The sequence below is a fragment of the Ornithinimicrobium tianjinense genome (assembly GCF_014636495.1).
Taxonomy (GTDB): Bacteria; Actinomycetota; Actinomycetes; order Actinomycetales; family Dermatophilaceae; genus Ornithinicoccus; species Ornithinicoccus tianjinensis.
On sequence record NZ_BMEM01000001.1, the window covers coordinates 716016 to 770961 of the forward strand.

The 54946-nt window shown below is 72.2% G+C and carries 59 protein-coding genes, 3 tRNA genes and 1 pseudogene (1 of these 63 running past the window's edge); 43 read left to right on the plus strand and 20 right to left on the minus strand.

The genetic code is table 11. The features are described from left to right. On the minus strand, positions 1–433 hold a 433-nt coding region (locus tag IEV65_RS03355), incomplete at its 3' end, for a hypothetical protein (RefSeq protein WP_188428173.1). A gap of 179 nt (positions 434–612) precedes the next feature. Between IEV65_RS03355 and IEV65_RS15895 the strand changes: the two genes are divergently transcribed. The 12 genes from IEV65_RS15895 to IEV65_RS03415 all read left to right on the plus strand — a co-directional run bounded on the left by IEV65_RS15895 (position 613) and on the right by IEV65_RS03415 (position 11312). Next, the gene (locus IEV65_RS15895; protein ID WP_188428174.1) at positions 613–1035 is read left to right on the plus strand and encodes a glutaredoxin domain-containing protein; all 423 of its coding nucleotides are present in this window, start codon (positions 613–615) and stop codon (positions 1033–1035) included. Further along, positions 1032–1418, plus strand: coding sequence for a DUF488 domain-containing protein (locus IEV65_RS03365; protein WP_188428175.1), 387 nt, complete (start codon positions 1032–1034; stop codon positions 1416–1418). The genes IEV65_RS15895 and IEV65_RS03365 overlap by 4 nt, the downstream gene beginning before the upstream one ends. 73 nt (positions 1419–1491) lie before the next feature. Then, complete coding sequence (gene gatC, locus IEV65_RS03370) at positions 1492–1788, plus strand: Asp-tRNA(Asn)/Glu-tRNA(Gln) amidotransferase subunit GatC (protein ID WP_188428176.1); 297 nt, start codon at positions 1492–1494, stop codon at positions 1786–1788. 5 nt (positions 1789–1793) lie between these two features. Next, positions 1794–3308 (plus strand): Asp-tRNA(Asn)/Glu-tRNA(Gln) amidotransferase subunit GatA, encoded by a 1515-nt coding sequence (gene gatA / locus IEV65_RS03375; protein ID WP_188428177.1) that lies wholly within the window; start codon positions 1794–1796, stop codon positions 3306–3308. Continuing rightward, positions 3305–4837, plus strand: coding sequence for an Asp-tRNA(Asn)/Glu-tRNA(Gln) amidotransferase subunit GatB (gene gatB, locus IEV65_RS03380; protein ID WP_188428178.1), 1533 nt, complete (start codon positions 3305–3307; stop codon positions 4835–4837). Before gatA ends, gatB begins: the two co-directional genes overlap by 4 nt. A 58-nt stretch (positions 4838–4895) precedes the next feature. After that, entirely contained in the window at positions 4896–5843 is a 948-nt protein-coding gene (locus tag IEV65_RS03385) for a 2-hydroxyacid dehydrogenase (protein WP_188428179.1), read from the plus strand. Between the two features lie 173 nt (positions 5844–6016). Further along, positions 6017–6541, plus strand: coding sequence for a SixA phosphatase family protein (locus IEV65_RS03390; protein WP_188428180.1), 525 nt, complete (start codon positions 6017–6019; stop codon positions 6539–6541). Between the two features lie 105 nt (positions 6542–6646). Then, positions 6647–7561 (plus strand): ABC transporter ATP-binding protein, encoded by a 915-nt coding sequence (locus tag IEV65_RS03395; protein ID WP_229734841.1) that lies wholly within the window; start codon positions 6647–6649, stop codon positions 7559–7561. Then, positions 7554–8426 carry an ABC transporter permease gene (locus IEV65_RS03400; protein ID WP_229734843.1) on the plus strand — a complete coding sequence of 291 codons (873 nt, stop codon included), beginning with the start codon at positions 7554–7556 and terminating at the stop codon, positions 8424–8426. Before IEV65_RS03395 ends, IEV65_RS03400 begins: the two co-directional genes overlap by 8 nt. Then, positions 8423–9247, plus strand: coding sequence for an ABC transporter permease (locus IEV65_RS03405; protein WP_188428182.1), 825 nt, complete (start codon positions 8423–8425; stop codon positions 9245–9247). Before IEV65_RS03400 ends, IEV65_RS03405 begins: the two co-directional genes overlap by 4 nt. 25 nt (positions 9248–9272) lie before the next feature. Further along, positions 9273–10154 (plus strand): NAD(P)-binding domain-containing protein, encoded by an 882-nt coding sequence (locus IEV65_RS03410; RefSeq protein ID WP_188428183.1) that lies wholly within the window; start codon positions 9273–9275, stop codon positions 10152–10154. 57 nt (positions 10155–10211) lie between these two features. Then, on the plus strand, positions 10212–11312 hold the full coding sequence (locus IEV65_RS03415) for a branched-chain amino acid aminotransferase (RefSeq protein WP_188428184.1): 1101 nt from the start codon (positions 10212–10214) through the stop codon (positions 11310–11312). A gap of 3 nt (positions 11313–11315) precedes the next feature. Here IEV65_RS03415 and IEV65_RS03420 read toward each other — a convergent pair whose 3' ends face one another. After that, positions 11316–12182, minus strand: a complete 867-nt coding sequence (locus IEV65_RS03420; protein ID WP_188428185.1) for a 3-methyladenine DNA glycosylase — start codon at positions 12180–12182, stop codon at positions 11316–11318. 434 nt (positions 12183–12616) lie between these two features. Here IEV65_RS03420 and IEV65_RS15550 point away from each other — a divergent pair, with 434 nt between their 5' ends. The 6 genes and pseudogenes from IEV65_RS15550 to murI all read left to right on the plus strand — a co-directional run bounded on the left by IEV65_RS15550 (position 12617) and on the right by murI (position 15867). Further along, positions 12617–12733, plus strand: coding sequence for a hypothetical protein (locus IEV65_RS15550; RefSeq protein ID WP_229734845.1), 117 nt, complete (start codon positions 12617–12619; stop codon positions 12731–12733). 12 nt (positions 12734–12745) lie between these two features. Continuing rightward, positions 12746–13114 carry a YciI family protein gene (locus IEV65_RS03430; RefSeq protein ID WP_229735050.1) on the plus strand — a complete coding sequence of 123 codons (369 nt, stop codon included), beginning with the start codon at positions 12746–12748 and terminating at the stop codon, positions 13112–13114. A 29-nt stretch (positions 13115–13143) separates the two neighbouring features. Beyond that, positions 13144–13314, plus strand: a pseudogene (locus tag IEV65_RS15900) (sigma factor); the annotation flags it as partial. 65 nt (positions 13315–13379) lie between these two features. Further along, the gene (locus IEV65_RS03435; protein ID WP_308642547.1) at positions 13380–14165 is read left to right on the plus strand and encodes an RNA polymerase sigma factor; all 786 of its coding nucleotides are present in this window, start codon (positions 13380–13382) and stop codon (positions 14163–14165) included. A gap of 81 nt (positions 14166–14246) precedes the next feature. Further along, positions 14247–15041 (plus strand): fumarylacetoacetate hydrolase family protein, encoded by a 795-nt coding sequence (locus IEV65_RS03440; RefSeq protein WP_188428187.1) that lies wholly within the window; start codon positions 14247–14249, stop codon positions 15039–15041. Between the two features lie 7 nt (positions 15042–15048). Next, the gene (murI, locus tag IEV65_RS03445) at positions 15049–15867 is read left to right on the plus strand and encodes a glutamate racemase (protein ID WP_188428188.1); all 819 of its coding nucleotides are present in this window, start codon (positions 15049–15051) and stop codon (positions 15865–15867) included. A gap of 24 nt (positions 15868–15891) precedes the next feature. Here murI and otnC read toward each other — a convergent pair whose 3' ends face one another. From otnC to IEV65_RS03485, 8 genes are all read right to left on the minus strand, one after another. Further along, a complete protein-coding gene (gene otnC, locus IEV65_RS03450; RefSeq protein WP_188428189.1) occupies positions 15892–16509 on the minus strand; it encodes a 3-oxo-tetronate 4-phosphate decarboxylase in 618 nt (205 codons plus the stop codon). Positions 16510–16547: 38 nt separating this feature from the next. Then, positions 16548–17948, minus strand: coding sequence for a GntP family permease (locus IEV65_RS03455; protein WP_188428190.1), 1401 nt, complete (start codon positions 17946–17948; stop codon positions 16548–16550). Positions 17949–17996: 48 nt separating this feature from the next. After that, positions 17997–18956, minus strand: a complete 960-nt coding sequence (gene denD, locus IEV65_RS03460; RefSeq protein WP_188428191.1) for a D-erythronate dehydrogenase — start codon at positions 18954–18956, stop codon at positions 17997–17999. Beyond that, positions 18953–19753 (minus strand): DeoR/GlpR family DNA-binding transcription regulator, encoded by an 801-nt coding sequence (locus tag IEV65_RS03465; RefSeq protein WP_188428192.1) that lies wholly within the window; start codon positions 19751–19753, stop codon positions 18953–18955. Before IEV65_RS03465 ends, denD begins: the two co-directional genes overlap by 4 nt. Then, the gene (gene otnI, locus IEV65_RS03470; RefSeq protein ID WP_188428193.1) at positions 19750–20538 is read right to left on the minus strand and encodes a 2-oxo-tetronate isomerase; all 789 of its coding nucleotides are present in this window, start codon (positions 20536–20538) and stop codon (positions 19750–19752) included. The genes IEV65_RS03465 and otnI overlap by 4 nt, the downstream gene beginning before the upstream one ends. Before the next feature lie 25 nt (positions 20539–20563). After that, entirely contained in the window at positions 20564–21823 is a 1260-nt protein-coding gene (gene otnK / locus IEV65_RS03475) for a 3-oxo-tetronate kinase (protein ID WP_188428194.1), read from the minus strand. Between the two features lie 145 nt (positions 21824–21968). Next, on the minus strand, positions 21969–22385 hold the full coding sequence (locus IEV65_RS03480; RefSeq protein WP_188428195.1) for a hypothetical protein: 417 nt from the start codon (positions 22383–22385) through the stop codon (positions 21969–21971). Between the two features lie 250 nt (positions 22386–22635). Further along, on the minus strand, positions 22636–24849 hold the full coding sequence (locus tag IEV65_RS03485) for an MMPL family transporter (protein ID WP_188428196.1): 2214 nt from the start codon (positions 24847–24849) through the stop codon (positions 22636–22638). 136 nt (positions 24850–24985) lie between these two features. Between IEV65_RS03485 and IEV65_RS03490 the strand changes: the two genes are divergently transcribed. The 6 genes from IEV65_RS03490 (at position 24986) to IEV65_RS03515 (ending at position 31067) form a co-directional block, all read left to right on the plus strand. Continuing rightward, positions 24986–25744, plus strand: coding sequence for an MBL fold metallo-hydrolase (locus IEV65_RS03490; protein ID WP_188428197.1), 759 nt, complete (start codon positions 24986–24988; stop codon positions 25742–25744). A gap of 107 nt (positions 25745–25851) precedes the next feature. Beyond that, positions 25852–27111 (plus strand): mechanosensitive ion channel, encoded by a 1260-nt coding sequence (locus tag IEV65_RS03495; RefSeq protein WP_188428198.1) that lies wholly within the window; start codon positions 25852–25854, stop codon positions 27109–27111. Between the two features lie 133 nt (positions 27112–27244). After that, complete coding sequence (locus tag IEV65_RS03500) at positions 27245–27820, plus strand: RNA polymerase sigma factor (protein ID WP_188428199.1); 576 nt, start codon at positions 27245–27247, stop codon at positions 27818–27820. Next, positions 27817–28536 (plus strand): anti-sigma factor, encoded by a 720-nt coding sequence (locus IEV65_RS03505; RefSeq protein WP_188428200.1) that lies wholly within the window; start codon positions 27817–27819, stop codon positions 28534–28536. The genes IEV65_RS03500 and IEV65_RS03505 overlap by 4 nt, the downstream gene beginning before the upstream one ends. A 36-nt stretch (positions 28537–28572) precedes the next feature. Further along, positions 28573–29049 (plus strand): cupredoxin domain-containing protein, encoded by a 477-nt coding sequence (locus IEV65_RS03510; RefSeq protein ID WP_188428201.1) that lies wholly within the window; start codon positions 28573–28575, stop codon positions 29047–29049. 461 nt (positions 29050–29510) lie between these two features. Continuing rightward, positions 29511–31067 carry a molybdopterin-dependent oxidoreductase gene (locus IEV65_RS03515; RefSeq protein WP_188428202.1) on the plus strand — a complete coding sequence of 519 codons (1557 nt, stop codon included), beginning with the start codon at positions 29511–29513 and terminating at the stop codon, positions 31065–31067. Here the strand turns inward: IEV65_RS03515 and IEV65_RS03520 are convergent. Both IEV65_RS03520 and yczR read right to left on the minus strand, forming a co-directional pair. Beyond that, positions 31054–32364, minus strand: a complete 1311-nt coding sequence (locus IEV65_RS03520; RefSeq protein ID WP_188428203.1) for an MFS transporter — start codon at positions 32362–32364, stop codon at positions 31054–31056. The two genes, IEV65_RS03515 and IEV65_RS03520, sit on opposite strands and share 14 nt — an antisense overlap. A 95-nt stretch (positions 32365–32459) precedes the next feature. Beyond that, positions 32460–33974, minus strand: coding sequence for a MocR-like transcription factor YczR (gene yczR, locus IEV65_RS03525; protein WP_229734847.1), 1515 nt, complete (start codon positions 33972–33974; stop codon positions 32460–32462). A gap of 70 nt (positions 33975–34044) precedes the next feature. On the opposite strand from yczR, the gene yczE reads away from it, so the two are divergent. The 9 genes from yczE (at position 34045) to IEV65_RS03570 (ending at position 40299) form a co-directional block, all read left to right on the plus strand. After that, positions 34045–34737 (plus strand): membrane protein YczE, encoded by a 693-nt coding sequence (gene yczE / locus IEV65_RS03530; RefSeq protein ID WP_229734849.1) that lies wholly within the window; start codon positions 34045–34047, stop codon positions 34735–34737. Positions 34738–34761: 24 nt separating this feature from the next. Next, the gene (locus tag IEV65_RS03535; RefSeq protein WP_188428205.1) at positions 34762–35049 is read left to right on the plus strand and encodes a DUF7218 family protein; all 288 of its coding nucleotides are present in this window, start codon (positions 34762–34764) and stop codon (positions 35047–35049) included. Positions 35050–35077: 28 nt separating this feature from the next. Continuing rightward, entirely contained in the window at positions 35078–35878 is an 801-nt protein-coding gene (gene rph, locus IEV65_RS03540; protein ID WP_188428206.1) for a ribonuclease PH, read from the plus strand. Beyond that, the gene (gene rdgB, locus IEV65_RS03545) at positions 35875–36531 is read left to right on the plus strand and encodes an RdgB/HAM1 family non-canonical purine NTP pyrophosphatase (protein WP_188428207.1); all 657 of its coding nucleotides are present in this window, start codon (positions 35875–35877) and stop codon (positions 36529–36531) included. Before rph ends, rdgB begins: the two co-directional genes overlap by 4 nt. A gap of 85 nt (positions 36532–36616) precedes the next feature. Beyond that, positions 36617–36856: a hypothetical protein gene (locus IEV65_RS03550; RefSeq protein WP_188428208.1), complete on the plus strand. Its 240-nt coding sequence runs from the start codon at positions 36617–36619 to the stop codon at positions 36854–36856. Positions 36857–36932: 76 nt separating this feature from the next. Further along, complete coding sequence (gene thrC, locus IEV65_RS03555) at positions 36933–38027, plus strand: threonine synthase (protein ID WP_188428209.1); 1095 nt, start codon at positions 36933–36935, stop codon at positions 38025–38027. Continuing rightward, on the plus strand, positions 38027–38983 hold the full coding sequence (locus IEV65_RS03560) for a homoserine kinase (protein WP_188428210.1): 957 nt from the start codon (positions 38027–38029) through the stop codon (positions 38981–38983). Before thrC ends, IEV65_RS03560 begins: the two co-directional genes overlap by 1 nt. A gap of 19 nt (positions 38984–39002) precedes the next feature. Beyond that, entirely contained in the window at positions 39003–39347 is a 345-nt protein-coding gene (locus tag IEV65_RS03565) for a hypothetical protein (protein ID WP_188428211.1), read from the plus strand. Positions 39348–39369: 22 nt separating this feature from the next. Continuing rightward, entirely contained in the window at positions 39370–40299 is a 930-nt protein-coding gene (locus IEV65_RS03570; RefSeq protein WP_188428212.1) for a PhzF family phenazine biosynthesis protein, read from the plus strand. 6 nt (positions 40300–40305) lie between these two features. Here IEV65_RS03570 and IEV65_RS03575 read toward each other — a convergent pair whose 3' ends face one another. Then, positions 40306–41124 (minus strand): SGNH/GDSL hydrolase family protein, encoded by an 819-nt coding sequence (locus IEV65_RS03575; protein WP_188428213.1) that lies wholly within the window; start codon positions 41122–41124, stop codon positions 40306–40308. 85 nt (positions 41125–41209) lie between these two features. On the opposite strand from IEV65_RS03575, the gene IEV65_RS03580 reads away from it, so the two are divergent. Further along, positions 41210–41289, plus strand: a tRNA-Leu gene (locus IEV65_RS03580). A 1-nt stretch (position 41290) separates the two neighbouring features. Here IEV65_RS03580 and bcp read toward each other — a convergent pair. Beyond that, the gene (gene bcp / locus IEV65_RS03585) at positions 41291–41767 is read right to left on the minus strand and encodes a thioredoxin-dependent thiol peroxidase (RefSeq protein ID WP_188428214.1); all 477 of its coding nucleotides are present in this window, start codon (positions 41765–41767) and stop codon (positions 41291–41293) included. An 89-nt stretch (positions 41768–41856) separates the two neighbouring features. Here bcp and IEV65_RS03590 point away from each other — a divergent pair, with 89 nt between their 5' ends. The 5 genes from IEV65_RS03590 (at position 41857) to IEV65_RS03610 (ending at position 46110) form a co-directional block, all read left to right on the plus strand. Next, a complete protein-coding gene (locus IEV65_RS03590) occupies positions 41857–42135 on the plus strand; it encodes a DUF3618 domain-containing protein (protein WP_188428215.1) in 279 nt (92 codons plus the stop codon). 9 nt (positions 42136–42144) lie between these two features. Then, on the plus strand, positions 42145–43128 hold the full coding sequence (gene corA, locus IEV65_RS03595; protein ID WP_188428216.1) for a magnesium/cobalt transporter CorA: 984 nt from the start codon (positions 42145–42147) through the stop codon (positions 43126–43128). 31 nt (positions 43129–43159) lie between these two features. Beyond that, positions 43160–44053: an alpha/beta fold hydrolase gene (locus IEV65_RS03600; RefSeq protein WP_188428217.1), complete on the plus strand. Its 894-nt coding sequence runs from the start codon at positions 43160–43162 to the stop codon at positions 44051–44053. A gap of 132 nt (positions 44054–44185) precedes the next feature. Further along, positions 44186–44722 (plus strand): SigE family RNA polymerase sigma factor, encoded by a 537-nt coding sequence (locus IEV65_RS03605; protein WP_188428218.1) that lies wholly within the window; start codon positions 44186–44188, stop codon positions 44720–44722. Beyond that, positions 44722–46110, plus strand: a complete 1389-nt coding sequence (locus IEV65_RS03610) for a hypothetical protein (protein WP_188428219.1) — start codon at positions 44722–44724, stop codon at positions 46108–46110. Before IEV65_RS03605 ends, IEV65_RS03610 begins: the two co-directional genes overlap by 1 nt. A 72-nt stretch (positions 46111–46182) precedes the next feature. On the opposite strand, the gene IEV65_RS03615 is transcribed toward IEV65_RS03610, so the two are convergent. The 3 genes from IEV65_RS03615 to tdh all read right to left on the minus strand — a co-directional run bounded on the left by IEV65_RS03615 (position 46183) and on the right by tdh (position 51013). After that, positions 46183–48591, minus strand: coding sequence for a hypothetical protein (locus tag IEV65_RS03615; RefSeq protein ID WP_188428220.1), 2409 nt, complete (start codon positions 48589–48591; stop codon positions 46183–46185). A 169-nt stretch (positions 48592–48760) separates the two neighbouring features. Further along, complete coding sequence (locus IEV65_RS03620; RefSeq protein WP_188428221.1) at positions 48761–49951, minus strand: glycine C-acetyltransferase; 1191 nt, start codon at positions 49949–49951, stop codon at positions 48761–48763. A 9-nt stretch (positions 49952–49960) separates the two neighbouring features. Then, a complete protein-coding gene (tdh, locus tag IEV65_RS03625; RefSeq protein ID WP_188428222.1) occupies positions 49961–51013 on the minus strand; it encodes an L-threonine 3-dehydrogenase in 1053 nt (350 codons plus the stop codon). Positions 51014–51126: 113 nt separating this feature from the next. Between tdh and IEV65_RS03630 the strand changes: the two genes are divergently transcribed. The 3 genes from IEV65_RS03630 to IEV65_RS03640 all read left to right on the plus strand — a co-directional run bounded on the left by IEV65_RS03630 (position 51127) and on the right by IEV65_RS03640 (position 52525). Beyond that, positions 51127–51199: transfer RNA gene (locus IEV65_RS03630), tRNA-Lys, on the plus strand. A 64-nt stretch (positions 51200–51263) separates the two neighbouring features. Further along, positions 51264–52382: a YihY/virulence factor BrkB family protein gene (locus IEV65_RS03635; protein ID WP_188428223.1), complete on the plus strand. Its 1119-nt coding sequence runs from the start codon at positions 51264–51266 to the stop codon at positions 52380–52382. 67 nt (positions 52383–52449) lie between these two features. Next, positions 52450–52525, plus strand: a tRNA-His gene (locus IEV65_RS03640). A 254-nt stretch (positions 52526–52779) separates the two neighbouring features. On the opposite strand, the gene IEV65_RS03645 is transcribed toward IEV65_RS03640, so the two are convergent. From IEV65_RS03645 to orn, 3 genes are all read right to left on the minus strand, one after another. Further along, positions 52780–53079: a hypothetical protein gene (locus IEV65_RS03645; RefSeq protein ID WP_188428224.1), complete on the minus strand. Its 300-nt coding sequence runs from the start codon at positions 53077–53079 to the stop codon at positions 52780–52782. A gap of 266 nt (positions 53080–53345) precedes the next feature. After that, a complete protein-coding gene (locus tag IEV65_RS03650; RefSeq protein ID WP_188428225.1) occupies positions 53346–53573 on the minus strand; it encodes a hypothetical protein in 228 nt (75 codons plus the stop codon). Positions 53574–53646: 73 nt separating this feature from the next. After that, on the minus strand, positions 53647–54252 hold the full coding sequence (gene orn / locus IEV65_RS03655) for an oligoribonuclease (protein WP_229735052.1): 606 nt from the start codon (positions 54250–54252) through the stop codon (positions 53647–53649). 79 nt (positions 54253–54331) lie between these two features. On the opposite strand from orn, the gene IEV65_RS03660 reads away from it, so the two are divergent. Then, on the plus strand, positions 54332–54946 hold the 5' portion of the coding sequence (locus tag IEV65_RS03660; RefSeq protein WP_188428227.1) for a PrsW family intramembrane metalloprotease. 579 nt of this gene lie beyond the right edge of the window; only the first 615 of its 1194 coding nucleotides appear in the window; its start codon is at positions 54332–54334; its stop codon lies beyond the right edge, outside the window.

The window sequence follows — 54946 nt, forward strand, 5'->3', positions numbered from 1 at the left end:
CGCGGGCCTCGGCGACCAGGGCGAAGGTCAGCCCGTCCAGGACCGTGCGCAACGCCCCGGCCACCCCCAGGGCGTCCACGACCCCGGCGTCGAAGACGTGCACCAGACCCGCCGGGTCCACCACCCCGCCCTCGGCACCACCACGGCCGGCACCACCGAGGCCGGCGGCGCGGTCCAGGCCGCGGACCGCGGCCTGCAGGCCCCGGTCCAGCTCCTCCCCGGCCCACCCGGCCGGCTCCTGCCGCTCCAGGGCCAGGGTCTCCTCGGCCTCGGCCAGCAGCAGCCAGTACTCCGCGTCCCCCTCCTGCGGGTCCTCACCGAACAGCGCCTCCTGCTCGGCGAACACCCCCAGCGCGAACGCGACCTGCTCATCACTGACCGGCCCGCCCACGAACTCCTCCCACGCCTCCACCGCACGCGCCCCGCTGCTCATCTGCCAACCCCTCCTCCGCCGCCCGGAGCTCTGCCGCCCCTGGTTCGCTCGCCCCTCATCTCCATGACCCCACTCAACCAGGCACCACCGACATACCCACCCCACGCCCCTGACCAGCACAGACGCGCGGGAGAGGGCTACTGGTGACTGGCGATCCATGAAGGAGGAAACTGAAAGACATGCGCCGACTCTGGATCGTCCTCCTCGCCGTGGTGGTGGTCGTCGTCAGCACCTCCGTCTGGCAGGGCGACTACCTGTTCGCTGCCGCCTATGCCGTGGGCGGGCTCGCCCTCGTGTGGTGGACGGCGCCGTGGCGGGGCGGCCGCACCATCACCCACCAGGAGGTTCTTGCCATGCCCGAGTCCGAGCGTCCCGTGGTCGTCTACTGGCGACCCGGCTGCGGTTACTGCCAGCGGCTCCGGCACGTCCTCGGCGAGGACGCCGGAAGGGCGACCTGGGTCAACATCTGGCAGGACGAGGAGGCGGCGGCGTTCGTGCGCAGCGCCAACGACGGCAACGAGACGGTCCCGACCGTCGTGATCGACGGCATACCCCACACCAACCCCGACGCCGAGACCGTCCGCGCCGGGCTCACCGCATGACGACGGTGCGGACGCGCCGGGTCCACGACCACGTCCACGACCCGGAGGGCACGCAGGGGTATGTCGTGCTCGTCGACCGGCTCTGGCCGCGCGGCGTCCGCAAGGAGGCGCTGCGCCACGATCTCTGGGCCAAGGACGTCGCGCCGAGCACGAAGCTGCGGACGTGGTTCCACGGCCTGACCGGGCAGGAGCAGTCGGAGCGCTTCGACGAGTTCGTCCGCCGGTACCGCGAAGAGCTGTCCGCCGAGTCCGCCGACGCACTCGGGCAGCTGGTGGAGCAGCTGCGGGGCGAGCAGGAGGTCACCCTGCTCTTCGGCGTGAGGGACGTCGAGCACAACCACGCGCAGATCCTGGCTGAGGTTCTCCGCCGACGGCTGCGCTGAGCCGTCCGGGCGAGCGCCCGGCTCATCGGTGGGAGCGTCGGGGCTGTCGCCCCAGGCACCTAGACTGGCCCGCATGTCCAACCTCTCGCGCGACGACGTCGCGCACGTCGCCATGCTGGCGCGCATCCAGCTCGAGGACCACGAGCTCGACCGCCTCGCCGGCCAGCTCGACCAGATCGTCGACTGGGTCGGCCAGATCAACGAGGTCGCCGCCGCCGACGTGCCCCCGATGTCCCACCCCCTGCCCCTGGTCAACGTGACGCGCCCCGACGAGGTGCGCCCGAGCCTGACCCAGCAGCAGGCGCTGGCCAACGCGCCCGACCCCGAGGGCGGCCGCTTCGGCGTCCCGCGGATCCTGGACGAGGAGTGAGCGAGATGACCGCACGCGACCTGACCCGCCTCACCGCGCTCCAGATGGCCGACGGCCTGGCTGCGGGGGAGTTCACCTCGGTCGAGCTGACCCAGGCCCACCTGGACCGGATCGAGCGTCTCAACCCCAGCCTCAACGCCTACCTGCTGGTCGACGCAGAGGGCGCCCTCGCGACCGCGGCGAACGTCGACGCGGCCCGCGCAGCGGGCGAGGACCTGCCCCGCCTGGCCGGCGTCCCCGTCGCGGTCAAGGACATCGCCTGCACGCGGGGCCTGCCCACGACCGCCGGCTCGCGCATGCTCGAGCACTTCGTCCCGCCCTACGACGCGACGATCGTCACGCGCCTGAAGGACGCGCGGATGCCGATCCTCGGCAAGACCAACATGGACGAGTTCGCGATGGGCTCCTCCACCGAGCACTCCGCCTTCGGCCCCACCCGCAACCCGTGGGACCTCGAGCGGATCCCCGGCGGTTCCGGCGGCGGGTCGAGCGCGGCGGTCGCGGCATACCTCGCGCCGCTGGCGATCGGTTCGGACACCGGCGGCTCGATCCGCCAGCCGGCCGCCGTCACCGGCTCGGTCGGCGTCAAGCCCACCTATGGCGCGGTGAGCCGCTACGGCATCATCGCCCTCGCCTCGAGCCTGGACCAGATCGGTCCGTGCGCGCGCACGGTCGCCGACGCGGCGCTGCTCCACGAGGTGCTGGCCGGGCACGACCCGATGGACTCGACCTCCATCGACGCCCCGGTGCCGCCCGTCGTCGCCGCCGCCACCGGCACCCGTGACCTCACGGGTCTGCGCGTCGGCGTCGTCAAGGAGATCGCCCGCGAGGGCTACCAGGAGGGCGTCAGCCGGTGCTTCGAGGAGGCGCTGCAGCACCTGCGCGACCTCGGGGCCCAGGTCGTCGAGGTCTCCTGCCCCCACTTCGTCCACGCCATGGCGGCCTACTACCTCATCCAGCCGTCCGAGGCGAGCTCCAACCTCGCCCGCTACGACGCGATGCGCTACGGCTCCCGCACCACGCCGGAGGGCAGCCCGAGCGCCGAGCAGGTGATGGCCGCCAGCCGTGACGCCGCCTTCGGCGACGAGGTCAAGCGCCGCATCATCCTAGGCACCTACGCGCTGTCCAGCGGCTACTACGACGCCTACTACGGCCAGGCCCAGAAGGTCCGCACGCTGATCGCCGGCGACTTCACCGCCGCGTTCGAGCAGGCCGACGTGCTGGTCAGCCCGACCACGCCCACGACCGCCTTCCGGATCGGCGACAAGCTGGACGACCCCATGGCGATGTACCTCAACGACATCGCCACCATCCCCGCCAACCTCGCCGGCGTCCCGGGCATGTCGATCCCGTCCGGTGTCGCGGACGAGGACGGCCTGCCCGTCGGCTTCCAGCTCCTCGCCCCGGCGATGGAGGACCAGCGCCTGTATGCCGTGGGCGCGGCCCTGGAGGCCCGCCTCGCCGAGGCCCAGGGCGGCTACGTCTTCGAGAAGGCTCCCGAGATCGAGGTGCAGGCATGACCGCGACGACCGACCGCACCGTCCCCTATGCGGACGCCCTCACCCGCTACGAGCCGGTCATGGGCCTGGAGGTCCACGTCGAGCTCAGCACGGCGACCAAGATGTTCTGCGGCTGCGCGACCGAGTTCGGCGCCGAGCCGAACACCCAGACCTGCCCGGTCTGCCTCGGCCTCCCGGGCGCGCTGCCGGTCGTGAACCGGACCGCCGTCGAGTCGGCGATCCGGATCGGTCTGGCGCTCAACTGCCGGATCGCCGAGTGGTGCCGCTTCGCCCGGAAGAACTACTTCTACCCGGACATGCCGAAGAACTTCCAGACCAGCCAGTATGACGAGCCCATCGCCTTCGACGGATGGCTCGACGTCGAGGTCCCGGCCAACGAGGCAGGTGAGCCGCCCTTCACCTTCCGGGTCGAGATCGAGCGGGCGCACATGGAGGAGGACACCGGCAAGTCCACGCACGTCGGCGGCGCCACGGGCCGGATCCACGGCGCGGACTACTCCGTGGTCGACTACAACCGTGCCGGCATCCCGCTGATCGAGATCGTCACCAAGCCCCTCGTGGGCGCGGGCGACCGGGCGCCCGAGGTCGCGCGTGCCTACGTCGCGGCCCTCCGCGACCTGCTGCGGGCCCTCGACGTGACCCACGGCCGCATGGAGCAGGGCAACATCCGCTGCGACGCCAACGTCTCGCTCATGCCGATCGGGTCGGAGGTCCTCGGCACCCGCACCGAGACCAAGAATGTCAACAGCCTCCGCTCCGTCGAGCGCGCCGTCCGCTACGAGATCACCCGCCACGCGGCGGTCCTCGACGCCGGCGAGAAGGTCTTCCAGGAGACCCGCCACTGGCACGAGGACACCGGCATCACCACCGCCGGTCGGCCCAAGTCCGACGCCGACGACTACCGCTACTTCCCCGAGCCGGACCTGGTGCCGGTGGCCCCGAGCCGCGAGGAGGTCGAGCGGCTGCGCGCGACCCTCCCGGAGAACCCGGCCGAGCGGCGCAAGCGGCTCCAGGGCGAGTGGGGCTTCTCCGACCTGGAGATGCGCGACGTGGTCAACGCCGGAGCAGTCGAGGTGATCGAGGAGACCGTCGCCGCCGGCGCGTCTCCCGCCGCGGCCCGCAAGTGGTGGACGGGCGACCTGGCCCGCCGCGCCAACGCCGACGGCGTCGCCGTGACTGACCTCGGCGTCACCCCGGCCCACATCGCCGAGCTCGACGGGCTCGTCACCGGCGGTCGCCTCAACGACTCGATGGCCCGCCAGGTCATGGACGGCGTCGTCGCCGGCGAGGGCACCCCGACCCAGGTCGCCGACGCCCGCGGCCTCGAGCTGGTCCAGGACGACGGTGCCCTCCAGGCCGCCGTCGACAAGGTCATCGCGGCCAACGCCGACGTCGCCGAGAAGATCAAGGGCGGCAAGGTGCAGGCCGCCGGCGCGCTCATCGGCCAGGTCATGAAGGAGATGCGCGGCCAGGCCGACGCCGCCAAGGCGCGCGAGCTGATCCTCGCGACGCTGGGCGTCGAGGGCTGATCGCCCGCCCCGCAGGGGCGCTGCAGCTGCGGTGAGGGGCTCGGCATACCGTCTGGGTATGCCGAGCCCCTCACCTGTCGCCGCCGTCCCCGCCGAGTTCGTGCCGCACCTCGGCCCCCTGGAGGGGGTCGAGGTGCTGGCGTACGACGGACACGACGCCACCACCGTCCCCGGTGGCGGGCGCGAGGTGGACGTGCTGGTGCTGCCGTTCTACGGCCGCCCGTGGCTCAAGCGCATGGGCGAGGTCCCCGGCGTCCGGGCGGTGGTCCTGGCCAGCGCGGGCTACGAGCACGCGCTGCCGTTCGTGCCGGAGGGCGTGCAGCTGGCGAACGCGGTCGGTGTCCACGACACCCCGACCGCCGAGATGGCGCTGACGCTGATCCTCGCCGCGCAGCGGGCCATCCCGGACTACGTCCGGGCGCAGGGCGAGGGGCGCTGGGACACCACGGCGATCGGCCAGCGACGAGCGCTGGCCGACTCGCGGGTCGTCATCCTCGGCTACGGCGGCATCGGGCGGGCGCTGGCCCGACGGCTGCTCGCCTGCGAGGCCGAGGTGGTCGCCGTCGCGAGCCGGGCCCGTGCGGGGGACGAGTATGTCGACGCCGTGCACGGCATCGAGGAGCTGCCGTCGCTGCTCGCCGACGCGCACGTGCTGGTCGTGGCCGTCCCGCTCAGCGAGCGCACCCGTGGGCTGGTCGACGCCGACGTGCTCGCGGCGCTGCCCGACGACGCGCTCGTCGTCAACGTCGCGCGCGGCCCGGTGGTGGACACGGAGGCCCTGCTCGCCGAGTGCGGCAGCGGCCGGCTGCGCGCCGCGGTCGACGTCACCGACCCCGAGCCGCTGCCCGACGGCCACCCCTTCTTCTCGACCCCCGGCGTGCTGGTCAGCCCGCACGTCGGCGGCGGCACACCGGCGGCCTACCCGCGGATGGGGGCCTACGTGAGCCGGCAGCTCACGGCATACCGCGACCACGGCCGCCTCGACCACGTCGTCGCGGAGGGCTGACTTCTGGCGCGGCGGGGCGTGCACTCAGACCGGCACTTTCGAGCATGCCGAGCAGCAGACCCCCTGGGGGAGCGGAGAGGATCCTCTCCACGGAGAAAGTGCCGGTTTGACTGCACAGGCTGACCCGCTGAGGACCTGGCGGGGCGGGGCGGGGCAGCGCTAGCGTGAGGCGCATGACCCGCACGCTCGTCCTGATCCGGCACGCCAAGGCGGAGAAGATCCATCCTGACGGCGACCACGAGCGCGAGCTCGCGGAGCGTGGCGTCGCCGACGCCCAGGCGCTGGGGCGCTGGCTGGCCGAGGAGGAGCTCGCGCCCGACCTGGTCCTCGTCTCGACCGCCACGCGGACCCGCCAGACCGCCGACCGGGTCCTCGAGGGGGCCGGCGCCTCGGACGCCGAGCAGTGGCCCGACCGCGGCATCTACACCCACGGGCCGGAGGGTGTGCTCTCCGCCGTCCGCGAGGCCGACCCCGAGGCGGGTGTGCTGTGGGTGGTGGGGCACGAGCCGTCCATGAGCGTGGTCACCCTGGCCCTGGCCGACCCGACGACCTCGTCCGGGCCGGCGCTCGCCGGCGTGCGCGACCACTTCCCGACGGCCACGGCCGCCGTCCTCGTCGTGGACGCGCCGTGGGCCGACCTCGCGGAGGGTATGGCGCGGCTCGCCGCGGTGCACACCGCCCGGGCTGAGCTGGGCTGAGCTGAGCGGAGCGGAGCACCGCCCGGGCAGCGACGGCCGGGTCCGTGAAAAGGGTGTCGGGGATGTCGGTGCGCCGACGTAGGGTTCATCAACGTGACTGGACCGGTGATCAGGGCAGAGGGGCTGCGCAAGAGCTACGGCGACTTCGCCGCCGTCGACGGCATCGACTTCGAGGTGGCGCCGGGGGAGAGCTTCGGCCTCCTCGGCCCCAACGGGGCAGGCAAGTCAACGACGATGCGGATGATCGGCGGCACGCTCGACCGCTCCGGCGGCACGCTGGAGGTGCTCGGCATGGACCCTGCCGAGCACGGCCCCGAGGTCAGGGCGCACCTGGGCGTCATACCCCAGCAGGACAATCTCGACGAGGAGCTGCGCGTGCGCGACAACCTCGTCATGTACGGCCGCTACTTCGGCCTGCCGCGCTCCTACCTGCTGCCCAAGGCGGAGGAGCTGCTCGCCTTCGCCCAGCTCGAGGCCAAGGCGACGGCGAAGGTCGGTGACCTCTCCGGCGGTATGAAGCGCCGGCTCACCATCGCCCGCGGGCTGGTCAACGGGCCCCGGATCCTGCTGCTCGACGAGCCCACGACCGGGCTCGACCCGCAGGCTCGGCATGTGTTGTGGGACAGGCTGTTCCGGCTCAAGGAGGCCGGCACCACGCTCGTGGTGACCACCCACTTCATGGACGAGGCCGAGCAGCTCTGCGACCGGCTCATCGTCGTCGACCGCGGGCGGATCATGGCCGAGGGCTCGCCCCAGCAGCTCATCCGGGAGCACTCGACGCGCGAGGTGGTGGAGGTCCGGTTCGGGTCCGATCGCAACGCGCAGGTGGTGGCCCAGCTCGACGGCGTCGGCGAGCGCAACGAGGTGCTGCCCGACCGCATCCTCATCTACACGCACGACGGCGAGGGCGCTCTGGAGGAGATCTCCCGGCGCGGCCTGCACCCGGTCACCTCGCTGGTGCGCCGTTCCTCGCTGGAGGACGTCTTCCTCCGGCTCACCGGGAGGTCGCTCATTGACTGAGCCCCAGACCCGCGCGGCGGAGGTCGACACCAACCGCCTCGCCTACTCTGGCACCGCACCCTCGCACGCCGAGATGGCTGCGCGGGCCCGCCGCTTCGGTGTCTGGTACTACGCCGAGACCGTCCTGCGTGGCATGCGCGCCTACTTCTGGCCGATCCTCGGCTACGCCGTCGGTCAGCCCCTGCTCTACATGGTCGCGATGGGCGTCGGCCTGGGTGCCCTGGTGTCCCAGGGGGCGGGCGCGGTCGACGGCGTCGACTACCTCACCTTCGTCGCGCCCGCGCTCCTCGTGTCGACGGTCGTCATGTCGGTCTCCGGCGAGATGACCTACCCGGTCATGGCCGGCTTCAAGTGGCAACGCCTCTACTACGCACCGGTCGCCACGGCCGTGGAGCCCGGCCAGGTGGCCCTCGGTCACCTGACCGCGGTGGTCATCCGCTTCCTCGTGCAGTCCTTCGTCTTCTGGCTGGTGATGCTCGCCTTCGGGGCCGCGCCCTCGGGCTGGAGCTGGCTGGTGATCCCCGTGGGCGTGCTGAGCGCCACCGCCTTCGGCGCGCCCCTTCAGGCGTATGCCGCCACGATCGAGGACGAGGGGTTCCAGTTCGCCTTCATCCAGCGGTTCGTGGTCATGCCGATGTTCCTCTTCGCCGGCACCTTCTTCCCGCTGTCCGTGATGCCCGGCTACCTGCAGTGGATCGGCTGGATCTCGCCGGTCTGGCACGGCACCCAGCTGGCCCGGCTGGCCTCCTACGGCGCGGACGTCTCCGCGACCATGGTCGCCGTCCACCTGGCCTTCCTCGTCGCCCTCACCGTCCTCGGCATGGCACTGGCCGTGCGCGTCTACACCCGGAGGCTGCGCAAGTGACCACATCCGTCCAGACCCGGCGCACCGGCATACCCGCGCCGCTCGCCGGGCTCACGTCCGGCAACGTCGGCGCCGTGCTCGAGCGCGGGTTCAAGGTCATCAAGAACCAGAACTGGATGATCCTCGTCTCCGGGTTCTTCGAGCCGGTGTTCTACCTGCTCGCGATGGGCATCGGCATGGGCGGGCTGGTCGGCGAGGTCTCCGGCCCTGGCGGGGAGCCGATCACCTACGCCGCCTACATCGCGCCGGCGCTGCTGGCCACGTCGGCCATGAACGGCGCGATCTACGACTCGACGTGGAACGTCTTCTTCAAGCTGCGCTTCGCCAAGCTCTACCAGGCGATGCTGCAGACCAGTCTCGGCCCGCTCGACGTGGCGCTGGGCGAGATCCTCATGGCCCTCTTCCGCGGGTTCGTCTACGCGCTCGGCTTCCTCGGGGTGCTGGCGGTCATGGGTCTGGTGACGTCCTGGTGGTCGCTGGCGATGGTGCCGGTCGCGGTCCTCATCGCCTTTGGCTTCGCCGCCCTGGGGATGGGCGTCACGAGCTTCATGACGACCTTCCAGCAGATGGACGTCGTCAACTTCGTGATGCTGCCGATGTTCCTCTTCTCCGCGACGCTCTACCCGATCAGCGTCTACCCGGAGCCGATCCAGTGGTTCGTCATGGCCATGCCGCTGTGGCACGGCGTGGAGCTCATGCGGCAGCTCTCGGGCGGCCACCTGACCGGGATGACGCTGGTCCACGTCCTCTACTTCGTGGGGATGACCGGCCTCGGCCTGTGGCTCACGACCGTGCGGCTGCGCAAGCTCTTCCTGCGCTGACGGCATCGGTGCATAGGGTGGGGGCGTGACCTCAGTGCTGGACCCGGACACCGCCGACCTGACCCTCCTGCAGGACCGGCAGGTGGCGGTGCTCGGGTTCGACGCGCTGGCCGCGGCCCACGCCCTCAACCTGCGCGACAGCGGGGTCGACGTCCGGGTCGGGACGAGCCCGGACAGCCGTGGGGCGGCACGCGCCGAGATGGAGGGCCTCACGGTGGTGACGCCGGAGGAGGCGGTCGAGCACTGCGACATCGTGCTCGTGCCGGTCCAGCCGGGGCAGCACGACGAGGAGGACCTCGCCGAGGTCCAGCGCCTGCTCGACGAGCACACCCAGCCCGGTGACCTCGTCGTCGTGACCACCGGCGAGCCGGTGCGGACGGGTGTGCTCACGGTGGCGGAGGGCGTGGACCTGGCGATGCTGCGCGCGGTCGGCGACGGTGACCGGGTGCGCGAGGAGTACCTCGACGGCCGTGGCTGCCCCGCCCTGGTCGCGGTGGCCCGTGACGGCAGCGGCGCGGCGTGGGCGACGCTCACGGCATACGCCGCCGCGATGGGCGCGCTGCGCTCGGGGGCGATCGTCACCACGCTGGCCCACGAGGCGCGCGCCGCGAGGTATGCCGAGGCGCACGTCTACCGCCCGCTGTGGGCGAGCGTGGAGGCGGCCTTCGACACGCTCGTCGCGAGCGGCGTCGAGGAGGAGGTGGCCTACCTCGCTGTGGTCCACGAGCTGAAGACCCGGGTCGACCAGGTGCACGCGGCCGGTCTGGCCACGCAGTACGGCCCGGAGGGTCGCCCCGGGGAGGGCCCTGGCGCCGGTGCCACCAGCCGGCGCGCGGCCCAGCGCTCGGCGCACCCGATCGAGCACGTGGGGCGGCGCGTCCGGGCGATGATGAGCTGGATCCGCTGACGCAAGGTCACCCGAGGCGGGTGCGGAGCACCCCCTGCGGCGGACTACGCTCGGTCCATGACCCAGACGCCGACGTCGACCAGCTTCGCCCGCACCGAGAACCCCGCCCGAGCCACGGACGAGCAGATCGCCGCCGTGCTGGCCAACCCCGGCTTCGGTGTCCACTTCACCGACCACATGGTGCTGGTGGACTGGGACAAGGGCGAGGGCTGGCACGACCCGCGCGTGGTGCCCTACGGCCCCCTGCAGCTCGACCCGTCGGCCGCCGTCTTCCACTACGGCCAGGAGATCTTCGAGGGCATGAAGGCCTACCGCCACGCGGACGGCTCGGTCTGGACCTTCCGTCCCGAGCGCAACGCCGAGCGGCTCAACGCCTCGGCCCGTCGTCTGGCCCTCCCCGAGCTCCCGCCGACCGTCTTCCTCGACGCGGTCAAGGAGCTGGTCAGCACCGACCAGGCCTGGGTGCCCTCGGCCGACAGCGGCGAGACCTCGCTCTACCTGCGACCCTTCATGATCGCGACCGAGGCGGCGCTCGGGGTGCGGCCCAGCAACAAGGTGCTCTTCTCGGTCATCGCCTCCCCGGCGGGTGCCTACTTCGCCGGGGGCCTGAAGCCGGTCAGCCTGTGGGTCAGCGAGCTCTACGTCCGGGCCGCTCCTGGCGGCACGGGCGCGGCCAAGTGCGGCGGCAACTACGCCGCCTCCCTCGCCTCGCAGGCCGAGGGCATCGAGCACGGCTGCGACCAGGTGGTCTTCCTCGACGCGGTGGAGCACACCTACGTCGAGGAGCTCGGCGGCATGAACCTCTTCTTCGTCTACGCCGACGGGCGCATCGTCACCCCCGAGCTCACCGGCACGATCCTGCCCGGCGTCACCCGCAGCTCGCTCGTCGAGCTGGCCCGCGAGCGCGGCCACGACGTCCAGGAGCGCCGCTTCTCGATCGACGAGTGGCGTGACGGCGTCGCCAGCGGCGAGATCACCGAGGTCTTCGCCTGCGGCACGGCGGCGGTCATCTCGCCGGTGGGCCGGCTGGCCTGGAACGGCGGCGAGCTCGCCATGCCGGAGGCGCACGAGGTCACGATGTCCCTGCGCGAGGAGCTGCTCGACATCCAGTACGGCCGCGCGGAGGACCGCCACGGCTGGCTCTACCCGCTGGTCTGAGCCTCAGGGCACCTCGGGCAGGGCGGCGAGCGCGTCCAGGAGCCGGCGCCGCAGGTCGTTGGACCGGACGGTGAAGGTGCGCTGCGCCTCGACATACTCCGCCTTGCCCTCGGTCGTCTCGATCCGCACCGGCTCGTAGCCGAGCTCGCGGAGGTCGTAGGGGGCGGCGCGCATGTCGAGCTCGCGGACGTCGCGCGCCAGCCGGAAGGCGTCCAGCGTGAGGTCGCTCGGCACCGCGGGACTGAGCTTGAAGCACCACTTGTAGAGATCCATGCCGGCGTGCAGGCACCCCGGCTGCTCCAGCTCGAGCTGTCGCTCGCGTGTCGGCGTGAGCGTGTTGCGTGGCGTGGCCTCGGGTGTGAAGAAGCGGTAGGCGTCGAAGTGCGAGCAGGCGACCGTGTGCGACTCCACGACCTCGTCGGTGCCGGCCGGCCCGAGGCGCAGCGGCCAGCCGCCGTGCCGTACCTGCTCCGGCGTGGCGCGGTAGACCATCGCCCACTCGTGCAGCCCGAAGCAGCCGAACCGCCCGGGCCGCGACAGGGTGGCGATGAGCAGGTCGCGCACGAAGGCGACCGTCCGACCGCGCCGCTGCGCGAACCCCTCGGCGTCCAGGTATGCCGCGCCAGCGCCGGTCGCGTAGAACGCCCAATCCTCCCGCTCGGCCGCCGCCCCCGCGAGAGCCACCTGCGGTCCCGGGTGCCAGCGGGCGAGCTGGGCGGGACGGAAGGCGTAGTACTCCCACAGGAAGTCGTCGACCGGGTGCGTGCGACCCTCGACGCGACGCGCCAGCCGGTCGGCCGAGAGCTGCTCGACCGCCGCCGCGTGGGCGCCGGCGCGCGCACGCCATACCGGCTCGTCGAGGATCTGCACGATGTCCCAGGGTAGGTCCGAGGAATTTCTCAAGAAAGTTTGCGTCGTCGTGTCGAACCGTCGGGGCGCCGTCCGGCATACCGTTCAGAAGGCGCCGACGGGGTGCCTCGACCTGGAAGGCAGAACCAAGGGTTCCATCCGCAGCAGCCTGTTCATCTCCCTCGACGGCATCATCGAGTCGCGGAGGAGTGGCACTTCCCGTACTTCGACGACGAGATGGGAGCGGTGGTCGGCGAGCAGATGTGGCAGGGCCACCGCGACCCTGCTCGGTCGCCAGACCTACGACGAGTTCGCCGCCTACTGGGCGACCGCCGACCCGCAGGACCCGTTCACGGCGGCGATGAACGGTGGTCGCAAGTTCGTGGTGTCCTCCACGCTGGAGTCGGCCGACTGGAGAACTCGACGAGCTCCACCTGCTCGTCCACCCGGTCGTCGTGGGCAAGGGCAAGAAGCTCTTCGGGGACGGTGAGCAGGTGCCTCTCATGCTGCTGTCGTCCACGACCTTCGGCACCGGAGTGGTGCACCTGGTCTACGGTCCGACGGAGGCCTGAGCCGTGCGCTACATGCTCATGCAGTACCAGACGCAGGAGAACGAGGACGGCGTCGTGACGTCGGCGGAGCAGCAGGCCGCGATCGGTGAGTACCTGCGTGAGGGCTCCCTCGCCGGTGTCTTCCTCACCGGAGAGGGGGTCCACAGCAGCCGCAGGGGCGCCCGGATCGAGGTCGGCGACGAGGGGTCCGTCCGCGTCATCGACGGACCGTTCGCCAAGGCCAAGGAGCTGATCGCCGGCTTCGCGATCCTCGAGGTGGACTCCCTGGAGGAAGCCGTCGAGCACGCCCGACGGTTCGCCCTCCTCGTCGGCACGCACCGCGTCGACGTGCGCAAGGTCGGCGAGTACGCCGACCTGGCCCTGCCGGACCAGCAGGGCTGAGCGCCGGAGGACGAGGAGGTGACCCACCGATGAGCGCGGCATCGGTCGACGCGGCCGTCGCAGCCCTGTGGCGCATCGAGTCGCCTCGCCTCGTCGCTCGCCTGGGCCGGCTCGTCGGCGACCTCGACAGCGCCGAGGAGCTGGCCCAGGACACGTTCGCCGCCGCACTGGAGAAGTGGCGCCGGGACGGCATACCGGACAGGCCGGAGGCCTGGCTCGCGACGACGTCGCGGTTCCTGGCGATCGACCGGATCCGCAGCGGATCGTGCGGGCGAAGCGGACGCTGGCGGGGGCTGGCGTCCGGTTCGAGCTGCCCGCCCCAGGGGACCGCACGGCGCGCCTCGACGCCGTGCGCGAGGTGGTCTATCTCCTCTTCAACGAGGGGTATGCCGCGTCGTCGGGAGAGGCGTGGGTGCGCACCGACCTGTGCGCGGAGGCGCTGCGCCTGGGGCGGATGCTGGCCGAGCTCACGCCGCGTGACCCCGAGTCCCTGGGGCTGCTCGCGCTCATGGAGCTGCAGTCGTCGCGACTGCCGGCGCGGACCGCACCGGACGGCTCTCCGGTCCTGCTCGAGGACCAGGACCGGTCGCGGTGGGACCGGCTGCTGGTGCGACGTGGGCTCGATCTGCTCTCCAGGGTCGAGGCGCTGCGGGGCAACGCCGGGCCCTACGCCCTCCAGGCCGCGATCGCCCCCTGTCACGCCCGGGCGGCGCGCGCCGAGGACACCGACTGGGAGCGCATCGCCGCCCTCTACGACGGACTCGTCCAGGTCGTGCCCTCACCGGTCGTGGAGCTCAACCGGGCCGTCGCGGTCGGGCGTGCCTTCGGGCCCGAGGCGGGACTCGAGGTGGTCACACCGCTGCGGGGTGCGGCATCCCTGCGCAGCTACCACCTGCTGCCTGCTGTGGCTGGCGACCTGGAGTGCGCAGCCGGCCAGCATGCTGCGGCACGTGACGACTTCCTCCGGGCGGCGGCGCTGGCCGGCTCCGCGGCCGACCGGGAGACGATGCAGCGGCGGGCCGCGGAGTGCGTGGCTCACGCCGACGGCTGACCGGACCGGCAGGAGTGCCTGCTCGGTCGGGCAGGAGTGCCTGTTCGGTCGGGCAGGAGGGCACGCCATACCCTTGTCCCCATGCGCATCTGCCGATTCACCTCCGGTGACGACCCCCGGTTCGGACTCGTGGACGGTGCGGGGGAGAAGATCGCCGAGATCACCGGTGACCCCCTCTACACCCGGATCGAGCTGACCGGCGAGACGTTCGAGGTGGCCGACGTGCGCCTGCTCGCCCCGGTCATCCCGCGCAGCAAGGTGGTCGCGATCGGCCGCAACTACGCGGACCACGCCAAGGAGATGGGCAGCGAGCTCCCCGCCGAGCCGATGATGTTCTTCATCCCCAACACCTCCGTGTGCGGCCCCGGCGACCCCGTCGTCATCCCGACCTTCGCCCACGAGATCTCCTACGAGGCGGAGCTGGCCGTGGTCATCGGGCGCATGTGCAAGGACGTGCGGCCCGAGGACGCGCGGTCGGTGATCTTCGGCTACACCGTGGCCAACGACGTCACGGCGCGCGACCTCCAGCGCGGCGACGGGCAGTGGGCCCGGGCCAAGGGGATGGACACCTTCACCCCGCTCGGTCCCTGGATCGAGACCGACCTCGACGTCTCCGACCTGCGGGTGACCTCGAGCGTCGACGGCGAGCCCCGCCAGGACGGCACGACCGCGGACATGGTCTTCGGCGTCGCCGAGATCGTCGCGCACGCCTCGGCCGCGTTCACCCTCCTGCCCGGCGACGTCCTCCTCACCGGCACTCCGGCGGGCGTCGGCCCGATCACCCCCGGCCAGCGCTGCGAGGTCGCGGTCGAGGGGATCGGCTCGCTGTCCAACATCTTCGTCAGCGCCGACGACGCGGCCAACGGCGAGGGCTGACCCGGGCATGACCGACGCCCCGATCGGGGTCTTCGACTCCGGCTACGGCGGGCTCACCGTCGCGCGGGAGATCCTCGACCAGCTGCCGCAGGAGTCGATCCTCTACCTGGGGGACACCGCCCGCACGCCCTACGGCCCACGTCCGATCGCCGAGGTGCGCCAGTTCGCCCTCGAGTGCCTGGACCGCCTGGTGGACCACGGCGTCAAGGCGCTGGTCATCGCCTGCAACAGCGCGTCGGCGGCGGTCCTCGCCGACGCCCGGGAGCGGTATGACGTGCCCGTCGTCGAGGTCATCCGACCCGCGGTGCGGCGCGCCATGTCCGTGACCCGCTCCGGCCGCATCGGGGTGATCTCGACCGCGGCGACCCACCAGTCGCGCGCCTATCTGGACGCCTTCGTGGCCGCCCCGCCGTCGGTCCAGGTCTTCTCCCAGCCGTGCCCGCGCTTCGTCGAGCTCGTCGAGGCGGGCATCACCAGCGGTCCGGAGGTGATCGAGACCGCTCGTGACTACCTCGCGCCGCTGCAGGAGCAGGGCATCGACACCCTCATCCTCGGCTGCACGCACTACCCGTTGCTGACCTCTGCCCTGCAGTACGTCCTGGGCGAGGACGTCTCGCTCGTGACCAGCTCGGCGGCCACGGCCGCGGAGCTGTTCCGGACGCTCACCGACGGCGGGCTGCTCGCACCTCCCGGCAACGAGCCGACCCACCAGTGGCTCACCACCGGCGACCCCCAGGGCTTCACCTTCCTGGCCCGGCGGTTCCTGGGCCCGGAGGTCGACCAGGTCCACCGGGCCTTCGTGGGGCGGGAGGAGGAGCGGGTATGACGTGCCGCTCGAGGTCGGGGGCCGTCAGAGGAGCTCGGCCACCTCGTCCTCGCTGAGCGGACGGACCGCCCGACCCTCGAGCAGCAGGGCGAGCTGGGCGGTGACCTCCAGCTCCTCGGCCGCGTTGACCGCGCCCTCCAGGCTGTCCCCGGCGACCAGGCTGCCGTGGTTGCTCAGGATGAGCGCAGCCCCGCGACGACCCTGCTCACGGATCTCCGCCTCCATCTGCGGGTCCCCCGGCCGGTAGTAGCGCACGAGGGGGACCTCGCGCCCGAGGCGCATCACGAAGTACGGCGTGAGCGGGGGGATGAGCGGGCCATCGCCCGTCCGGAGGCAGCTCAGCGCCGTGACGTGCGGCGAGTGCAGGTGCACGATCGCTCGCGCCCCGGGCCGGGCGTCGTACATCGCCCGGTGCATGACGACCTCCTTGGACGGCCTGTCGCCGCCGACATGCTGCCAGTCGGCGTCCAGCAGCGACAGGCGGTCGGCGTCCAGCCGACCCAGCGAGGAGTTGGTCGGCGTCATCAGGTAGCCGCTGGACAGGCGCACGCTGATGTTGCCGGCCGTGCCCACGGAGAAGCCCCGCTGGAACAGGCTCGCCGCCAGGTCGACGATCTGCTGCCGCGCCTCGGTCTCGTGCATCGGGTCCCCTTCGGTCGGGTGGCGGAGTGGTCGGTCGGTCAGACGATGAGGTCGGCCACGAGGATGGTGACGAGGCTCGTCGCCCAGGCCACCGTGGTCGGGACCGACCACGTCAGGATCTGGTGCTTGACGGTCTTGACCCCGAGCATCCTGTTGACGACCCAGAAGAGGCTGTCGTTGAAGTAGCTGAAGATCATCGCGCCGAGCGTGGCCGCCTGCGCGGCGAGCACCATGTTGACGTCCGGGATCTCGGCGAGGATCGGCGCGGAGAGGGACGCGGAGGTGATGATGGCCACCGTGCCGCTGCCCTGGACCAGGCGCACCATCGTCGCGATGAGGAACGGGATCAGCATGACCGGCAGCGGCAGGTCGGCCACCCACTCGCCGATCGCCTGACCCACGCCGCTGTCGCGCAGCACCGCGCCGAGCGCACCACCGGCACCGGTCACGAGCAGGATGATGCCCGCGGTGTCGATGCCCTTCTCCATCTGGGCCAGCGCGTCGTGGCGGCTCAGGCGGCGGGACACGCCGTAGATGGCGAGCAGCACGCCGATGAGCACGGCGATGACCGGGTTGCCGATGAAGGCCGCGGTGCTGACGACGATCGCGGGCAGCGCACCCTCGTCGGCGGTGGCGATGCCGTTGATGCCCGTGTTGAGGAAGATCAGCACGATGGGGACGAGGATCGGCAGGAGCGACATCAGCAGGGAGGGCAGCTCCTTCTCACGCTCGTCTGCCAGCGCGCTGAACTCGCTGAAGGCGTCGGAGGCCGTGAGCGCGTCGCCGGTGTCGCGCTCGATCATCGCCTCGATCTTCGGGCCCATGACGCGCGCGTAGATCGTGACGGTGAACAGTGCCGGGATCGTGAGCAGCAGGCCGTAGACGATCATGTCGCCGATGTTGACGCCGAAGATGCCGGCGGCACCGAGCGGGCCGGGCGTGGGCGGGACGGCGTGGTGGGTGAGCACCATGCCTCCGGCCAGGGCGATCCCCAGGGTCAGCACCGACCGGCCGGCCGTGCGGCTCAGCGACTTGACCAGCGGGTTGAGGATGACGAAGGCGCTGTCGACGAAGATCGGGATCGAGATGATGTAGCCGGCGACCGCCAGCGCCCACTCCTCCCGCTTGGTCCCCAGCCAGCGGATCAGCGTGATGGCCAGCTTCTCGGCGGCCCCGGAGATCTCGAGCAGGCGGCCCATCATGACGCCGAACCCGACGACGAGGCCGATGGTGCCGAGGGTCGAGCCGAACCCCGAGGTGATGGACTTGATGGCCGCGTCGGGCGTCATGCCGGCCGAGAGGCCGGCGATCGACGCGGCGACGATCAGGGCGAGGAGCGCGTGCACCTTGGTGCGGAGCACCAGGAACACCAGGACCGCGATCGCGGCGACGAGGCCGACGACGGCGCTCGGCCCGATCGTGGTGACGGTTTCGTTCATGGGAGGAGGTCTGCTTTCAGGGTGGTGGGGAGGGTGTCCGCGGCCGGGTCAGCCGACGAACTCGTTGCGGTACTGCGTCACGACGGCGTCGAACGTCTCGTCGCGCTGGAAGCCCAGGGCGAGCGGCCGCTCCACGTCGAAGTCGCCCGGCCAGGAGCCGACGATGTCGTTGATCCGCTGGTCGGGGACCTCGGTCACCAGGGCCCTGGCCTGCTGGCCGCCGACCCGCTCGAGGCTCTCCAGCATCTGGCTCACGGTGACCGTGATGCCCGGCAGGTTCAGGGTGCGCCAGGGGCCGATCTGGTCGCCGTCGACCTCCAGGGCGTGCACGAGGTTGCGGACGGCGACGTCGGGGGAGGAGAGCCACATCCGCGTCTCCAGGGGCACCGGGACCTGGCTCGGCTGGCCGTTGAGGGGCTCGCGCAGGATCCCGCTCGCGAACGAGGACGCCGCGGAGTTGGGTCGCCCGGGGCGCACGGAGATCGTCGGAAGGCGCAGCACGCGCCCGTCCACGAAACCCTTGCGGGAGTACTCGTTGACCAGCAGCTCACCGATGGCCTTGAAGGCGCCGTAGGTCGACTCCGGCCTCGTGGCCAGCTCCTCCGGCACGACGTCGGGCATCGCACCACCGAAGACGGCGAGGGAGCTGGTGAACACGAAGCGAGGAGCGGCCCCGGTGGTGCGCGCGGCCTCGAGCAGGGCGCGGGTGCCGTCGACGTTGACCGTCATGGCCAGGTCGAAGTCCTCCTCCGAGCCGCCGCTCAGCACGGCCGCGAGGTGGTAGACCGCCACGGTGTCGGGCGTGATCACCTCCGCGATGAGCGCCGGGTCGGCGATGTCACCGACGACGGAGCTGACCCGCGGGTCGTCCACGGGGCACTGCGCCAGGTCGAAGGAGACGACCGAGTCGAACGCGAGCGGTGCGCTGCCGGCGTCCTGCCGCTCAAGGAGAAGACGGATGACGCGACTGCCGAGGAATCCGGCACCGCCGGTGACGACGATTCTCATGGGTGCACCTTTCGTGTGCGCTGGTGTTCGGCGACGTCGACGAGGATCAGCTCGACGTCGAGCTGGGCGATGCCGTCCTGGGCGGACTGCGCCAGGGCGGTGTCGGTGACGATGGCGTCGAGCTCGACGAGCCCGGCGGCACGGAGGGCGGCGACGCGGCCGTACTTGCTGCTGTCGGTGAGCAGCACCGACCGGTCCGAGTGGTCCAGGGCCGCTCGCTTGACCACCTTCTTGGCCTCGGTGGGCACGGACAGCCCGCGCAGGTCGAAGGAGGAGGTGGACAGGAAGGCGATGTCGATGTTGAAGCCCGCGATGGCCTCGGCCACCTGGACACCCTCGGTGGACAGGTTGGCGCGGTCCACCCGCCCGCCGGCCAGGTAGAGGTCCCGGCCCTGTGCGTGCTCGGACAGGAAGGTGGCGATGGCCAGGTCGTTGGTGACGAAGGCGAGGTCGGACCGGTGGGCCAGGGCGCGGGCCAGCGCGAGGGTCGTGGTGCCGGCGTCCAGGAGGACGAGGTCGCCCTCCTCGACCAGCTGGGCGGCCCGCTCGGCCGCCGCGGCCTTCTCGTCAGGGTGGATGAGCTCCTTGGTCGTGTGCGGGTCGTCGAGGACGAGACGCTGGGGCAGGCTCACCCCACCGGAGACCGAGACCACGCGCCCGAGCTCCTCGAGGGCGGCGATGTCGCGACGCACCGTCATGTGCGAGACGGCGAGCAGGTCCCGCAGCTCGCTGACGCTCGCCGTGCCCCGTTCCTGCAGCACCCGCAGGATCTGGCGCTGGCGCTCGAGGGGGATCACCGCTGGCCCCCGTCGCGGTAGCGGTCCAGCCACGCCAGTCCCGCCACCGTCCCGGCGGCGGGGTGGTACTCGCACCCGACGTACCCGGCATACCCGACGCGGTCCAGGACGGCGAGGGCGTAGTGGTCGTCGAGCTCGCCGGTGCCGGGCTCGTGGCGGTGCGGGACGGCCGCGACCTGGACGTGACCGATGCGCCCGTCGGCGCGCTCGATCAGGCGGGTGATGTCGCCGTCGGTGATCTGCGCGTGGTAGAGGTCGAGCTGGAGCAGGACGTTGTCCCGGTCGACCGCGTCGAGGAACTCCAGACCGGCGCGCATGCTGCCCAGGTGGTAGCCGGGCACGTCGTAGGGATTGAGCGGCTCCACGGTGATGATCCGGCCCGCCTCCGCGGCGCGGTCGGCGGCGTACCGGACGTTGGACAGGTAGGTCGCGTCCGCGGCCGCGCGGTCGAGGTCGGCCGTGATGCCGGCCATGGTGTGCAGCTTCTCGCAGCCCAGCACCTCGGCATACCTGAGGGCGGTCCCGACGCTGGCGCGGAACTCCTCGACCCGGTCGGGGAGCGCCGCGATGCCGCGCTCACCCGCCGCCCAGTCGCCGGGCGGCAGGTTGAAGAGCGCCTGGGTCAGGCCGTGCTCGCTCAGCCGATCGGCGATCTCCTCGGCGGGGTGCTCGTAGGGGAAGAGGAACTCGACGGCCTCGAAGCCGGCGGCGGCAGCGGCTCCGAAGCGGTCGAGGAAGGGCAGCTCGGTGAAGAGCATGGACAGGTTGGCGGCGAAGCGGGGCACGGCGGTCTCCTCGGGGTGCGGGTGGTCAGGCGGACCGGGTGGCGGTGGCGAAGAAGTCGGGGTCCCCGAAGTTGCCGGACTTCAGGGCCAGCTCGACGCCGCTGCCGAGGGCCCGGACCCACGGGACGCCGGGGGCGATCTGCGGGCCGATCTCGAAACCGGTGACGCCGAGCGCGCCGGTGACCGCGCCCGAGGTCTCCCCGCCCGCCACGACGAAGCGGCGCACGCCGGCGGCGGCCAGCTCCCGCGCCAGCGAGGCGAAGAACGACTCGATCGCGGCGCTGCTGCCCGGCCCGTGCTGCTGCTGGACGCGGGCGACCTCCTCCGGCTCGGCCGTGGCGTAGACCAGCGGCGCCGGCGCGTCTGCCGCTGCGTGCTCGAGCACCCAGCCGTGGACCTCCTCGCGGTAGCCCTCGGAGCCGGTGAGCAGCCGGGTGACGTCGACCGCGAGGGAGGGGGCGAGCTCGCGGTAGGCCGCGACCTGGCGGTTGGTCATCTGGGAGCTGGAGCCGGAGAGCACCACGGTCGGCCCGTCGCCGGCGACCCACGTGGTCGTGCGGTCACCGGCCCCGCCGGAGAGGGCGCGGGCCAGACCGCCGCCCAGGCCGGACCCGCCGGTGACCAGGCGGTAGTCGCTCACGGCCTCCCCGAGGGTGACGAGGTCGGCGTCGCTCACGGTGTCCAGCACGGCATACGAGTGACCGGCGGCGCGGACCGAGCCGAGGGCGGCGCGCACCTGCTCGGCACCGTCCGCGACGGTCGAGGCGTCGACTAGGCCCGTCGTGCCGCGCGACTGGGCGTCCATGAGGCGTACCAGGCTGGAGTCGGTCATCGGGGTGATCGGGTGGTGCCGCATGCCGGACTCGTCCAGCGGCACGTCGCCGACGAAGAGGTGACCCTTGTAGGTCGTGCGCCCGTTGACCGGCAGTGACGGGGCGACGACGGTGAAGTCCTCGCCGAGCTCCTCGAGGAGGGCGTCCGTGACCGGGCCGATGTTGCCCTGGGGGGTGCTGTCGAAGGTGGAGCAGTACTTGAAGAAGTAGCGCTCGGCGCCGGCCGCGCGGAGGAAGGCCAGGGCCGCCAGGCTCATCGACACCGCCTCCTCGGCGGGCACGGAGCGGCTCTTGAGGCTCACGACGACCGCCTCGGTCCCCTCGGGCAGCCGGGTCGCCGGGTCCGGGAGGCCCGTGAGCTGCACGGTCCGCAGGCCGTTGGTCGAGAGGAAGCCGGCCATGTCCGTCCCGCCGGTGAAGTCGTCCGCAATGACGCCGAGCCGCACTGCCATGTGTCTGTCTCCTGGGCCGAGGGCGTCCGCATCCGCGCGGCGCCCGTGAGGTGATGAACAGAAGGTAACAAATCATCACAGTTACTCACAAGTCACCGAACTGACATGCGGTGTTCGCCGGCCCGTATGCCGTTGTCGGTCCGACCTAGGTGGGCGGCGCCGGCGCGTGACCGGCCTCCGTGCGGTGGGCTCCGCCCGGTCCGCGGCGCGCCGTGCTCAGGTCGATGAGTGCGCGACCCGTCTGCTCCTCCCAGGGGTAGACGCCCTGCTCCAGCCCGCTCGCGATGGCGCTGAGGGCCTGGCGGGTCTGGCCCCAGCGACCCACCTCGGTCTCCCACACCGGCGTCAGGTCGGTGGTGACCTCGACGGTCCAGTGACGGCCCAGCGCGACCCTGGCCAGCGCGGCGAAGGGGACCAGCGCGATGACCAGAACGGCTTCCACCGCGAAGGCCAGGAGCGCCACGAGCGCCGGGAGGGCCAGGACGACGCCGACCAACAGGCTGAGGACCTGCACGGCCACCAAAAGCGGCGAGTCGCTGCCGGGCACGTCCCGGCCGATCACCAGTGGTCCTTGACTGTCCTCCCACTCCGGCAGCCTGCGCCGCCTGCGCCACGGCACCCACCGCCGGCTCACGCGCCATACCTGACCCCTCGGATCCCGCACCCGCACGGCCTGCCCCCTTCGTCGTCGGTCCTGCATCCTGCGGACCGACCCTAGCCAGGTCGGGCAGCCCGGGCTGCCGCCTGTCCACAGGCACGACAGCGCCGACGCAGCGGCACCGCCCGCTGCGTCGGCACTGTCCGGGTCGACCTCAGTGCTTGAGGTGGGGCAACCACCGTGGCCCGGTGTGGGCCCCCTCGCCCAGCAGCGCGAGCACGGAGGGCAGGAGCACGCCGCGCACCAGGGTCGCGTCGAGCAGGATCGCGGCGGCCAGGCCGACGCCCATCTGCTTCATCTCCAGCATCGACAGCGTCCCGAAGACCGAGAACACGCCGACCATGACGAGCGCCGCGGCGGTGACGACGCCGGCGGAGCGGGCGACGCCATACCGGATCGCGTCGGTGGTCGAGGCGCCCGCGTCCCGCGCCTCGCGCACCCGGCTGACGACGAACACGTGGTAGTCCATCGACAGCCCGAAGAGCATGACGAAGAGCATCAGCGGCAGCCACGCGGCGACCGTCCCGGTGGTGGTGAAGCCGAGCAGCCCCTCCGCCCAGGTGGACCCGCCGAAGACCAGTTCGAGGATGCCGTAGGCGGCGCCGACCGAGAGCAGGTTGAGCGCGACCGTGGCGGCCGCCAGCGAGAGGGAGCCGAAGGCCAGGGCCATGACGACCAGCGTCAGGGTGAGGACGAAGCCGACGACCCAGGGCAGGCGGCCGTCCATCCAGTCGGTCATGTCGACGTTCATGGCGCTGCCGGCCAGGTAGACCTCGGCGCCCGGCACGTCGGCCAGCTCCGCCCGGACCTGGGGCAGGACGTCCTCGCGCACCTCGTCCACGAGCACGGGGAGCTGGTCGTCGCTGCCGTTGACGTCGATGCCGACGTCCCAGGTCAGCACGGTGCCGTCGGTGGAGACCCTGGCCTCGGGCGCCGTCCCGGTGACGTGACGGACCGCGGTCAGCTCGTCGGCGGCGCCCAGGAGGACCGCCTCGACCTCGTCGGCCGCGCCGGCGGGCACGCTGGCCACGAAGGTGAGGGCCTCCCCGTCTGACGGCACGGCCTTCTCCAGCTGGTGGTAGGCCTGGATCCCCGGCAGGTCCTGCGGCAGGGTCTCCAGGCCGCCCAGCGAGGTCTTCATGCTCAGGGCGGGGGCGGCGAGTGCCAGCAGCACGGCGGCGGACACGGCTGCCCAGGCGAGCGGTCGGCGCGTGACGGCAGCCGCCAGGCGGCCCCAGGCGGAGTCGGGCGACCCCGCGCGGGCGGTCCGTCGACGCGTGAACGGCAGCCGCAGCCACTCGACCTTGTCACCCAGGACCGACAGCAGCGCCGGCAGCGTCGTCACGGCCGCCACGACGGCCACACCGACGACGATCATCGCGCCGATGCCCATCGAGGCGAACATCCCGCCGGCGACGAGCATCCCGGACATCGCGACCACCACGGTCAGCCCGGAGACCACGACGGCGCGGCCGGCGGTCGCGCCGGCGATGCCGATCGAGTCGCGGACGGTGGCGCCGGCAGCGCGCTCCTCGCGGGCCCGACGCAGCACGAACAGCGCGTAGTCGACGCCGACCGCCAGGCCGATGAGCAGCACCAGGCTCTGGCTGTTCTGGTCGACGGGCACGATGCCGGCCGAGACGAGCGCGGTGAGCCCGAGGGCGACGCCGACACTGCCCAGGCCGAGCGCGAGCGGGACGCCGGCCGCGACCACCGCGCCGAAGGCCGCGAGCAGGACCAGCAGGGTGATCGGGATCGCGATCAGCTCGGCGCGCAGGAAGTCGTCACCCAGCTGCTCGTCGACCTCGGCGTTCAGCGAGGCGTTGCCGAACTGCCCGACGGTCAGGTCGGGGTGGTCGGCGGCGACCTCGAGGGTGGCCGCGGAGACGCCCGAGACGTCGACGGCCTCGCCCTCGGCGTCGGCGGTCAGCTCGACCGGCAGCACCAGGCTCCCGTCCTGCCCGGGGAAGGGCGTGCCGACCGCGGCGACCCCGTCGACGCCCTGGTATGCCGTGGCCAGCTCGGTGCCGAGCGTCACCAGCTCCTGCCCGGCCAGCGGCCCGTCGGGATCGGTGACGATGACCATCTCGGTGGGCGCCTCGCCGAAGTCGGCGCCCATCAGCTCAGCGGCCTTCTTCGAGTCCCCCTGCAGGCTGTCCTCGAAGTCGGCGGTGGTGATGCCGACCGACATCATCAGCCAGAGGGCGGCTGCAAGGGTCACCACGGAGGTCAGCAGGACCGCCCAGCGGTGGTCCGCGGACCACAGCGCCAGCGGGCTGCGACGCAGGTCGGGACGATAGGGATCACGGGTCTGGATGTCGGGCTCACGCCGCGCGGACTCCGGCGCAGGCGGTATCAGGATGCTCACAGGTTCACCCTTCCGGTCGCGCGCGCCGTCGTCTGTGCCGCTGGCGCCACGGTCCGTGGCGGGTTTCCGGAAGATCGGGGGTGGGGGCAGCCCCCATCAGCGCACTCCCACCGCGTGCCGGGGGCACCATGGACCCATGGACCTCACCGTCGTCGGCTGCAGCGGGTCGTTCCCCGGCCCGGACTCCCCGGCCAGCTGCTACCTCGTGACCGCCGAGGACGCGGGCCGCACCTGGCGCCTGCTCCTGGACCTCGGGTCGGGCGCACTCGGCGCGCTGCAACGGCATACCGACCCCTGCGTGCTGGACGCCGTGGTCCTGTCCCACCTGCACCCCGACCACTGCCTGGACCTCACGGGGCTGCGGGTGCTGCGCTCCTACGGGCCCCGGCCCGCGACCTCGGACCTGCCGGTCTGGGCGCCGGCGGGGGCCCCGGAGCGGATGGCACGCGCCTACGGCGTGCGGGCGGCCGAGCCGCTGAGGGGTATGGCGTTCAGCGAGCTGGCCGACGGCGTCACCTTCACGGTCGGGCCGTTCACCCTCACGCCGTACGCCGTGGCGCACCCCGTCCCGGCGTTCGGGCTGCGCGTCGAGAGCGGCGGTGCCGTCCTGGCCTACTCCGGCGACACGGACGCCTGTCCCGGGCTGGGCCGGGTGCTCGAGCGGGCCGACCTCGCGCTGGTGGAGGCGTCCTACCTCGAGCGGGAGCAGGCCGACCCGGGCGTCCACCTCACCGCGCGGCGGGCTGCGGAGGCGGCGACGGCCGCCGGCGCCCGTCGGCTGATGCTCACCCACCTGCCGCCCTGGCGCGACCCGGAGGAGGCGCGGGCCGAGGCGTCAGAGGGGTGGCAGGGGGAGGTCGAGCTGGCCCGGTCCGGGCTCGTCACGACCGTCTGAGCCGGTGTCGAGCCGGCGCTCGTGTCGCGCGGGCCGCCGACCTTCCCTAGGGTGAGGCCGGTGGCTTGTGATGCAGGTCACGAAGCGAGTCCTCGAAGGAGAGACACATGAATACCTGGCGTGACTACGACTGGGTGGGCCTGCTGGAGAAGGTAGGCATCGCCCTCGTCATCCTCATCGTCACCTGGATCGTCGCCCGCGCCGTGCGGTGGGCGATCACCAAGCTCGTGGGCAGGGTCAGATTCCTGCAGCGCGAGTCGCACGACGGTGAGTCGCTCGGGGAAGCCATCGGATCGATCGCATCGTTGCTGGTGTGGTTGTTCGGCCTGATCGCGGTGCTCCAGGTGTTCGCCCTGGACCGCGTCCTCGCGCCGATCCAGGGGATGCTCGGCAGCATCCTCACCTACGTCCCGAACATCATCGGCGCCGGCTTCGTCTTCTTCATCGGCTTCGTCATCGCCAAGATCGTGCGCCAGATCACCGAGACGGCTCTCGACTCGGCCGGTCTGGACCGGGCGGTCGCGCGGCTCAACGAGCGCGCCGCCACCGAGGGTCTCACCGACGCTCCCGGCGCCCCCGGCGCCGCGACCTCGACGGGCGCGCCGGTCACCACCGGCACGGCGACCGGCACCTCCACCCGGCTGTCGACGATCCTGGCCAACCTGCTCTTCGCGGTCATCCTCATCGTCGTCGCGATCGCCTCGCTGCAGATCCTGGGCATCTCGGCGATCTCCGAACCGGCCGAGAGCATGCTCACCACGATCCTCGACGCGATCCCGCGCATCATCGCGGCGGCGCTGCTGCTGGGGCTGGGCTACGTCATCGCCCGGTTCGCCGGCCAGCTGCTCGAGTCGACCCTGCGCGGGCTCGGCGCGGACCGCACCATCGCCGGTCTCGGCATCGTCCCCGAGGGCCGCAGCGCGTCGGCGATCATCGCCCGGATCGCCCAGCTCGCCATCCTGCTGTTCTTCGCGGTCATGGCCGCGCAGCTGCTCAGCTTCCCGGCGATCACCAACATCCTGGAGGAGATCCTCAGCCTGGGTGGCCGGGTGCTCTTCGGCGGTGCGATCATCGCCGCCGGCGTGATCATCGCGGGCCTGCTGCGCCGCACGATCGGCACCGGCACGGCCGGCAACGTCATCTACTGGTCCACCACCGCGCTGTTCGTGGCCATGGGCCTGAAGTACATGGGCATCGCCGACTCGATCATCAACCTCGCCTTCGGTGCGGTCGTCGTCGGTGCCGCGGCCGCCGCCGCCCTGGCCTACGGCCTCGGCGGGCGCGAGGCGGCCGCCCGGTCGCTGAACAAGATGGAGGCCAAGGTGGACACCAGCACCGACCCGGTGCCCCGCGGCCCCCAGGTCTGACCGGTCTGACCGGTCTGACCCAGGGGTGACAGCCGCCCCCACCTGAGGACGCCCCCGGACCTCGTCCGGGGGCGTCCTCCTGCCCGGTGCCCGATCCGCAATCCCTGCGAGGCTCCCGGTCGTACCCTCAGACGTGGCCTCCGTCTCCCGTGCCGACCGCGCGGCCGACGCTGCTCTCCTCGCCGGGCTGGCCCTGGACGACCCGGCGGTCTCGGCGGCGTTCGTCCGGCGCTTCCAGGCGCCGGTCTTCGGCCTGGCCGTCGGGATCACCCGTGACCCGGCCCTGGCCGAGGACGTCTCGCAGGAGGTCTTCGTGCGCGCCTGGCGCGCCGCCTCGGGGTATGACGTGCGCCGCGCCTCGGTCCTCACCTGGCTCCTCACCATCACCCGCAACGCCGCGATCGACGCCGTCCGGGCGCGGCGCAGCACACCGACGGAGGACGACATCCTTGACCAGCTCGTGCACGAGACCACCGTCGCCGCCCCCGACCTGCAGGAGAGCGCGGTGCACCGGCTGGAGACGGAGCAGGCGGTGCGACGCCTGCACGAGCTGGCCCCGGAGCAGGCCCGCGCGGTCGTGCTCGCGGTGCTCGGCGGCTGCACGGCGGCGGAGGTCGGGGAGCGGGAGGGGATCCCGCTGGGGACCGCCAAGACGCGCATCCGGACCGGACTCCGCAGGCTCCGCGCAGCGATGGAGGTGGACCGATGAGCGGATGGCAGCGTCCCGACGTGGTCGAGACCGTGCACCCGGAGGAGGACCAGCTGGTCGAGCTGGCGCTGGGTCAGGTCCCCGAGCCCGCTCGCGGCGAGCTGACCGACCACCTGGCGGTCTGCGGCAGCTGCCGCCGTCACTATGACGACCTGGCGGGCGCCGTGGACCTCGTCCTGCCCGCCGTCCCGCGGGTCGCCCCTCCCGCCGCCTTCCTCACCGGCGTGCTCGACCGGCTGGAGGCGGAGCGAGCCTCGCTGCAGACCAGCTCCACCGCTGGCTCCTCCTCGTCCAGCTCCACCGCCACCACCACCACCACCGCGCGGCCCACCCGCAGGCACCTGCTCTGGGCGGCAGCCGCCGGCGTGCTGGGGCTGGCCGCAGGGGCAGGGGCGACGGCCTCGTTCCTGCGCGACGGGGACGAGCCGAACCCGTGGGTCGCACCGCTCATGGCGGGGGAGGCGCACGTGGGCAGCGTGTCGCGCAGCTATGCCGCCGACGGCTCGATGCTCGTCGTCGACCTCAGCCTGGCCCGGACCGAGGGGAGATGGACGTGCCGGCTGATGATGGCCGACGGCACCTCCGAGGACGTGGGCACCTGGCGGCTGGCCGAGGGCTCCCCGCGGTCCTGGATCGTCAGGGACCCCGGTCCGACCCTCGAGGCGGTCGAGCTCGTCCGCGCCGACGGGACGGTCTGGGCCCGAGCGCAGCTGTGAGGCAATCCGGACCGGGCGTGGCGACGTAGTACTCACATGGACAGCTCCCAGGGCCACCACTTCCTCAGGCACGCGGTCGGCCTGGCCCTCACGGTCGGGCTCCTCAGCTCCTGCGGGGGCGGTGGTGGTGACGACGGTGCCGACGACGGCGGCTACGGCGCGCCGGCCTCGACGGCCGCGGGCCCGACCACCGACCAGGCGACCGACCAGGCGACCGACGACGCCACCGACGAGGCCACCGACGACGACATGGCGGCACCCGTGACCGTCGTCATCTCCGACTTCGCCTACGACGTCCCGGACGCCGTCGCACCCGGTGCCGAGATCACGGTGCGCAACGACGACAACGTCGGCCACACGGTCACCTCGGACGACGACGGCGCGACCTTCGACGTCGCGGTCGGACCGGGCGAGGAGGTCACGTTCACCGCGCCGGACGAGCCGGGTGACTACGACTTCTTCTGCCGTCCTCACCCGAACATGACCGCCACGCTCGTCGTGGAGGAGGGCTGAGATGACCACCGCCACCCGCACGACCGCGTCGTCCCGCACCACCGAGCTGGTGATCAGGGCCGTCGTCGTCCTCGGCCTGGCCGCCGACGCCTACATCCACCTCACGATGGCTCCCGTCATGGACCTCGCCGCCCCAGGTGGCATCGGAGCCGGCAACCTCTTCCGCATCCAGGGCGGGGTCGCCGCCGCGGCAGCCCTGCTGGTCCTCGCCCTGCCCCGGAGGTGGACCTACCTCGTCGCCGTCCTCGTGGGTCTGTCCGCACTCGTCCCGGTCCTGCTCTACCACTTCGTCGACGTGCCCCCGATCGGCCCGATCCCGCGCATGTACGACCCGCTCTGGTCCCCCGAGAAGTCGTCAGCACCGTCGGTGAGGCGCTCGCGGTGGGCTTCGGCCTGTGGGGCGCTCGCCTGGTCGCCCACCCGGCGCGGCACGGGGCCGGTGTGTCGGAGCGCCACCAGCCGTGACCCGTCCCCGCCTGCTCGACGCGCTGTGCGGCGTGGCCGCAGGAGCCGTCACCCTCGGCGCCGCCGAGCTGCTCGCCGCGCTCTGGACGCAGTGGCTCGGCTCGGTCGGCACGCCCTCCCCGTTGCTCGCGGTCGGCGGGGCCTTCGTCGACCGCACGCCTCCGTGGCTCAAGGACTGGGCCGTGGCCACCTTCGGCACGGCCGACAAGCTCGCGCTCGGCGTCGGTATGGCGCTCGCGCTCGCCCTGGTCTGCGCCCTGCTCGGCCTCCTTGCGGCCCGACGGCGCGGCCCGGGGCTGAGCCTCTTCGTCCTGGTCGGGATGGTCGGCGGCGCCGCCGTCCTGTCCCGCCCCGGTGCGGCACCGCTCGACGTGGTGCCGACGCTCGTCGGGGTGCTCGCGGGGACGTGGGTCCTGTCCTGGCTGCTGGCCACAGGGGGGCCGTCCCCACGGGACACCGCTTCCTCTCCGGCCGGCCCGGACGGACTCTCGCGACGGGGGCTGCTCACCTCGGCCGGCGCACTGACGGCACTGGGTGTCCTCGGCGTCGTGGCCGGGCAGGCGTTGTCCGGGGTCGCCCGCGGGGCCCGCGCGGCCGCCCGTGCCATCACGCTCCCGGTCCCCACCCGGAAGGTGAGCGTCCCCGCCGGTGCCGCGAGCGACGTGGCCGGCCACTCGCCATACCTGACCCCCAACGCCGAGTTCTACCGGATCGACACCGCGCTGCGCGTGCCGAGGGTGGACCCCGCCGAGTGGCGGCTGAGGGTCACCGGGCTCGTGGAGCGCGAGATCGAGATCTCCTGGGAGGACCTGCTCGCGGAGGAGCACGTCGAGGCCCTCGTCACCCTCACCTGCGTCAGCAACGAGGTCGGCGGGGACCTGGTGGGCAACGCCCGCTGGCAGGGCTGGCCCGTCCGTGAGCTCCTCGCGCGCGCAGGGGTGCGGCCCGAGGCGGACATGGTGCTGTCGCGCAGCGTCGACGCGTGGACGGCGGGGACACCGCTGGAGGTCCTCACCGACGACCGGGACGCGCTCATCGCGGTGGCCATGAACGGTGAGCCGCTGCCGCCCGAGCACGGCTTCCCGGCGCGGCTGGTCGTGCCGGGGCTCTACGGCTACGTGTCGGCGACCAAGTGGGTCACCGAGCTCAAGGTCACCCGGTTCGACGCCGACGAGGGCTACTGGACGCCGCGCGGCTGGTCGGCGCTCGGCCCGGTCAAGACCGCGTCGCGGATCGACGTGCCGCGCCCGGGCGCCGCTCTCGGGGCGGGCGAGGTGGTCGTGGCCGGGGTGGCCTGGGCCCAGCACCGGGGGGTCTCGGCCGTCGAGGTGCAGGTCGACGGGGGCCCGTGGTCGCGGGCCGAGCTGCTCGAGGAGCCCAGCGTGGACGCGTGGCGGCTCTGGCGCTGGACCTGGCCGGACGCGGCGCCGGGCGAGCACGTGCTGCGGGTGCGTGCCACGGACGCCACGGGCGCGCAGCAGGTCGAGCAGCCCGCCCCGCCCGCGCCCGACGGTGCCACGGGGTGGCACCAGGTGCGGGTCAGCGTGAGCTGACGAGCTCCCGGGCCGCGTCGCCGGCAGCGTCGCCGCCCGCGGCGTCCTGCGGGCCTGTCCGCACGGCGGCTGCCGACCCCGGGCGGGCGTGCGCGCGTCGCACAGGCGCCGCTGCCGCGAGCGCGAGCCCGAGCGCGAGCACCGTGGCGCCCACGGTCACCGCGAAGGCGGGCCGATGACCGCCGAGGTCGGCGAGGCGTCCGGCGAGGGCGGCGCCGACGGCATACCCCGTCCCGGTCGCGGCGGCGAGCAGCGTCATGGCGGCCCCGAGCCGGCGCGCGGGCGTGAGTCGCTCGGCGAGGGTGAAGGTGGTGATCATCGTCGGCGCGACCGCGAAGCCGAGGCCGAGGAGGGCGACCGCGAGGGTGCCCAGACCGTCCACCGCGAGCAGCGGGACGGCCAGCACCACGAGGGCGAGGGTGAACCAGCGCAGCCGGGTGGGGTAGCCGACGCGCTCGGGCACCGCGACCACCGCGAGCCCGGCGAGCACGCTGCCGACTCCGAGGAGCCCGTGCAGCAGCCCGGTGAGACCCGGCTGACCCGCCTGGGTGGCCAGCACGGACGTGCCCGTCTGCACCGAGCCGAAGAGCATCCCGAGCGTCAGCTGGGTCGCCGCCAGGATCAGGAGCGCCGGGGTGAGCAGCCGGTCCCGGCCGGCCGTGGAACTGGGGGCCCGGCCGACGAGAGAGCTCGTGGGGTGCACCGCGAACCACGTGCCGAATGCCCCGAGCAGCACGGCCGCGACCACCAGCGAGGTCACCGGAGCGGCCACCGCGGCGATGACGCCGACGAGCGCCGGGCCGAGCACGAAGGAGGCCTCGTCGGCCGCGCCCTCGTAGGAGAACGCCGCGTCCATCACCCGCGGGTCGTGCGCGCGGGACGCGCGGCTGATCGGCCGCCACCGCACGCGTGCCATCGTGCCGACCTGGGGCACGAAGGCCCCGCCGAGCGCGGCCACGACCGGCAGCGGCCACCATGCCGACCCGGCCTCGTGGGTCCCGGTGAGGAGGGCCAGCACGGCCAGGCCGAGGGTGCCGAGCACGCTCTGGACGAGCAGGACCGGACGCTGACCGAGCCGGTCGCTCAGGGCACCGGCCAGCGGGGCGCCGACCGCGTTGGCCACCGCGAGCGCACCGGCGGTCACACCTCCGGCGGCGTAGGAGCCGGTCGCGGCGGACACCGCGAGGAGGCTGGCGATCTGCGACATCGCCAGGGGGATGCGCCCCAGGAAGGCGACGGCGACGTAGAGGGGCCCGGTGAGGGCGAAGAGCTGTCGGTAGGACTGGACGGGAGACACGGGGTACGCCTTTCGCGCGGTCCGTCATGGACGTGCGCGCCGTCCCAGCCACCCGGCACGCGAAACCCTTGTCAACCCCTCAAGTGTACCCCGCGTCAGGCGATGATCCGGTCGCCGCTCACGCCCCGGCCGAGGTCCTCCAGGCGCACGCGCCCGCGGACGACGTCGTCCCACGCGGCGGCGAGCCGCCCGGCCACGCCGGCCAGCTGCGCGGCCGGCAGCGAGTAGGGCAGCCGCACCCACCCGTCCATCCCGCCGGCCGGCGCGAACGTCGGCCCCGGTGCGAGCACCACCCCGTGCCGACGGGCGGCCACGGCGAGCCGGGTGGACCCTGGCCGGGGGAGCGCGCACCACAGCGCCATCCCGCCCGTGGGCACCCGGACCCGCCAGTCGGGCAGCTGCACGGACAGCCCCTCGAGGAGGACGTCACGGCCGGCTCGAAGGCTCGCGCGCCGCTCGGCGACGATCTCGTCGTAGCGGTCGAGCAGGTGGCACAGCACGAGCTGCTCGACCACGGGCGCGCCGAGGTCGAGCCGCAGCCGGCTGGAGGCGAACTCCTCCACGCGCGAGCGCGGGACCCGCAGCCAGCCGATGCGCAGGCCGCCCCAGAACGTCTTGCTGGCGCTGCCGACCGTCACCGCGGTCGGCAGGTGGCGGCCGAGCGGCGCAGCAGGCACCTCCTGGCCGTCCAGCGGCAGGTCGACGAGCGACTCGTCGACGACCGCGACCACGTCGTGGGCCCTGAGCACGCGGGCCACCTGGACCCGCTGCTCATCGCTCATCAGGGCGCCGGTCGGGTTGTGGAAGTCGGGGATCAGGTATGCCGTCCGCGCGCCGCTCGCGCGCAGCGCGGCAGCCAGCCCCGGGACGTCCCAGTCGTGGGTGAGGTGGTCGATGGGGTGAGGCACGACACGGGCGCCGGCGCCCTGGAGCGCGGCGACCGCGTTGGGGTAGGTCGGGCTCTCGACGAGGACCGGGGCGCGACGGCGGACGAGCGGGCCGCAGGCGGTGGCGACGGCGGCCAGGGCCCCGGCGGTCACGAGGACCTGCTCGGGGTCGGTGGGCAGGCCGCGGCGGGTGAACCTGGCGGCGATCCGCTCGCGCAGGGCGGGCAGCCCGCCCGGGTAGTAGCCGGTGCCCGGAAGGTAGGCGGGCAGGTCGGCCATCGCGCGCTCGAAGGCCTCGGTGAGCCCGGGCGGGGCGCCCTGCGCCGTGCACGTCAGGTCCGCGACGTCGGCCCCGTCGAGGCTGCTCGGCGCGAGGAGGTGGTCGACGCGTCCGCCGGGCACGTCCGGGACCCGGACCAGACTGCCCGAGCCGCGGCGGGTGACGACGTAGCCCTGGTCGCGCAGCTCGGCGTAGGCGCGGGTCACCGTGGTCCGGCTCAGGCCCACCGGGCCCGTGAGGTCGCGCTCGGAGGGCAGCCGCGTCCCCTGCGGGAGCCGCCCGTCGACGATCGCCTGCCGCAGCGCGTCGGCCAGGCGCGCGTAGGCAGGACCTTCGCCGCGGCCGGGTCCCTCGAGGTGCTGGCCGACGAGCGAGGCGACGCGGGAGGCGGTGAGCGCGAGCGGCATACCGCCAGCATGACGGAAGGTGGACTGGTCGTCCATAGCCACTTCGTGGCCACCGGCCACCAAGTGGCTATGGATCACGGGGCCAGTTGCCGCGCACAGTGGTCTCATGAACGCTGTGACCATGACCGCCGAGCGGGCCCGGGCCCGCGCCGCCGACCCGCGACGCCAGCTGACCCGCCTGGGCCCGCTGGACCAGCTGCGCGCCGGCCGGCTGGCCCGCCGGGTGCCTCAGCTGCTCGTGGGGCTCGTGCTCTACGGCGTCTCGATGGCCCTGCTCGTGCGCGGCACGCTCGGCGTCATGCCGTGGGACGTCCTGCACCAGGGCGTCGCGCGCCACCTGCCGCTCACGTTCGGGCAGGTGGTCATCGCCGTGTCGGTGGTCGTGCTGCTCCTGTGGATCCCGATCCGCCAGGCCCCCGGGCTGGGCACGATCGCCAACGCGGTGCTCATCGGCCTCGTCGTGGACCCGGCGATCGCGATGGTCCCCGAGGTGGAGGGCCTGCCGGCGCGGGCCGCCCTGGTCGTCGCCGGGCTGCTGCTCAACGGCGCGGCCACCGCGATGTACATCGGCGCCCAGCTCGGCCCCGGCCCGCGCGACGGCCTGATGACGGGCCTGGCGCGGCGGACCGGCCGCTCGATCCGGCTGGTGCGGACCTCGCTCGAGGTCGCCGTCGTGCTGCTCGGCTGGGCGCTCGGCGGCGTGCTCGGCATCGCCACGGTCGCCTACGCGCTGCTCATCGGCCCCATCACCCAGGCGATGCTGCCGTGGTTCGTGGTGCCGCTCGAGGGCGACAGCTGAGCGGGAGCGGCATACCGTTGAGGGATGGCACCGAAGAAGAGCGACACGGCTCGGGACCCGGGCCCGAGCGTGAAGGACCCCGAGGTCTACGAGGCGCTGCGCGACGACGGCGCGAGCAAGGAGAAGGCGGCGCGGATCGCCAACGCCGCGGCCGCCAGCTCGCGGAGCGAGGTCGGCGAACGCGGCGGCGAGGCCGAGAACTACGAGGACCGCACGGTCGAGGAGCTCCGCAGGCGGGCCGCGGAGCTGGACATCGAGGGCCGCTCCTCGATGGACAAGGCCGAGCTCATCGACGCGCTGCGCAACCACTGACCCACCGCGCTGCGCATAGGCTGGGCGCATGACGACCGGAACGCGCCACGACGGCCGCACGCCCGATCAGCTCCGGGAGATCCGGATCACGCGCAACTGGCTCGACCACGCCGAGGGCAGCGTGCTCGTGGAGTTCGGGAAGACGCGCGTGCTGTGCGCCGCGTCGTTCACCGCCGGCGTGCCGCGCTGGCGCCAGGGCTCGGGCAAGGGCTGGACGACGGCCGAGTACGCCATGCTGCCGCGCTCCACGCACACCCGCTCCGACCGTGAGTCGGTCAAGGGCCGCATCGGCGGTCGCACGCACGAGATCAGCCGGCTCATCGGCCGCTCGCTGCGTGCCGTGGTGGACCTGGAGGCCCTGGGGGAGAACACCATCCAGCTCGACTGCGACGTCCTCCAGGCCGACGGCGGCACCCGCACCTCCGCGATCACGGGCGCCTTCGTGGCGCTCGTCGACGCCGTCGAGGCGGCCCGCGCCCAGGGCCTCATCAAGGCCGACGCCGAGCCGATCACCGGGTCGGTCTGCGCGGTCAGCGTCGGCGTGATCGACGGGGAGGCCGTCCTCGACCTCGACTACGAGGAGGACGCGGGTGCGGACACCGACATGAACGTCGTCATGACCGGTGACGGCCGGTTCGTCGAGGTGCAGGGCACCGCCGAGGGCGTGCCCTTCGACCGCGAGCTGCTCGACGTCCTGCTCGACCTGGCGTCCGAGGGCTGCGCCGAGCTCACCGCGCGCCAGGAGGCCGCGTTCGGGGCCGACGACATGGGCGGTTCCGACGCGCACGAGGCCGGCGCGGACCTCGACCAGGGCCCGCCGACGTGGTGAGCAGCGCTCCCCGGATCGTCCTGGCCACCCGCAACGCCCACAAGGTCGTCGAGCTCCGCGAGATCCTCACCGACGCACTCGGGCGCACCGGTCTCGAGCTGGTCGGGCTGGACGCCTTCGAGGGCCTCGAGGACGTCGTCGAGTCCGGCGTCACCTTTGCGGATAACGCCCTGCTCAAGGCGAGGTATGCCGCTGCCGCCACCGGCCTGCCCGCGCTCGCCGACGACTCCGGCCTCGCGGTCGACGTCCTCGGCGGCGCGCCCGGCGTGTTCTCGGCACGCTGGTCCGGACCGCTGGCGGACGTGACGTCCACGTCCCGGGACGAGGCCAACAACGCCCTGCTGCTCGCCCAGCTGGCCGACGTGCCCGACGAGCACCGCGGCGCCGGCTTCGTCTGCGCCGCGGCGCTCGTCCTCCCTGGGGCCGCCCCGGGCTCGACCGGTCAGGAGGTCGTGCGGGAGGGCAGCTGTCGCGGGCGCGTGGCCCGCGAGCCACGGGGGAGCAACGGCTTCGGCTACGACCCGCTGCTGGTGCGCCCCGACGGCCGCACCCTCGCCGAGCACTCCGCCGAGGAGAAGAACGCGATCTCCCACCGGGGGCAGGCCTTCCGCAGCCTCGGTGAGGACATCGTCGGACTCCTGGGCCAGGCCTAGGCAACATTCGCGCCGCGCTGGACACTGATCGGACAGCGGTCCACGGAGCGCACGAGTGCCGCTCCCCGCGAACGGAGGAGTCGCCATGTCGCGACAGACGGTCTACGCGGTCCTCGGTGGTCTGGTCCTGCTCGTCCTCGGAGGTGTCTTCGGGCTGCTCACGGGCATCAGCGTCGGGGGCAACTACCTGTCCGGTTTCGAGTTCGCCGGCCAGCGGGGCTACGAGGCGACCGGCACCATCGGTCTGTGGGTCGGAGCGGGCCTGGGACTGATCCTCGGCGTGCTGGGTGGTCGCTCTCTCGCACGGCGACACCGGGCGTCGTAGCCGGACCGGAGGAAGGTCACGCCCAGGGCACGGCATACCCTTGTCCTGCCCCGCTCCCGACCTCCGAGGACCCCCTATGGCGCACCAGTGGCGCGGCGTGATCGCCGAGTATGCCGACCGTCTCCCCGCGACGATCACCGAGCGCGTCGTCACGCTGCGCGAGGGCGGCACGCCGCTGATCCCCGCCGAGCACCTCAGCGAGCTCGTGGACGCGCAGGTGCACGTCAAGTACGAGGGCCTCAACCCCACCGGCTCGTTCAAGGACCGCGGCATGACCGCCGCGATCTCCGACGCGGCCCGCAAGGGCGCCAGGGCGGTCATCTGCGCCTCGACGGGCAACACCTCGGCCAGCGCGGCGGCCTACGCCACCAAGGCCGGTATGACGTGCGGCGTCCTGGTCCCGGCCGGCAAGATCGCGATGGGCAAGCTGAGCCAGGCCATCGCCCACGGCGCCACGCTGATCCAGGTCGACGGCAACTTCGACGACTGCCTCACGCTGGCCCGCAAGCTCGCGGAGGCCTACCCGGTCGAGCTGGTCAACTCCGTCAACCCCGCCCGCATCGAGGGCCAGAAGACCGCCGCATTCGAGGTCGTCGACGCGCTCGGGCACGCGCCCGACATCCACTGCCTGCCCGTCGGCAACGCCGGCAACATCACGGCCTACTGGAAGGGCTACACCGAGTACGCCGACCCGGCCGCCCCCGGTGCGCACGGCACGGCGCCCGCCAGCCGGCGTCCCCGGATGTTCGGCTTCCAGGCGGCCGGCGCGGCCCCGATCGTGCTGGGCCACCCCGTCGACGAGCCCGAGACTATCGCGACGGCCATCCGGATCGGCAACCCGGCCTCGTGGGAGCAGGCGGTCGCCGCCCGCGACGAGTCGGGCGGTCTGATCGACTCGGTCACCGACGAGGAGATCCTCGCGGCGCACCGACTGCTCTCCTCGCGCGAGGGGATCTTCGTCGAGCCGGCCTCGGCCGCCTCGGTCGCCGGCCTCCTCAAGGCGCACGCGGCCGGGCTCGTGCCCGCGGGGTCGACGATCGCCTGCACGGTGACCGGCCACGGCCTCAAGGACCCGCAGTGGGCCCTCAAGGGCGCGGACGGTGCCGAGGTGGAGCCGGTGCGGATCGGGATCGACGTCGTCAGCGCCGCCGACGCGCTCGGGCTGGGGTGATGGCCGAGCTCGAGCCCGGCCTGTCCGTCTCGGTCAGCGTCCCGGCCAGCACGGCCAACCTCGGCCCCGGGTTCGACGCGGTCGGGCTGGCCCTCGGTCTCCTCGACGAGTATGCCGTCGAGGTCACCCCGCACCCCGGTCACCTCCGGGTGCTGCTGGAGGGGCAGGGGGCCGACGACCTGCCGACCGACGCGCGCCACCTCGTGGTGGCCCGGCTGCGCGAGGCCCTCGAGGCGTGCGGGATCGGCTGGCTCGACGGCTACGGGCTGCGCGTCATCTGCCGCAACGCCGTGCCGATGTCGGCGGGGCTCGGCTCCTCGGCCGCGGCGATCGTCGGCGGGCTGGGGCTGGGCTTCGCGCTCGCGCGCGGGGGAGACCTCACCGAGGCGGACCTCGGCCTGGTCAACACCCGCGCCGGCATCGCCGAGGGGCACCCGGACAACAGCTCGGCGTCGGTCTACGGCGGCCTGACGATCTCCTGGATGCCCTCGCCGCAGGTGGTGCGCACCGCGCGCCCCGTGCTGCACGAGGACGTGGCCCCCGTGGTGCTCGTGCCGCGCGACGCCCGGCTGGACACCGCCACGGCTCGCGCTGTCCTCGGGCCCCAGGTGTCCCGGCCGGACGCGGTCCGGCAGGCGGGGCGGTCCGCGCTGCTCGTGCACGCGCTGACCTCCGAGCCGGGCCTGCTGCTCGACGCGACCCAGGACTGGCTGCACCAGGAGCAGCGGCGGGAGGTCTACCCGGTGACGATGGGGGCCGTCGACCGGCTCCGCGCGCTGGGTCACGCGGCGGTCGTATCCGGTGCGGGACCGACCGTGCTGTGCCTGACCACCGCCGAGGTGGCGGAGATCGTCGTGCAGGAGGTCCGCTCGTGGGCCGACCCGTGGCAGGTCCTGCAGCCCGGCGTGCCGACGGTCGGCCTCCAGGTGCTCGGCTCGGAGGGCGCTCGCGGCTGAGCGGTGCCACGATGAGCGGGTGGCCTCCTCGACGCGGATGGTGGCGCTGGGTTTCGGCACGTTCGCCCGTGCCGACCGGATCTACGCGCTCGAGCGCCTCACCGGGGACGAACGCGGCGACCGGCGCCGCACCAGGGTGTGGGTCGAGGGCGTCGCCGACCCGCTGATCGCCTCCCGGACCGAGGTGACGATCCTGCGGGACATGGGTCAAGGTGCCGTGGTGGCCGGCCCGGAGCTGGACGAGGCGCTCGACCTGGCAGCCCGGCTCGCGGCGGCGGCGGAGGAGGGGCGGGTCGACCTCAGCGACCTCGGCCGTCGGGCCCGCAGGCTGCTCGCCTCGACGACCCCCGCGTCCGAGGACTGAGCGGTCGACACACAATGACCGCATGAACGCGACGCCTCGCACGACCCTGCCTTTCCGCCAGGTCGACGTCTTCGGGCCGCCGCGCGAGGCCGACGCCCCGGCTCTGGCCGGACTGTCGGGCAACCCTCTCGCCGTCGTCCACGACGCGGACGACCTCGACGACGAGCAGCTCGCGGCCTTCGCGCGCTGGACCAACCTGTCGGAGACGACCTTCCTGCTGTCCCCGACCGACCCGGGTGCCGACTACCGGGTGCGGATCTTCACCCCGGGTGGTGAGCTGCCGTTCGCCGGCCACCCCACGCTCGGCTCGGCCCACGCCTGGCTGGAGGCGGGCGGCATACCGCGCAGCGAGGGCGAGGTGGTCCAGGAGTGCGGCGCCGGCCTGGTCAGGGTGAGGAGGGGCGACCGGCTCGCGTTCGCCGCGCCGCCGCTGGTGCGGTCCGGGCCGGTGGCGGAGGAGGACCGGGCCCGGGTGCTGGCGGCGCTGGGTCTGCGCGAGGCTGAGGTGCTCGACCTGGCCTGGATCGACAACGGACCCGGGTGGGTCGGGGTGGAGCTGGCCGACGCGGCCGCGGTGCTCGCGGTCGAGCCGGTCGCCGAGCACTTCGGGCGCGTCGACGAGCCGGGGGCGCTCGGGCTGGCGGTCGGCGTGGTCGGGCGCTGGCCGGACCCGGGTGCGGCGGGCAAGGACGTGGAGGTCCGCGCCTTCTTCCGGGACGGGCCGCACCTCGTCGAGGACCCGGTGACGGGCAGCCTCAACGCCGGGCTGGGTCAGTGGCTCGTGGGGTCCGGCCGGCTGCCGGACCGGTACGTGGCCGGCCAGGGGACACGGCTGCAGCGCGACGGGCGCGTCTACCTCGAGCAGGTCGGCGGACAGCTGTGGGTGGGCGGGGACGTGACCACGACCGTGCGTGGCGAGGTCACGCTGGGGCGTGGTCACGCCCGCCGGTGAGCGAGGTCAGCGCAGGCTGCGCGGGTCGAGCTGCGAGGTGACGGCGGCGGCATAGGCGTCCTGACCCGCGGCCGTCGGGTGGAACGGCACCATGTCCTGGGCCCCGGTGATCCAGGCGTCGGGGGCGTTGACCCCGTGGCCGGAGAACTTCTCGGTGACGTCGACGTACTGGAAGCCGTGCTCGGCCGCCTTGGCCGCGATGACCGCGTTGAGCTGGTCGGCGCCGGCGTTGAGGAGCTGCTGCTCGGAGACCGTCGCGACGAGGGGCGTGCCGGTGACGGCGTAGTCGCCGAACTCGGGGGAGAAGAGGCGCGGGTAGCCGGTGACCACGACGTGCGCCTCGGGCGCGGACGCATGGACCGCCGCGTAGGCGGTGTCCAGCAGGGGCGGCAGGACGTTGGTGATCGCCCACGTGGACTGCCCGACAGCCCACTCGCAGGTCTCCTCGTCGTAGGCCAGGCACGCGCCGATGGCCTGGGACCACCCGATGTTGTTGCCGCCGATCGTCACCGTCACCAGCTCCGCGTCGTCGAGCCCGACCAGTTGCGTCTCGAGCATGGTCTGGACGGTCGCTCCGGCGCACGTGTTGTCGTCGTCGAGGGAGATCTTCTTCCGCGCGTCGAGGCGCTCAGGGTAGGCGGCCTCCGACTGGCCGCAGGCGCCGAGCGGTCCTGAGCCGGCCCCTGAGGCGTAGGAGTCCCCGAGCGCGTCGTAGGTGACCTCGTCGGGGGCTGCGACGGAGGGGAGAGCGCTCGAGACGGTGAGCGCCAGGACGGAAGCTGCGACTGCTGCGGGGCGCCGATGCCCCTGTTCACGGGTTCCCATGACGGAACGGTAGTGCCGGGGCACCCTCGCTGTCAGCAAACCGGCTGGGCCGTGCGGCGGACGGTCGCCTAGGCTGGACCCTCGCGCGCTCGTGGTGGAACTGGCAGACACGCAGGATTTAGGTTCCTGTGCTCCGGCGTGCGGGTTCGAGTCCCGCCGAGCGCACTCAGGCGGGCAGGTCGATCCCGAGCTGCTTGGCCAACGAGGCGACGTGGCCCTTGGCGCGCACGTTGTACTTCGCCACCTCGACGACGCCCTGCTCGTCGATGACGAAGGTCGAACGGATGACGCCCATGACCTTCTTGCCGTAGTTCATCTTCTCGCCGTAGGCGCCGTAGGCCGTGAGCATCTCCTTGCTCTCGTCCGACAGGAGAGGGAACGGCAGCGACTCCTTCTCCGCGAACCTCGCGAGCTTCGCCGGAGCGTCGGGGGAGACGCCGACCACGGCATACCCCTCCCGGGCGAAGACGGCCTCGTTGTCGCGGAAGTCGCACGCCTGGGTGGTGCAGCCCGGCGTCATCGCCGCCGGGTAGACGTAGAGGACGAGCGTGCGGCCGGCGAAGTCGGACAGGCTCACCTCGTGCCCCTCGGCGTCGGTGAGGGTCCAGGCGGGGGCGGTCTGACCAGGCTCGAGACGGCTCATCGGGGGCTCCTTGAGGGTTCGCTGACACGGCTTCTGCGTTATCGTCTCAGACGAGACAGATGCCCCCTCACCAGAGGACGACCCAGGACATGGCCAGCACGCAGACCGCACGTTCGCCCAAGGAGATCGAGGCCGACCTCGCCGCCACCCGCAACCGGCTGGCGCGCACCGTCGACGAGCTCGCCTACAAGGTCAGCCCGCAGACCCTGAAGGCCAACGCCCTCGCCTCCCTGAAGTCCTCGGCCAACGACGCGACGTTCGACCAGGACGGCAACCTGCGCTACGACCGCCTCGCCAAGGTGCTCGGCGGGGCTGCCGCGGGCGCGATCGTGCTGGGCCTGCTGCGCCGCACCTTCAACAAGCGCTGACCTCTCCCCGTGATCGTCGACCAGGCGGTCTACCGGACGGGGCAGCGCCAGGAGTGCGGCGACCCCAGCGACGAGCTGGCGGTGCTGCGCGCCGCGGGCGCCCCCGACAACGACTTCCTCTGGATCGGGCTCAAGGACCCCACCCCCGAGGAATTCGAGTGGGTCCGCGAGGAGCTGGACCTGCACCCGCTGGCCGTCGAGGACGTGCGCCACGGCAACCAGCGCGCCAAGGTCGAGACCTACGACGAGACGGTCTTCGCCGTCGTCAAGACCCTGCGCTACGTGGAGTCGACCTCCGACATCGAGACCGGCGAGCTGATGGCCATCATCGGCAACCACTTCGTCGTGACGCTGCGCCGTGGTGACGCGGCGCCGCTGCACCACGTGCGCCAGCGTCTGGAGGAGCACGAGCAGGGCCTGCTCCGGGAGGGGCCGCTCGCGGTCCTCCACGGGCTGCTCGACCGGGTCGTCGACACCTACCGCGAGATCGACGAGGAGGTGGCCGCCGACCTCGCCGAGATCGAGCGTGACGTCTTCGGCGGGGCCAACAAGACCGACTCCTCGGCGATCTACCGCCTCAAGCGCGAGGTGCTGGAGTTCCGCCGGGCCGCCGAGCCGCTGCGCGTGCCGCTGCAGCAGCTCACCGACAAGAACGGCTTCGTGCGGTCCAAGGAGCTGCGGCTGCACTTCCGGGACGTCGTGGACCACCTCGCCCTGACGCTGGCCAGCATCGAGTCCTACGACGCCCTGCTCTCGGACGTGCTCGGCGCGCACCTGTCGCAGATCGGTGTCCGGCAGAACGACGACATGCGCAAGATCTCCGCCTGGGCCGCGATGATCACCGTGCCCACGCTCATCGCCGGCATCTACGGCATGAACTTCGACCACATGCCCGAGCTGCACTGGCTCGTCGGCTACCCGCTCGTGCTGCTGCTGATGGCGGTCGTGGTCGGCCTGCTGTGGCGCTCGTTCACGCGCTCGGGCTGGCTCTGAGGCGACTCGCGCGCTCTGCGACACTGGTCGGGTGACTGCGACCACCGCTCCCGCCCTCGTCACCGCCAGCGGCCTCGCCTACCGCGTGCAGGGTGCCCCGGACGGCGTCCCCGTCGTGGCGCTGCACGGCACGCCGGGCTCCCGCTTCAGCGGCACCCCGACCCGTGACCAGCTGCAGGCGCTGGGTCTGCGCGTGGTGACCTTCGACCGCCCCGGGTATGGCGACTCGCCCGCCCGCGAGGACCGTCCTGTCCGCGCGCTGGCCGGCGAGGTGCTCGAGGTGCTGGAGCACGCGGGCATCGAGGGCCCCGTCGGGGTGTTCGCCGGGTCCGGCGGGTCGGCCGGCGCGCTGGCCTTCGCGGCGGCGCATCCGGAGCGGACTGCCGCCCTGTCGCTGGTGTGGCCGGTCGCGCCCTGCGCCGACGAGGCGGGCAGTCCCGGCATGGGGCAGCGTGAGTGGGTCGTCGGCATGGACGAGCAGCAGCGGGGGCTGCACGCGCTCGCCCTGCAGGACCCGGTGTTCCTGCGCGACCAGCTGGAGGTGCACCTCGGTGCGCACGCCGGGGCGGAGGGCATCGTGGCCGACCTCGTGCAGGTGCAGGAGCCCTGGGACGTGGACCTCGCGGAGATCACCGGCCCGGTCGACGTGTGGTGGGGCACCGACTCGGCGGTGAGCCCGGCCGGTCACGCGGTCTGGCTGTCGGACCGTCTCACCGGCGCGCTGGTGACCGAGCACCCGCAGGAGGAGGCCCACTGGCACGTGCGTCGCCTGGTCGAGGTCTTCGCGCTGCTCGGTGAGCGCCTCGGCGCTCGCGCACGCACCGCCGAGGAGCTGGCCGCGGTCGCCGCGCTCGACGCAGGTGGTGGGGGATGCGGTGGGGACGGGGGCGGCTGCGCCTGCGGCGCCGGGGGCTGCGGGTCCTGACGGAGATCGTCCGGTGGGACAGGCCGGGCGGTCCACACCGCAGGGCTCGGCTCGGAAAGTCATGGCCCGAGGACACAACCCGGCGGGTGCTGTGCGGCGTCTACAGGGCATGAGCGGCAGAGGACGGGCATCATGGCCATCGCGGTTGAAGACGACTTCGCCGCGTTCGTGAGGGCGCACCAGCGGGGGCTGTTGCGTGCGGCATACCTGGTCTGCGGGGATCGTGCCCAGGCCGAGGACGCGGTGCAGGAGGCCTTCGCGAAGCTGGCGAGCCGGTGGCAGAAGGTCCGTGAGGGAAACCCCGATGCCTACGTGCGCCGCGTGGTCTACCACGACGTGGTGAGCGGGTGGCGTCGCTGGGGGCGCCGCCAGAGCCCGGCGGACCCGGTCGAGGTCGGCGTGCTGATGGAGCGGCGCGGGGTGGATGACCCGCTGGAGTCGTGGGTGGAGGGTGCGGAGGTGCGGGCGGCGTTGGCGCAGCTGCCGCCGCGGCAGCGCGCCGTGATGGTGCTGCGCTACTACGAGGACCTGTCCGAGGCGCAGATCGCGGAGGCGCTGGGGATCGCGCCGGGCACCGTCAAGACGTTGGCCAGGGGTGCGCTGGTGAACCTGCGGCGGCTGCTGCCGGGTGTGGCGCCGGTGCTGAGCGTTGAGGGTGGTGAGTGGTGATGGCACGTGGGCACCTCTGGGAGGTCCTGGATCGCGGTGCTGAGGGGGTCGAGGAGGTCGACTTCGTCGCGGCGTCGTGGGACGAGGGCCTGCGGATGCGGCGACGTCGTCGCGCTCTGACAGCGACGGGGCTGACAGCAGCGGGTGTCGGCGCGGTCGCCCTGGCCGTGGTGCTGGGCGGGGGCACGGGGCCGGATGCGGGCCCGTTGCCGCCGGCGGTGACGCCGACCTCGGACGTGCTGGTCAGCGACACTCCGTCGACGACGCCGACCGAGGACGTCACGGCCTCGGCGTCCACCACGCGGACTGGCACTGCCGCTCCGACCGGACCGACGACGCCGCCGGCCGAAGCCCGGTTCGCGTTCGACGTCTCCAGCATCGGTGGCGTCCCGCTGCCGGCCGCGTCCGCGGACGTCATCCCCGTGCTGGAGGCCGCCTTCGGCCCACGCTCGGGTGCGCCTGTCCTCGACGCGGACGGGGCCTTCGAGACCGCGCCGGACACCGCGTGCGCGCCGCTGGCGCTCGCGCCCAGGGCAGGCGTGCGCGACCTGTCCTACTGGACGCTCGAGGACGGTGAGCTCTTCGTCTTCGAGCGCGAGGTCGCCGGAACGATGATGGTCGAGGGTTACCGGGTGTCCGTCCGGGCACCCGACGTGGACCTGCCTCGGGGGTTGGAGGTCGGCATGTCGCTGGAGGACGCGCGGGCCCTCCTGCCGGCGGCGGAGACCCACGACCTCGAGCTCGCCAGCACCCTCCTGCGCGGCTGGCCCGACGTCCCGATCGAGCAACGCCTCTCCGACGGTCAGGTCCATGCCTGGCTGGAGCCCGGCGCGTCGACCGTCGCGATGGTGCAGTCCGGCCCGTCCTCGTGCACCGACCCCGGCGACCTCGTCTACCTCGGCGACCCCACGTACGACCCGATGGGGGGACGGCACGGCATACAGGAGAGCGTGCTGCCGGCGCCCGTGGACGAGGTCGTGCCAGGCCTGACACAGGTCCTGGGCGAGCCGGCCACGAGCAGGGGGGCCAACACCTGCCCGACCGGCAGCGACACCATCTACACCTGGCCGGGCGGCCTCGAGCTGCAGGCGACGGAGGTGGACGGCGTGCAGGTGGTCGAGGGCTGGACCTTCACCGGGACCGACGACCGTGTCATCCTGGTCGGGGACTTCTGGGTAGGTCAGCCGCTGGAGGATGCGCAGGCTTCAGGCTCGCTCGAGCTCATGCCCGAGCGCCCCGACGGCTCACGGCTGGCGAGAGGGAGCGGCGCCCTCGATCTCGCCCTGACCTTCGAGCCCGACGACGAGGGCCGGCTACGGCTGACGACGCTCGAGCACCGGCCGACGATGTGCGGTGTCGGCCACCTGAGGTGGGGGGATGCCCCCTGAGCACCTGTCCCCGGTGACGGGCGGACGGCCGGTCCCCGAAGGGGGGACCGGCCGTCCGGTGAGTCGTGACGGTCAGACGGCCGTCAGGGTGTCGCGTCCTCCGTCCCTGGCGTCCTTGGCCCGTATCTCCGTGACCTCGTCGCCGCACGTGGTCTCGAAGGGCTCGTTGAACTGGTCGCCGCTGTAGTCGGCGATCCAGTAGTAGATCCCGGCCGCGCTCACGGTGACGCCGGTCGAGGTGCCGGCGGCGGTCCCGTCCAGTGCCACCGTCTCGTCCTCCCCGACCTGCGTGGTGCAGCCGGCGTCGGAGTAGAGACGGAACGTCACGGTGGAGGAGTCAGCGTCGGTTGCGCCCGCCCGCAGGCCTGTGATGGCGAGATCGTCGTGCAGCACCCACGACTGCTCCGTGGTGCCCGAGGGAGCGGCCTTGGTGTCGTCGTTGGTGATCGTGCACGTCTCGGTCTGGCCGTTGGCGATCACGATGTCCTGGCACTGGCCGCCCGTGCTGTCGCTGTAGGTGGTGGTGTACCCAGGCGCGTCATCCTCGACGACGTCGTAGCTCCCGGCGTCCACCGTGAACTCGTTGCCGTCGGCCTCGAAGGAGATGGAGCTTCCGCCGTCGATAGTGAACGAGAAGTCCTCCTCCGTCTCGGTGCGGCCGTTGTCCTGGACCAGGTCCTTGACGACGATCAACGTGCCGGGCTGGTCGTCGTTGGTGATGGTGCAGGTGGCGCTACCGCCGAGCGGGACGACGACGGCGTCACAGGTGGTGTTGGTGCCGTCGCTGTACGTGGTGGTGTAGCCGCCGCTGTTCGCCTCCGGCTCGGCCACCGCGTAGGTGCCGGCGTCGACGGTCGTGCTGATGCTGCCGTCGCCGTCGCCGTCGGAGTCGAAGCCGACCGCTGTCCCACCGTCGATGGTGAACGTGAAGTCGTCGAACCTGGCGTCGCCTCCGTTGTCGTTGGTGATGACCTTGGTGACGGTCAGCGTGCCGGGCTGGTCGTCGTTGGTGATGGTGCAGGTGGCGCTGCCGCCGGCCGGCACGAAGACGTCGACGCAGTCGGCGTTGGTCCCGTCGCTGTACGTGGTCGCGTAGCCGCCGCTGTCGGCCTCGACCTCGACGACGTCGTAGCTGCCCTGGTCGACCTGCACCGAGTAGCTCCCGCTGGCGGGGAAGTCGATCGGCGACCCGCCGTCGATGGTGAACGAGTAGTCCTCCGGCACCGCGGTGCCGCCGTCGTCGTTGGTCACGTCCTTGACGACGTTGAGCGTGCCCTGCTGGAGCTGGTTGGTGATGAGGCACTGCTTCGTCTCGTTGGCGACCACCTCGAACGTGCCGCCGGCATCGATGTCGACGCCGTCGCAGACGATCGAGTCCATGGTGTACGGCCCGCTGAGGATGTTCTCTGACAGGGTGTAGCCCGCGCCGGCGACCAGGGTGGACTGCGTCTCGCCGTCGCCGTCCTCGGTCAGGGTGCCCTGTGCCGTCAGGGTGCCGTCGAAACGGATCTGCGAGTCGTCGGACCGGGAGAGGGTGTACTGGAACTGGCCGGTGCCGCCCTCGGGGTTCGTGTCCTTGGTGATGGTCACCGAGCCGCAGTTGCTGATGTCGACGAAGTCGCCCAGCACGGTGTCCTTGTAGTCAGCGGTGTCGGAGTTGCCGGTCACTGTGCCGGGGATGATGTTGGCGATCGTCGAGCACGACGTCGGTTCCGCCGGGAACACGGTGTCGGAAAGGTTGACGGCCGCCTCGCCCTGGAAGCGAGTACCGCTGTAGGCGGCGAACGCGTCGTCGGTGGTCGTCAACTCCTTACCGGCGTCCAGCAACAACGTGCGGCCCCCCCACTCCTCGGGGTCAGGGTTGGTGCTCGGCTGGCCGTCGGCGTCCAGGTAGTACCACGTCCGGAGGATGATCACCGCGCTGTTGCCCGACTGGTCCCACACGATGACGAAATCGCCGGGCTGACGGTTGGCCCAGGGGTTGCAGGTGGCGGCCTCAGCGCTGGAGAGGGGGTAGTCGCAGGCGCTGCTCACCGGCTGTGCCTGGAACTCGTACATGAGCACGCCGCTGCCCTTGTTGGAGTCACGCTGCCACGCGAAGTACAGCCACACGTCGCCGGCGTCGTCGGTCTCGCTGGTCACCCACACCTTGTCCAGGTCCGTCTGTGCGTTCGGGTTGGTCATGCCGAGCATCGGGACGGGTGCCGTGTGGATCACGCCGAGCTTGGTGCTGCTGCTGTTGAGCGGACCGAGCTCCGAGGCGTTGCCGTTCGGGTCGTCCTCCTCGATGTCGGCGTTGCCCAGCATGCCCTCGTTGGGAACGGTCCCGTCGATCAGGAACGGATTGCCGACGGCAGCCTGGGAGACGGTGCCGCCGGCCAGGCCGACGAGCACAAGGAGACAGGCGAGCAGCACTGCTCGCAGGCGTGGGGGTCGTCCGCTCGCGGAGACCACGTGCCCCGGAGGGCGCAGTGAACGCATGGGTGGGCCTTCCTGCCAGAGTTGGGTGTCACGGGTCGACGGTCAGTCACGTGACCGTCGACCCTGAGCCAACTCCTGTTGAAGGCTTCACCACTATGGGCAGTACTGCCTATTGCCAACCGTGCCGCTGCTGTGCACAATGCGTGCGGCGCAGCGGAGCCTCAGGCCGTCAGCCCACCTCGTCGCGCGCCGCGACGAACGCCGCGACGCACGCCCGGACGTCGTCCTCCGAGTGCGCCGCCGAGAGCTGGACACGGATCCGTGCCTGGCCCTTGGGCACCACGGGGTAGGAGAACGCGATGACGTACACGCCCCGGCCAAGCATCGCGTCGGCGACCGCGGCAGCCGTGCGAGCACCGTTCTCGCCCGGGAACATCACCGGCACGATCGCGTGCTCGCCCGGGAGCAGCTCGAAACCGGCCTCCGTCATCAGCGAGCGGAACAGCTCGGCGTTGCGCCGCAGCCGGGCGCGCGGCTCGTCGGAGTCGCGGGCGAGCTCCAGCGCCTTCATCGACCCGGCGACGACCGACGGGGCGACCGCGTTGGAGAACAGGTAGGGGCGGCCGCGCTGCTTGAGGAGGTCGACGACCTCCTGGGGGCCCGCGACATACCCGCCGGAGCCGCCGCCGAGCGCCTTGCCCAGCGTGCCGGTGAGGATGTCGACCCGGTCCATCACACCGCACGCCTCGTGGGAGCCGCGGCCACGCTCGCCGACGAAGCCGGTCGCGTGCGAGTCGTCCACCATGACCATGGCGCCGAACTCCTCGGCCAGGTCGCAGATCTGGTCCAGCGGCGCGAGGTAGCCGTCCATGGAGAAGGCTCCGTCGGTGACGATGAGGATCCGGCGGGCGCCGGCCGCCTTCGCGGCCTCCAGCTGGGCGCGGAGGTCGTCCAGGTCGCGGTTGGCGTAGCGGTAGCGCTGCGCCTTCGACAGTCGCACCCCGTCGATGATCGAGGCGTGGTTGAGCGCGTCGGAGATGACGGCGTCCTCCGCCGACAGCAGCACCTCGAAGATCGCGCCGTTGGCGTCGAAGCACGACGGGAAGAGGATCGAGTCCTCCTTGCCCACGAAGTCGGCGATCGCCTTCTCCAGGTCGCGGTGCTGGGTCTGGGTCCCGCAGATGAAGCGGACCGACGCCATACCGAAGCCCCACTCGTCGAGCGCGGCGTGCGCCGCGGCGAGGACCTCGGGGTGGTTGGCCAGGCCGAGGTAGTTGTTGGCGCAGAAGTTGAGCGCGTCACCGGCGGTGGTGGCGATGTGCGAGCTCTGCGGCGTGGTGATGAGCCGCTCGCGCTTGGTCAGTCCGTCGGCCTCGATCTGGTCGAGCTCGGCGCGCAGCTGGTCCTTGACGGCAAACATGGTCTCTCCTCAGCTCCAGTCCATGATGACCTTGCCGACCTCGCCCGAGCGGGCCGCGGCGAAGGCGTCCTGCCACTGCTCGGCAGGGTAGCGGTGGGTGATGACCGACCGGATCCGGTCCCGCAGGACCTCGGAGGTCTGCAGCATCGCGGTCATCTTGTACCAGGTCTCGTACATCTCCCGGCCGTAGATGCCCTTGAGCGTGATCATGTGGGTGATGACCTTGCCCCAGTTGATCTCGAACGGGGCCGAGGGCAGGCCGAGCATCGCCACGCGGGCGCCGTGGGTGCAGTTGTCGATGAGCTCGGCCATCGCCCGCGGGCTGCCCGACATCTCCAGGACGACATCGAAGCCCTCCGTCATGCCCAGCTGCTCCTGCGCAGAGTGGATGCGCTCGCGCCCGACGTTGATCGTCAGGTCCGCGCCGGCCGCCTTCGCCTGCGCCAGCCGCGCGTCGGAGAGGTCGGTCACCACGACATACCGGGCCCCGGCGTGCCGGGCGATGGCGGCGGCCATCACGCCGATCGGGCCGGCGCCGGTGATGAGCACGTCCTCGCCCTCGAGCGGGAAGGACAGCGCGGTGTGCACGGCGTTGCCCAGCGGGTCGAAGACCGCGCCCAGGTCGGGGTCGATGAGGTCGGGCTGCACCCAGACGTTGCTGTGCGGGACCACGACGTAGTCGGCGAAGCAGCCGTCGCGGTTGACGCCGAGGTTGGAGGTGTTGACGCACATGTGGCGGCGGCCGGCGCGGCAGTTGCGGCAGTGCCCGCAGACCACGTGCCCCTCGACGGAGACCCGCTGGCCGGGCCGCAGGCCGTAGCGCTCGTCGTCCGGCACGCCGGGGCCGACCTCGACGATCTCCCCGTAGAACTCGTGCCCGACGACCAGCGGCGGCTTGAGCATCCCGGCCGCCCAGTCGTCCCAGCTCTCGATGTGCAGGTCCGTGCCGCACAGCCCCGCGCGCAGCACCCGGATCTTCACCTCGCCCGGGCCGACCTGCGGCTCCGGGATGTCCATCAGCTCTAGTCCTGAGCCGGCGGTGGCCTTCACGAGTGCGCGCATGGAGCAATCTTGACGTATGCCGTGCCCGTGGCCGCGTCCGGTGGGTGGCCGACGGGGGCGGTCGGCCCTGTTTTGGGACCTGGGCCTAATGGGTGCTAAAGTTTTCCGCTGTTGCGCCTATAGCTCAATTGGCAGAGCAGCTGACTCTTAATCAGCGGGTTCGGGGTTCGAGTCCCTGTGGGCGCACTGTCACGAAGGGGCAGGTCGAGACGACCTGCCCCTTCGTCGTCCCCGTGGTTGACTGGGCCAGGTGACGGACCAGCGACACGACGCCCGACAGACCGCTGCCCGCGCCGAGAACGCCTCCGAGTTCCGCGCGGCCGACGACCACGCCCCGGACTCACCCACCGACCTGCCGAAGGCCAGCTGGAAGGCGACCCTGAAGCGCGCCGTGTCGGAGTTCGGCAGCGACGGGGGCACCGACCTCGCGGCGGCGCTGACCTACTACAGCGTGCTGTCGATGTTCCCGATGCTCATCGCCTTCGTGTCCGTGATCGGCCTGTTCAGCGACCCGGTGAAGACGGTCAACACCCTGCTCGACCTCCTGGACCAGATGGGGGCCGGCAAGCAGCTCGAGGCGGTCCGCCCGGTCGTGGAGAGCCTCGCGAGGAGCGACGCGGCGGGCTTCGCGCTGGTCCTCGGTCTGCTCGGTGCGCTGTGGGCCGCCTCCAACTACGTCAACGCCTTCAGCCGGGCCATGAACACGGTCTACGAGGTCCAGGAGGGGCGTCCGGTGTGGAAGCTGCGGCCGTGGCTGCTGCTGCTCACCTTCGTCATCCTCGTCATGATCGTGCTGGTCGCGCTCTCCCTGGTGCTGTCCGGGTCGGTGAGCGACGTGATCTTCGGGGCTCTCGGGCTGGGCGGTGTCTTCACGTCGGTCTGGAACATCGCCAAGTGGCCGGTGATGTTCGCCGTGGTCGTGCTCATCGTGGCGCTGCTCTACTGGGGCACCCCCAACGTGCGCCCGCCGCGCTTCCGCTGGATCAGCCCCGGCGCGGTCGTGGCGATCGTCGTGTGGGCTCTGGCGTCCGCCGGGTTCGGCTTCTACGTCTCGCGGTTCGGCAGCTACAACGAGACGTATGGCGCGCTCGCCGGCGTCATCGTGATGCTGCTGTGGCTGTGGCTGACCAACGTCGCTCTGGTGTTCGGCGCGGAGTTCGACGCCGAGCTGGAGCGCGCCCGGGAGCTGGCTGCCGGGCTCCCGGCGGAGGAGGAGATCCAGCTGCCCCCGCGCGACGCCCGGGGCACCGAGAAGAAGGCTGCCAAGAGTGCGGAGCTGGTCCGGGAGGCGCGCGAGCTGCGCATGCGCGCAGCCGCCCGACTGCGCTCGTCCGGGCGTGGTCCGCGCGGGCAGAGCGGCGATTTCTGACCTGCGCGGGAGGCGGGGTACGATAGCCCGCGTTGTCCGTTCGGCCCCGGCCGGATAGGCAGCCATGGTGGGTGTAGCTCAGCTGGTAGAGCACCTGGTTGTGGTCCAGGTGGCCGCGGGTTCAAGTCCCGTCACTCACCCCACAGGGTTCTCTCGAACCCGCGACACGGGAGGTGAAGAGCCCGTATTTCGCGTAGTTCTGCGAATACGGGCTCTCCCTTTGCTCGCAGAAGCAAGCAGTTGTGGGCACAGATGCGCCCCAGCAGTGACTCAGGGGTGGCTCGCCTCGGGACGCCCCTTTCGCCCGGCCCGGCCGCCTCCTGTCGCGCTCTACGGACGGCTCCCGGAGAGCGGTCCCCCACTCCGCGGGGCAAAGGCAGGGGCGGTGCGAGGCTGCTCAGCTCAGCTTCTCTTCGCCGATCCACGCGTCCACGGTGATGACATCTCGCACGATGGGAGCCTGCGGAAATCCTGTGCCGCCCAGCCTGGCGATGGCGGGGAGGTAGACGTCCTGGTTGAAGCGCTCGAGTTCCTCGCGGGTGTCCCAGAACTGCATGACCTGCCAGCCGCCCTCTGCCGGGCCGGCAGCGAAAGCGCGCCGAGCCGTTGGCGCATCGACATCGCCGACAGCCTGGCGAACCGCCGCCCAGTGCTGCGCCGTGCCGCCAGGAAAGAAGGCCAGACGGAGGAACGCCATGGACCCACGCTAACGCGGTTGTGGCCGCGCCATCGGCGGCACGAGCGGGCGTTCGCATATCGCGCCGGCACGAGGGTGCTGTCGCGCTCGATGCGGGGGCGGGTGACCGACAACTTCGAGAGGGAAACGGTTCCTCGCGCTGGTCATAACCATCTCCCAGAACCACTTCCCTCTCGAAGTGATGTGCTGCGGGTGCTCGAGCAGCGCTGCCCGGTCCGTCAGGTCGTTGACTCGACCCTTGGCGGGTCGTGATGTCGCGCACCCGGCTACTTCCAGAAGGTGATGTAGTCCAACGTGCTCCTGCTGACATAGACGTTGGACGACGCGTCGATGAGCCGCTTCTGCGTGTCGTAGAGGTTGACGGTCTTGTACTTCACCTGAGTGTTCTCTGACCTCCAGTTGGAGAAGTCGATTTCGGTCGGGCTGTTGAGGTAGTAGCCCGCCCACGCTGTCGAGTGCCAGTTGAACATGCCGACCGCTGCCTTCTCGATCACCGTGTACTGCCAGGTGCTGCACCCGCCTGCTTCCGCGCTCGTGGCGTGCGTCCCCTCCGCGGTTGTGCGAGCCTCAGTCGACCGGGATGCTGCCGGGATCGGGCGTGACAGGGCCCGGCGCCCCGGTGTGCCTGGCCGAGATCTCCTTGAGCGTCGCGCTGTCCAGTCCGGGCTGGGGCTGGAACACCGCCTCGCGGTAGTAACGGAGCTCGGCGATGCTGTCGAGGATGTCGCCCAGGGCGCGGTGGCCGCCGGTCTTGGCGGGGGAGTTGAAGTAGGCACGGGGGTACCAGCGACGCGCGAGCTCCTTGATCGAGGACACGTCGACGATCCGGTAGTGGAGGTGCTGGTCCAGCTCGGGCATGTCCCTTGCCAGGAAGGCCCGGTCGGTGCTCACCGTGTTGCCGCCCAGGGGCGCCCGGCGCGGCTCGGGCACGTGCTCGCGGACGTAGGCCAGCACCCGCTCCTGCGCCTCCTCGAGGGTGATGCCCGACTCCAGCACCTCGATCAGGCCGGAGGTCGTGTGCATCTGGCGCACGAAGTCACCCATCTGGTCCAGAGCGGCCTGCGGCGGCCGGATCACCACGTCGACGCCGTCGCCGAGCACGTTCAGCTCGGCGTCGGTCACCAGGCAGGCGACCTCGACGAGGGCGTCGGCCCCCAGGTCCAGCCCGGTCATCTCGCAGTCGATCCAGACGATGTGTTCGGCAGCCACGAGGCGACAGCCTATCCACCCGCCCACCGGTAGCCTCGCCCCCATGGCCGAGCACCCCCTGTCGATGCCCCCTGCCGAGCGCGGGAACGGCTGGCAGCAGCTGATGACCTTCCAGCCGGGAGCACCGACCCCGCCCAACGCCACCCGCCGCCCGCTGATCCGCCGGATCCTGCTGTGGAGCCTCGTCGTCGTCGGGTTCGGGCTCGCGGCGCTGGTCATGGGACTGCTCGTCACCGAGTCCCTGGGGCTGGTCACGGCCGGCCTGGCGATCGCGACCGCGGCGATCGCGCTGGGCATCGTCGTGCCGACGTTCCTGTGGGTCGACCGGCTCGAGGCCGAGCCGGCCCGCCTGCTGTGGTTCGCCTTCCTGTGGGGAGCCCTGATCTCCACGCTCGGCGCGCTGGTCCTCAACGAGCTGGGCCTGGCGTTCTTCGGCGGGCTGCACGCGGACCCGATGGTCGTCGGAGCGGTGGTCGTCGCACCGGTGGCCGAGGAGCTGGCCAAGGGCCTCGGCGTCCTGCTGATCTTCCTCATGGCGCGCCGCGAGTTCAACGGCATCACGGACGGCATCGTGTATGCCGGTCTCGTCGCGGCGGGCTTCGCCTTCACCGAGAACATCCTCTACCTCGGCGCCGCCTACACCGAGGTCGGCACCCCG

Excerpts from the sequence above, each read along its gene's own strand:
- otnC (WP_188428189.1), bottom strand. The coding sequence starts at position 16,509 with ATGCACGAGACCGAGGCGCGGCAGCAGATCGTCGACCTGGCGGCGAGC.
- IEV65_RS15895 (WP_188428174.1), top strand. The coding sequence starts at position 613 with ATGCGCCGACTCTGGATCGTCCTCCTCGCCGTGGTGGTGGTCGTCGTC.
- tdh (WP_188428222.1), bottom strand. The coding sequence starts at position 51,013 with ATGCGCGCACTCGTGAAGGCCACCGCCGGCTCAGGACTAGAGCTGATG.
- gatB (WP_188428178.1), top strand. The coding sequence starts at position 3,305 with ATGACCGCGACGACCGACCGCACCGTCCCCTATGCGGACGCCCTCACC.
- IEV65_RS03385 (WP_188428179.1), top strand. The coding sequence starts at position 4,896 with ATGCCGAGCCCCTCACCTGTCGCCGCCGTCCCCGCCGAGTTCGTGCCG.
- IEV65_RS03645 (WP_188428224.1), bottom strand. The coding sequence starts at position 53,079 with ATGGCGTTCCTCCGTCTGGCCTTCTTTCCTGGCGGCACGGCGCAGCAC.
- IEV65_RS03570 (WP_188428212.1), top strand. The coding sequence starts at position 39,370 with ATGAACGCGACGCCTCGCACGACCCTGCCTTTCCGCCAGGTCGACGTC.
- IEV65_RS03415 (WP_188428184.1), top strand. The coding sequence starts at position 10,212 with ATGACCCAGACGCCGACGTCGACCAGCTTCGCCCGCACCGAGAACCCC.
- yczR (WP_229734847.1), bottom strand. The coding sequence starts at position 33,974 with ATGGACGACCAGTCCACCTTCCGTCATGCTGGCGGTATGCCGCTCGCG.
- IEV65_RS03490 (WP_188428197.1), top strand. The coding sequence starts at position 24,986 with ATGGACCTCACCGTCGTCGGCTGCAGCGGGTCGTTCCCCGGCCCGGAC.
- rph (WP_188428206.1), top strand. The coding sequence starts at position 35,078 with ATGACGACCGGAACGCGCCACGACGGCCGCACGCCCGATCAGCTCCGG.
- IEV65_RS03365 (WP_188428175.1), top strand. The coding sequence starts at position 1,032 with ATGACGACGGTGCGGACGCGCCGGGTCCACGACCACGTCCACGACCCG.
- IEV65_RS03510 (WP_188428201.1), top strand. The coding sequence starts at position 28,573 with ATGGACAGCTCCCAGGGCCACCACTTCCTCAGGCACGCGGTCGGCCTG.
- bcp (WP_188428214.1), bottom strand. The coding sequence starts at position 41,767 with ATGAGCCGTCTCGAGCCTGGTCAGACCGCCCCCGCCTGGACCCTCACC.
- gatC (WP_188428176.1), top strand. The coding sequence starts at position 1,492 with ATGTCCAACCTCTCGCGCGACGACGTCGCGCACGTCGCCATGCTGGCG.
- IEV65_RS03560 (WP_188428210.1), top strand. The coding sequence starts at position 38,027 with ATGGCCGAGCTCGAGCCCGGCCTGTCCGTCTCGGTCAGCGTCCCGGCC.
- IEV65_RS03620 (WP_188428221.1), bottom strand. The coding sequence starts at position 49,951 with ATGTTTGCCGTCAAGGACCAGCTGCGCGCCGAGCTCGACCAGATCGAG.
- IEV65_RS03455 (WP_188428190.1), bottom strand. The coding sequence starts at position 17,948 with ATGAACGAAACCGTCACCACGATCGGGCCGAGCGCCGTCGTCGGCCTC.
- IEV65_RS03430 (WP_229735050.1), top strand. The coding sequence starts at position 12,746 with ATGCTCATGCAGTACCAGACGCAGGAGAACGAGGACGGCGTCGTGACG.
- IEV65_RS03610 (WP_188428219.1), top strand. The coding sequence starts at position 44,722 with ATGGCACGTGGGCACCTCTGGGAGGTCCTGGATCGCGGTGCTGAGGGG.
- IEV65_RS03505 (WP_188428200.1), top strand. The coding sequence starts at position 27,817 with ATGAGCGGATGGCAGCGTCCCGACGTGGTCGAGACCGTGCACCCGGAG.
- IEV65_RS03440 (WP_188428187.1), top strand. The coding sequence starts at position 14,247 with ATGCGCATCTGCCGATTCACCTCCGGTGACGACCCCCGGTTCGGACTC.
- IEV65_RS03495 (WP_188428198.1), top strand. The coding sequence starts at position 25,852 with ATGAATACCTGGCGTGACTACGACTGGGTGGGCCTGCTGGAGAAGGTA.
- IEV65_RS03575 (WP_188428213.1), bottom strand. The coding sequence starts at position 41,124 with ATGGGAACCCGTGAACAGGGGCATCGGCGCCCCGCAGCAGTCGCAGCT.
- IEV65_RS03590 (WP_188428215.1), top strand. The coding sequence starts at position 41,857 with ATGGCCAGCACGCAGACCGCACGTTCGCCCAAGGAGATCGAGGCCGAC.
- IEV65_RS03550 (WP_188428208.1), top strand. The coding sequence starts at position 36,617 with ATGTCGCGACAGACGGTCTACGCGGTCCTCGGTGGTCTGGTCCTGCTC.
- IEV65_RS03615 (WP_188428220.1), bottom strand. The coding sequence starts at position 48,591 with ATGCGTTCACTGCGCCCTCCGGGGCACGTGGTCTCCGCGAGCGGACGA.
- denD (WP_188428191.1), bottom strand. The coding sequence starts at position 18,956 with ATGAGAATCGTCGTCACCGGCGGTGCCGGATTCCTCGGCAGTCGCGTC.
- yczE (WP_229734849.1), top strand. The coding sequence starts at position 34,045 with ATGAACGCTGTGACCATGACCGCCGAGCGGGCCCGGGCCCGCGCCGCC.
- IEV65_RS03390 (WP_188428180.1), top strand. The coding sequence starts at position 6,017 with ATGACCCGCACGCTCGTCCTGATCCGGCACGCCAAGGCGGAGAAGATC.
- thrC (WP_188428209.1), top strand. The coding sequence starts at position 36,933 with ATGGCGCACCAGTGGCGCGGCGTGATCGCCGAGTATGCCGACCGTCTC.
- otnK (WP_188428194.1), bottom strand. The coding sequence starts at position 21,823 with ATGGCAGTGCGGCTCGGCGTCATTGCGGACGACTTCACCGGCGGGACG.
- orn (WP_229735052.1), bottom strand. The coding sequence starts at position 54,252 with ATGACCGGGCTGGACCTGGGGGCCGACGCCCTCGTCGAGGTCGCCTGC.
- murI (WP_188428188.1), top strand. The coding sequence starts at position 15,049 with ATGACCGACGCCCCGATCGGGGTCTTCGACTCCGGCTACGGCGGGCTC.
- IEV65_RS03535 (WP_188428205.1), top strand. The coding sequence starts at position 34,762 with ATGGCACCGAAGAAGAGCGACACGGCTCGGGACCCGGGCCCGAGCGTG.
- gatA (WP_188428177.1), top strand. The coding sequence starts at position 1,794 with ATGACCGCACGCGACCTGACCCGCCTCACCGCGCTCCAGATGGCCGAC.
- IEV65_RS03605 (WP_188428218.1), top strand. The coding sequence starts at position 44,186 with ATGGCCATCGCGGTTGAAGACGACTTCGCCGCGTTCGTGAGGGCGCAC.